Origin of the sequence: Chryseobacterium echinoideorum (assembly GCF_007474535.1) — a bacterium.
Classification (GTDB): domain Bacteria; phylum Bacteroidota; class Bacteroidia; order Flavobacteriales; family Weeksellaceae; genus Chryseobacterium; species Chryseobacterium echinoideorum.
Genome location: NZ_VKNW01000002.1, coordinates 57,672 through 115,342 on the forward strand (window position 1 = coordinate 57,672; position 57,671 = coordinate 115,342).

At 34.5% G+C, this 57,671-nt stretch carries 51 protein-coding genes and 2 pseudogenes (2 of these 53 cut by a window edge); 14 read left to right on the forward strand and 39 right to left on the reverse strand.

What is annotated here, in order from left to right; translation table 11 throughout:
* From FOL89_RS02690 to FOL89_RS02710, 5 genes and pseudogenes are all read left to right on the forward strand, one after another.
* Positions 1-438: pseudogene (locus FOL89_RS02690) on the forward strand (RNA 2'-phosphotransferase) (it extends 106 nt beyond the left edge of the window).
* Between the two features lie 87 nt (positions 439-525).
* Positions 526-1,446 (forward strand): helix-turn-helix transcriptional regulator, encoded by a 921-nt coding sequence (locus FOL89_RS02695; RefSeq protein WP_144281312.1) that lies wholly within the window; start codon positions 526-528, stop codon positions 1,444-1,446.
* A gap of 49 nt (positions 1,447-1,495) precedes the next feature.
* A complete protein-coding gene (locus tag FOL89_RS02700) occupies positions 1,496-2,140 on the forward strand; it encodes an energy transducer TonB (protein WP_228444847.1) in 645 nt (214 codons plus the stop codon).
* Positions 2,141-2,291: 151 nt separating this feature from the next.
* A complete protein-coding gene (locus FOL89_RS02705; protein ID WP_144281313.1) occupies positions 2,292-2,843 on the forward strand; it encodes a DUF3575 domain-containing protein in 552 nt (183 codons plus the stop codon).
* A 52-nt stretch (positions 2,844-2,895) separates the two neighbouring features.
* A complete protein-coding gene (locus FOL89_RS02710) occupies positions 2,896-3,327 on the forward strand; it encodes a nucleoside deaminase (protein WP_144281314.1) in 432 nt (143 codons plus the stop codon).
* Positions 3,328-3,344: 17 nt separating this feature from the next.
* Here FOL89_RS02710 and FOL89_RS02715 read toward each other — a convergent pair whose 3' ends face one another.
* The 5 genes from FOL89_RS02715 to FOL89_RS02735 all read right to left on the reverse strand — a co-directional run bounded on the left by FOL89_RS02715 (position 3,345) and on the right by FOL89_RS02735 (position 10,660).
* The gene (locus FOL89_RS02715) at positions 3,345-4,100 is read right to left on the reverse strand and encodes a type III pantothenate kinase (protein ID WP_144281315.1); all 756 of its coding nucleotides are present in this window, start codon (positions 4,098-4,100) and stop codon (positions 3,345-3,347) included.
* Between the two features lie 225 nt (positions 4,101-4,325).
* Positions 4,326-5,411, reverse strand: coding sequence for a peptide chain release factor 1 (gene prfA, locus FOL89_RS02720; protein WP_144281316.1), 1,086 nt, complete (start codon positions 5,409-5,411; stop codon positions 4,326-4,328).
* Between the two features lie 79 nt (positions 5,412-5,490).
* On the reverse strand, positions 5,491-8,331 hold the full coding sequence (locus FOL89_RS02725; RefSeq protein WP_144281317.1) for an alpha-amylase family glycosyl hydrolase: 2,841 nt from the start codon (positions 8,329-8,331) through the stop codon (positions 5,491-5,493).
* Positions 8,332-8,664: 333 nt separating this feature from the next.
* Positions 8,665-8,955: a hypothetical protein gene (locus FOL89_RS02730; protein WP_144281318.1), complete on the reverse strand. Its 291-nt coding sequence runs from the start codon at positions 8,953-8,955 to the stop codon at positions 8,665-8,667.
* A 97-nt stretch (positions 8,956-9,052) separates the two neighbouring features.
* The gene (locus tag FOL89_RS02735; protein WP_144281319.1) at positions 9,053-10,660 is read right to left on the reverse strand and encodes a fumarate hydratase; all 1,608 of its coding nucleotides are present in this window, start codon (positions 10,658-10,660) and stop codon (positions 9,053-9,055) included.
* A 198-nt stretch (positions 10,661-10,858) separates the two neighbouring features.
* Here FOL89_RS02735 and fumC point away from each other — a divergent pair, with 198 nt between their 5' ends.
* Positions 10,859-12,253, forward strand: a complete 1,395-nt coding sequence (fumC, locus tag FOL89_RS02740; RefSeq protein WP_144281320.1) for a class II fumarate hydratase — start codon at positions 10,859-10,861, stop codon at positions 12,251-12,253.
* 150 nt (positions 12,254-12,403) lie between these two features.
* Here fumC and FOL89_RS02745 read toward each other — a convergent pair whose 3' ends face one another.
* The 24 genes from FOL89_RS02745 to FOL89_RS02855 form a co-directional block, all read right to left on the reverse strand.
* Positions 12,404-13,441 carry an outer membrane beta-barrel protein gene (locus FOL89_RS02745; protein WP_144281321.1) on the reverse strand — a complete coding sequence of 346 codons (1,038 nt, stop codon included), beginning with the start codon at positions 13,439-13,441 and terminating at the stop codon, positions 12,404-12,406.
* Positions 13,442-13,470: 29 nt separating this feature from the next.
* Positions 13,471-14,079 (reverse strand): hypothetical protein, encoded by a 609-nt coding sequence (locus tag FOL89_RS02750; RefSeq protein WP_144281322.1) that lies wholly within the window; start codon positions 14,077-14,079, stop codon positions 13,471-13,473.
* Positions 14,066-14,626 carry an RNA polymerase sigma factor gene (locus FOL89_RS02755; protein WP_144281323.1) on the reverse strand — a complete coding sequence of 187 codons (561 nt, stop codon included), beginning with the start codon at positions 14,624-14,626 and terminating at the stop codon, positions 14,066-14,068. The genes FOL89_RS02750 and FOL89_RS02755 overlap by 14 nt, the downstream gene beginning before the upstream one ends.
* Positions 14,627-14,805: 179 nt before the next feature.
* Positions 14,806-15,180, reverse strand: a complete 375-nt coding sequence (locus FOL89_RS02760; protein WP_144281324.1) for a hypothetical protein — start codon at positions 15,178-15,180, stop codon at positions 14,806-14,808.
* Positions 15,181-15,211: 31 nt separating this feature from the next.
* On the reverse strand, positions 15,212-15,538 hold the full coding sequence (locus FOL89_RS02765; protein ID WP_144281325.1) for a hypothetical protein: 327 nt from the start codon (positions 15,536-15,538) through the stop codon (positions 15,212-15,214).
* Positions 15,539-15,574: 36 nt separating this feature from the next.
* Entirely contained in the window at positions 15,575-16,564 is a 990-nt protein-coding gene (locus FOL89_RS02770; protein WP_144281326.1) for an endonuclease/exonuclease/phosphatase family protein, read from the reverse strand.
* A 5-nt stretch (positions 16,565-16,569) separates the two neighbouring features.
* The gene (locus tag FOL89_RS02775) at positions 16,570-17,301 is read right to left on the reverse strand and encodes a rhomboid family intramembrane serine protease (RefSeq protein ID WP_144281327.1); all 732 of its coding nucleotides are present in this window, start codon (positions 17,299-17,301) and stop codon (positions 16,570-16,572) included.
* Between the two features lie 4 nt (positions 17,302-17,305).
* The gene (gene mutL / locus FOL89_RS02780; RefSeq protein WP_144281328.1) at positions 17,306-19,084 is read right to left on the reverse strand and encodes a DNA mismatch repair endonuclease MutL; all 1,779 of its coding nucleotides are present in this window, start codon (positions 19,082-19,084) and stop codon (positions 17,306-17,308) included.
* Between the two features lie 179 nt (positions 19,085-19,263).
* Positions 19,264-20,115, reverse strand: coding sequence for a YoaK family protein (locus FOL89_RS02785; protein WP_144281329.1), 852 nt, complete (start codon positions 20,113-20,115; stop codon positions 19,264-19,266).
* Between the two features lie 27 nt (positions 20,116-20,142).
* A complete protein-coding gene (locus FOL89_RS02790; protein WP_144281330.1) occupies positions 20,143-20,640 on the reverse strand; it encodes a hypothetical protein in 498 nt (165 codons plus the stop codon).
* Positions 20,641-20,806: 166 nt separating this feature from the next.
* The gene (locus FOL89_RS02795) at positions 20,807-22,216 is read right to left on the reverse strand and encodes a HAMP domain-containing sensor histidine kinase (RefSeq protein WP_144281331.1); all 1,410 of its coding nucleotides are present in this window, start codon (positions 22,214-22,216) and stop codon (positions 20,807-20,809) included.
* A 2-nt stretch (positions 22,217-22,218) separates the two neighbouring features.
* Complete coding sequence (locus FOL89_RS02800; RefSeq protein WP_144281332.1) at positions 22,219-22,926, reverse strand: response regulator transcription factor; 708 nt, start codon at positions 22,924-22,926, stop codon at positions 22,219-22,221.
* 111 nt (positions 22,927-23,037) lie between these two features.
* Positions 23,038-23,943 (reverse strand): hypothetical protein, encoded by a 906-nt coding sequence (locus FOL89_RS02805; RefSeq protein WP_144281333.1) that lies wholly within the window; start codon positions 23,941-23,943, stop codon positions 23,038-23,040.
* A 10-nt stretch (positions 23,944-23,953) separates the two neighbouring features.
* Positions 23,954-25,297, reverse strand: a complete 1,344-nt coding sequence (locus tag FOL89_RS02810) for a beta-carotene 15,15'-monooxygenase (RefSeq protein WP_185146892.1) — start codon at positions 25,295-25,297, stop codon at positions 23,954-23,956.
* A 4-nt stretch (positions 25,298-25,301) separates the two neighbouring features.
* Positions 25,302-25,709: a hypothetical protein gene (locus FOL89_RS02815; RefSeq protein ID WP_144281334.1), complete on the reverse strand. Its 408-nt coding sequence runs from the start codon at positions 25,707-25,709 to the stop codon at positions 25,302-25,304.
* Positions 25,710-25,714: 5 nt separating this feature from the next.
* Positions 25,715-26,077: a DUF6804 family protein gene (locus FOL89_RS02820; RefSeq protein ID WP_144281335.1), complete on the reverse strand. Its 363-nt coding sequence runs from the start codon at positions 26,075-26,077 to the stop codon at positions 25,715-25,717.
* Between the two features lie 39 nt (positions 26,078-26,116).
* Positions 26,117-26,404: a hypothetical protein gene (locus tag FOL89_RS02825; RefSeq protein ID WP_144281336.1), complete on the reverse strand. Its 288-nt coding sequence runs from the start codon at positions 26,402-26,404 to the stop codon at positions 26,117-26,119.
* 17 nt (positions 26,405-26,421) lie between these two features.
* Positions 26,422-27,693: a PH domain-containing protein gene (locus tag FOL89_RS02830; RefSeq protein ID WP_144281337.1), complete on the reverse strand. Its 1,272-nt coding sequence runs from the start codon at positions 27,691-27,693 to the stop codon at positions 26,422-26,424.
* Between the two features lie 11 nt (positions 27,694-27,704).
* On the reverse strand, positions 27,705-28,775 hold the full coding sequence (locus tag FOL89_RS02835) for a type I restriction endonuclease (protein WP_144281338.1): 1,071 nt from the start codon (positions 28,773-28,775) through the stop codon (positions 27,705-27,707).
* 10 nt (positions 28,776-28,785) lie between these two features.
* A complete protein-coding gene (locus FOL89_RS02840; RefSeq protein WP_144281339.1) occupies positions 28,786-29,118 on the reverse strand; it encodes a YegP family protein in 333 nt (110 codons plus the stop codon).
* Positions 29,119-29,121: 3 nt separating this feature from the next.
* Complete coding sequence (locus FOL89_RS17480) at positions 29,122-29,271, reverse strand: hypothetical protein (protein WP_185146893.1); 150 nt, start codon at positions 29,269-29,271, stop codon at positions 29,122-29,124.
* Positions 29,272-29,413: 142 nt separating this feature from the next.
* Positions 29,414-30,076: a response regulator gene (locus FOL89_RS02845; RefSeq protein WP_144281340.1), complete on the reverse strand. Its 663-nt coding sequence runs from the start codon at positions 30,074-30,076 to the stop codon at positions 29,414-29,416.
* Positions 30,069-31,724: a tetratricopeptide repeat-containing sensor histidine kinase gene (locus FOL89_RS02850; RefSeq protein WP_144281341.1), complete on the reverse strand. Its 1,656-nt coding sequence runs from the start codon at positions 31,722-31,724 to the stop codon at positions 30,069-30,071. Before FOL89_RS02850 ends, FOL89_RS02845 begins: the two co-directional genes overlap by 8 nt.
* Before the next feature lie 61 nt (positions 31,725-31,785).
* On the reverse strand, positions 31,786-31,989 hold the full coding sequence (locus FOL89_RS02855) for a hypothetical protein (protein ID WP_144281342.1): 204 nt from the start codon (positions 31,987-31,989) through the stop codon (positions 31,786-31,788).
* A gap of 373 nt (positions 31,990-32,362) precedes the next feature.
* Between FOL89_RS02855 and FOL89_RS02860 the strand changes: the two genes are divergently transcribed.
* Positions 32,363-33,160: a hypothetical protein gene (locus FOL89_RS02860; RefSeq protein WP_144281343.1), complete on the forward strand. Its 798-nt coding sequence runs from the start codon at positions 32,363-32,365 to the stop codon at positions 33,158-33,160.
* On the opposite strand, the gene FOL89_RS02865 is transcribed toward FOL89_RS02860, so the two are convergent.
* From FOL89_RS02865 to FOL89_RS02890, 6 genes are all read right to left on the reverse strand, one after another.
* Positions 33,151-34,455: an HlyD family secretion protein gene (locus tag FOL89_RS02865; RefSeq protein ID WP_144281563.1), complete on the reverse strand. Its 1,305-nt coding sequence runs from the start codon at positions 34,453-34,455 to the stop codon at positions 33,151-33,153. The two genes, FOL89_RS02860 and FOL89_RS02865, sit on opposite strands and share 10 nt — an antisense overlap.
* A complete protein-coding gene (locus FOL89_RS02870; RefSeq protein WP_144281344.1) occupies positions 34,445-36,643 on the reverse strand; it encodes a peptidase domain-containing ABC transporter in 2,199 nt (732 codons plus the stop codon). The genes FOL89_RS02865 and FOL89_RS02870 overlap by 11 nt, the downstream gene beginning before the upstream one ends.
* 6 nt (positions 36,644-36,649) lie before the next feature.
* A complete protein-coding gene (locus FOL89_RS02875) occupies positions 36,650-38,116 on the reverse strand; it encodes a TlpA family protein disulfide reductase (protein WP_144281345.1) in 1,467 nt (488 codons plus the stop codon).
* A gap of 69 nt (positions 38,117-38,185) precedes the next feature.
* Complete coding sequence (locus FOL89_RS02880) at positions 38,186-39,589, reverse strand: TlpA family protein disulfide reductase (protein ID WP_144281346.1); 1,404 nt, start codon at positions 39,587-39,589, stop codon at positions 38,186-38,188.
* A gap of 88 nt (positions 39,590-39,677) precedes the next feature.
* A complete protein-coding gene (locus FOL89_RS02885; protein WP_144281347.1) occupies positions 39,678-39,941 on the reverse strand; it encodes a hypothetical protein in 264 nt (87 codons plus the stop codon).
* A gap of 35 nt (positions 39,942-39,976) precedes the next feature.
* Positions 39,977-41,569, reverse strand: coding sequence for a vitamin K epoxide reductase family protein (locus tag FOL89_RS02890; RefSeq protein WP_144281348.1), 1,593 nt, complete (start codon positions 41,567-41,569; stop codon positions 39,977-39,979).
* A gap of 206 nt (positions 41,570-41,775) precedes the next feature.
* On the opposite strand from FOL89_RS02890, the gene FOL89_RS02895 reads away from it, so the two are divergent.
* Positions 41,776-42,063: a helix-turn-helix transcriptional regulator gene (locus FOL89_RS02895; RefSeq protein ID WP_144281349.1), complete on the forward strand. Its 288-nt coding sequence runs from the start codon at positions 41,776-41,778 to the stop codon at positions 42,061-42,063.
* Positions 42,064-42,072: 9 nt separating this feature from the next.
* Here the strand turns inward: FOL89_RS02895 and FOL89_RS02900 are convergent, their stop codons facing one another.
* Complete coding sequence (locus FOL89_RS02900) at positions 42,073-43,116, reverse strand: PA0069 family radical SAM protein (RefSeq protein ID WP_144281350.1); 1,044 nt, start codon at positions 43,114-43,116, stop codon at positions 42,073-42,075.
* A gap of 137 nt (positions 43,117-43,253) precedes the next feature.
* Positions 43,254-43,445, reverse strand: coding sequence for a hypothetical protein (locus FOL89_RS02905; RefSeq protein WP_144281351.1), 192 nt, complete (start codon positions 43,443-43,445; stop codon positions 43,254-43,256).
* A gap of 185 nt (positions 43,446-43,630) precedes the next feature.
* On the opposite strand from FOL89_RS02905, the gene FOL89_RS02910 reads away from it, so the two are divergent.
* Complete coding sequence (locus FOL89_RS02910) at positions 43,631-43,975, forward strand: hypothetical protein (protein WP_144281352.1); 345 nt, start codon at positions 43,631-43,633, stop codon at positions 43,973-43,975.
* 72 nt (positions 43,976-44,047) lie between these two features.
* Here the strand turns inward: FOL89_RS02910 and FOL89_RS02915 are convergent, their stop codons facing one another.
* Together FOL89_RS02915 and FOL89_RS02920 are read right to left on the reverse strand one after the other, a co-directional pair.
* On the reverse strand, positions 44,048-46,564 hold the full coding sequence (locus FOL89_RS02915; RefSeq protein WP_144281353.1) for a hypothetical protein: 2,517 nt from the start codon (positions 46,562-46,564) through the stop codon (positions 44,048-44,050).
* 27 nt (positions 46,565-46,591) lie between these two features.
* Entirely contained in the window at positions 46,592-47,383 is a 792-nt protein-coding gene (locus FOL89_RS02920; protein ID WP_144281354.1) for a DUF2797 domain-containing protein, read from the reverse strand.
* Between the two features lie 391 nt (positions 47,384-47,774).
* On the opposite strand from FOL89_RS02920, the gene FOL89_RS02925 reads away from it, so the two are divergent.
* The 5 genes and pseudogenes from FOL89_RS02925 to FOL89_RS02945 all read left to right on the forward strand — a co-directional run.
* Positions 47,775-50,918: a glycoside hydrolase family 2 TIM barrel-domain containing protein gene (locus tag FOL89_RS02925; protein ID WP_144281355.1), complete on the forward strand. Its 3,144-nt coding sequence runs from the start codon at positions 47,775-47,777 to the stop codon at positions 50,916-50,918.
* Between the two features lie 114 nt (positions 50,919-51,032).
* The gene (locus tag FOL89_RS02930) at positions 51,033-52,916 is read left to right on the forward strand and encodes an Ig-like domain-containing protein (protein ID WP_144281356.1); all 1,884 of its coding nucleotides are present in this window, start codon (positions 51,033-51,035) and stop codon (positions 52,914-52,916) included.
* Positions 52,917-52,933: 17 nt separating this feature from the next.
* Positions 52,934-53,776 carry a glycoside hydrolase family 16 protein gene (locus FOL89_RS02935; protein ID WP_144281357.1) on the forward strand — a complete coding sequence of 281 codons (843 nt, stop codon included), beginning with the start codon at positions 52,934-52,936 and terminating at the stop codon, positions 53,774-53,776.
* A 130-nt stretch (positions 53,777-53,906) separates the two neighbouring features.
* Positions 53,907-57,323 (forward strand): annotated as a pseudogene (locus tag FOL89_RS02940) (hypothetical protein).
* Between the two features lie 282 nt (positions 57,324-57,605).
* On the forward strand, positions 57,606-57,671 hold the 5' end (the start) of the coding sequence (locus tag FOL89_RS02945; protein WP_144281358.1) for a glycosyl hydrolase family 17 protein. It continues 1,146 nt past the right edge of the window; 66 of the gene's 1,212 nt are visible here — the first part of the coding sequence; the start codon lies at positions 57,606-57,608; its stop codon lies off the right edge, out of view.

Genomic DNA, 57,671 nt, shown 5'->3' on the forward strand with positions numbered 1-57,671 from the left:
TAGAAGAATTACAGGAAAAATGTGCAAAAGAAAATTGCGCTTTCACACTGAAAGAATTGGATGAGGTAGTGGAAACCAACGACAAAAAACGCTTTATTTTCAATGAAGATAAAACCAGAATCCGTGCAAATCAAGGGCATTCGATTGATGTGGATTTGGCTTTAAATCCACAACAGCCACCGGAATTTCTCTACCACGGAACAGCAGAAGCCAATCTTGCATCCATTTTTGAAAAAGGAATTGAAAAGAGAAGCAGACAGCACGTACATTTAAGTCAGGACAAAGACACCGCAACCAAAGTCGGAATGCGGCCACGGAAAACCTGTTATTTTAACCATTGAAACCGGAAAAATGCATAAAGACGGAATGGCGTTCTATCTTTCTGAAAACAAAGTCTGGCTGACTGATTTTGTCGATGCAGAATATATTTTAAGATGAAAAAGCTTTTATAAGTTATCCACAAGATTTAAACACGACACGTTTTGTCGCATTAAGAGTATATATTTGTGACAGAAACTTATCAGCATGAAAAAAGATTTTTACCTCACGAGATATGCATTGATCATTAAAAAATTAGAATCTGCACCTTCTACCTATTCCCAGATAGAAGAATATCTGCTCAATTCTTTTGAGTTTCAGGATGCAGAAATCAAAAGCTATTCTATGCGGACGCTGCAAAGAGATATCCGGGAAATTTCCAATCTCTTTAACCTCACCATTCACAACAAAAAAAGGAGAGACAACCGATATTATATTGACAGCCGCCCGATGATGGAAGTAGATGAATATAACCAAAAACTGCTTGAGTCTTTTCAGGTAAGCAATGCATTAAATCTTCATCCAGATTTTTCGGATTTCATTTTTTTTGAAAGCAGAAAACCTACAGGATTAGAACATTTTTATGATCTTTTTTTTGCGATCAGAAACAAAAGAATTGTTTTATTTGAGCATTACAATTACAAAAACAAAAAAATGACCTCAAGGAAAGTTCATCCTTTAGCGCTCAAAGAATCCAAAGACAGATGGTATCTGATTGCGGTTGACACAAAAGATAAAACCTTAAAATCATTCGGATTAGACCGGATAAATCATCTTTCGGTAGCTCCTCAGAAATTCAGAGAAAAATACAAATACAACTTTAGAGAGCATTTCAAAAATGCTTTTGGAGTAATGAACCTTACGGAGCAAAATCCTCAGAAGATAGTTCTGAAATGCAGCAGACATCAGGGCGAATATATCAGAAGCTTTCCGCTGCATCAGTCTCAAAAAGAGCTGAAAGAAACATCGGATGATATTTACTTCGAGTTTTTTCTTCATCCGACGTATGATTTCAGACAAGAAATTTTATCTTACGGAAAAGAGGTAAAAGTAATGGAACCCGAAAGTCTGATCAGGGAAATAAGAGAGAGTTTATCAGATTCTCTGCAGGCATATTCTCAAGAGTAACGCAAACTGCATTCTTTTTGATTATATTTACATCTACAACCTGCATCTTTTGAAAACGATCTACTTACTTTTTCTTTTAGCATCTTCGTTTTGCTTTTCGCAGCAGAACGAAGACTTCAAGATGATAAAGACCTATTACAATCAGCACCGTACGATGCTGAATACTGAGTTCCGGAAAAAATTTAATCAGCAGACCAATCCGCTTTTTAAAGAGGCGGTTAAAAATGATTTTCTTTTTTTTATGAAGAAAATGGATAGCATAGAGAATGTCGCACTTATTGGTGCCTTACTTAAAATTAAAAATCTGGAAGATCTCAGAAAGATTAAATATAAAACAGTAAATGTATCTGATCAGAATAATACAAATCATAATCGTGAAGATCATCTTGCGGTAAATGTAGAAAAAACAGCAGATTATCCGGGAGGAATGAATGCTTTGAGAAAAGAAGTTGCTGATTTGTTTTACACAGAAGGTGTTTATTCTGAAAATCCCAGCTTAAAAACAGTTGTTTTTTTTGTTGTTGAAAAGGATGGAACCATCAGCAATGTGAAAGCAGAAGGCGATAATTTTACTTTTAACAGGCAGGCAGAAATCGCTGTTTATTCAATCTCCGGCAAGTTTTCTCCGGCTAATATTAACGGGATGCCTGTAAGATACAGGTTTCGTTTTCCTTTGGCAATGAACTTTGAATAATTTTTCACGGTGTATTGTTTTATTATTTATATTTGAGCTAAATTTTAAAAGCAATAATATTATTGTGAAAAACTGAATATACTTAAATTATCAGTTTAAATTATAATGAAGATTTAAGTATAAAACTATTGAAAACGATAAATAACTGAACATGAAAAAAACCTTTCTGGCATTATTCCTTACAGCCGGACTTTGCTCTGCACAGACTGCAGATGTTACAGAAAAACAGAGAAAAAACGACATCGTAGCTGACCCCGTTTTGCTGATCGCCGTTCCGCTTGCTAATGTTTCGTATGAACGGCTGATTTCTGATAATAAAGGAATTGGTGTCAATGCAATGATACATCTTGATCGCAAAGAGGACAGGTTTACCCAGTTTTCAGCGTATTATAGAATGTATTTTGGGAAAAAATATGCTTCCGGATTTTTTCTTGAAGGTTTTATTCCCGTTACCACAAATTCCAATGATGATTATAACTATGTTTATGAAGAAACTACAGGCTTTTACTATACTTCTTCTGTGAATAGAAGAACTGCCACTACTATAGGAATAGGATTTGGGGTAGGAGGAAAATGGGTTCTGAAAAATAATCTGGTGATTGAAGCGAGTGGGGGAATTGCAAGGAGATTTGGCGACCGGGATAACTACTATTTTGAAGAAGTTACGGGAAAAATTATGGGAGGTATTGGATATCGTTTCTAAAAAATTAAAATTTATGATGAAAAGCTTAGTTTTGTACTAAGCTTATTTTTTTATGTTTACCGATGAATACTATATGAAACTGGCGCTGCAGGAAGCACAGGACGCTTTTGAAAAAGATGAGGTTCCTGTTGGCTGCGTCATCGTCTCGAACAACCGGGTGATTGCAAGATCTCATAATCTTACCGAAACGCTGAATGACGTGACGGCGCATGCAGAAATGCAGGCAATAACGTCTGCGGCTAATTTTCTCGGAGGTAAATATCTCACCAACTGTACTTTATATGTGACTTTAGAGCCTTGTGTGATGTGTTCCGGAGCTTTATCATGGTCACAAATCTCCAAAGTAGTAATCGGAGCGAGAGATGAGCGGCGAGGATTTATCAATAAAAATCTTCAGCTTCATCCCAAAACAGAAATCGTTACCGGAATTTTGGAAAACGAATGTTCTTCGATGGTAAAAGAATTTTTTAAAGCGAAAAGATAAAGCCGAATCTTACCTTTTTATTCTTTTCCCAGAAAATAAAGACCCTTCAGCGTGTGCAGCCGGTCTGTAATGTGAATTTTATTAGTTAAAGGTTTATAAACGTGAGAAACTCCTCCGGTAGCGATCACAAAGCATTCATCATGTACTTCATCGTTAATACGGTCTATAAAACCTTCTACCATGCCTAAAAACCCATAAACCATCCCGCTCTGCATACAGGTTATAGTGTCTAATCCCAAAACAGATTTTGGCTTTACTAATTCTATTTCCGGAAGCTGTGCGGTCTGGCTGATTAAAGAATTAAGAGAAGTAATAATTCCCGGTGCAATAATAACACCCAAAGTTTCACCATTTTCGGCGACACAGCTTGCAGTAAGCGCAGTACCAAAATCAAGAACAATTTTTTTTCTGTTAGGATATAAATTGTGAGCAGCAACCAGATTGGCATAAATATCAGTTCCCATCTGTTTAGATTTTGCCTGAACAGCAGAAGAAGTGGTGCGATCTACAATAACAGGTTCTTTGCCGTGAATTTTCCGGATGGCTGAGCTGATGACTTTCGTAAGCTGCGGAACAACAGAACCCATGATTATTTTATCAATGTTTTGAGGATCAATTTTATAGGTTTGGTAAAGCATGAGAATCTGTACATACAATTCGTCTGCGGTTCTGTAAGGCTTGGTATTGATTACCCAGGAAATATCACAGTTATCATCATCAAATAGACCAAATCTGATATTGCTGTTTCCAACATTGATTACAATTGAATTCATTGTCATATTTTTCAGCCAGAAACCTATCAGACTAATTAAAAAAGTATGATAAAATTCCTGCAATTTTTTACAGGGTAAAAATAATACTTTTCGTTACAATTATTATCGAAAATACATTCTTTATATCATTATCCCTAAAGATGAAATTTACAAAGATCTAAGAAAGATTGTAAAATAAAAAAGCTTCTGATTTCTCAAAAGCTTTAAAATTTATTTCAAATAATCTTAATAATTATCTTCTTCACCCTTCATTTTTTCGGCATTTTCTGCCATAATTACGGCATCAATCATTTCAGAAATATCACCGTTCATATAAGCATCAAGATTATACATAGATTTGTTGATTCTGTGATCAGTTACCCTTCCCTGAGGATAATTGTAGGTTTTAATCTTTGCAGAACGGTCTCCGGTAGAAACCATTGTTTTTCTTTGTGCTGCAATATCTCCCTGAACTTCCTGTAATTTAATATCATATAGCTTTGCACGAAGCATTTCCATTGCCAGTTCACGGTTTGCCAGCTGGGAACGAGCCTGTTGACACACCACCACCAATCCTGAAGGTTTATGGGTAAGCTGAACTTTTGTTTCAACTTTGTTGACGTTCTGTCCACCTGCTCCTCCGGAACGTGAAGTCTGCATTTCGATATCAGCAGGATTGATTTCTACATCTACTTCTTCGGCTTCCGGTAAAACAGCAACAGTAATAGCAGAAGTATGAACTCTTCCCTGAGATTCGGTTTCAGGAACACGCTGTACCCGGTGAACACCGGATTCAAATTTCATAATTCCGTAGACTCCTTCTCCTTCCACTTTCATGATGAGTTCTTTATACCCTTTTGCTGCCTCATTGGAATCGGTCACCTCGTGTCTCCATCCTTTTGCTTTAAAATACATAGAATACATTCTGTAAATATCTTCCACAAAAATAGCAGCTTCGTCACCACCGGTTCCTGCACGAAGTTCTACGATAATGTTCTTATCATCAGCAGGATCTTTCGGAATCAAGAGTACTTTAAGTTGTTCTTCAAGACCCGGAATTTTTTCCAGCGCTTCGTTTTTTTCAATTTTTGCCAGTTCTACGAAATCTTTATCAGATCCGTCCGCAATGATTTCATCAGATTCTTCAATGGCGTTTAATGCACCTTTATATTGATCATATACAAATACAATCTTGCCCAAATCACTGTATTCTTTATTAAGAGAAGAATATCTTTTTTGGTCTGAAATTACATCAGGCTGAATAATAAGGTCTGCAACCTCATTATATCTTTGTTTAATCGCTTCTAATTTCGGAATTAAAGATTTAGACATAGTGAAAATTTAGTGTGCAAAGATACGGAATTGATAGTGAAGAACAAAAGCCCATTTTCATGAGCTTTTTGTATAGTATTTATTTGATAATCATTTTTTGAATGGCAGTTCCTGTATCAGATCTTAAATGGACAAGATAAGTTCCTGCCGGATAATCCGCTTTCTGTTCATGCATTCCTGTCTCATTTTTCAGTCTGAAGGAATCCATCTTTTTTCCACTTATATCGTAAATGATGATTTCTCCGTTTTTAGCTTTGGTATATATAAGCTTTGCAATGCCGTTCTTCACGGGGTTATCTGCAATTTGCAGAGAAAGCCTGTTTTCGGAATTAATTTCAGACGTTCCTAATGTTCCGTTTGTACTTCCTAAAATTTTAAATTCACCGGGTTGCAGTGTAATGGGAGTAACTGTTGAAGTGATGTTCATCGTTGTATTATCCATCAGATTTTGCCATTGCCCGGTATAAGGGAAATAAGGAACAACATTTCTGGCGGTAATGCCATAATTGGCAAGAACGACAATGTTTTTCAAACTTCCTGCAGGTAAAGAATTATCATACACGTAGATGCGGGTAATAAGACCGTCAGGATCATTGGAAAGGTTGTTAGATTCTACCGTATACGTTTTAGATTTAAAAACCGGATGCAAATTCCTGATATTAATAATCTGTGCCCATGTATTATAAATTGCCTTTCTGTTGACATTTGTATCGTATCCTAATGTAAAAGCAATTGGTTTTTCATCAGTTCTGCAGGCATTATTGATAGATCCGTCCGGACATCTGTTGATGCTGAATTCATAGCCAAGTTCCCCGAATTGCCAGATCATTTTAGGACCAGGAATGGTAAAAAATGCAGCTCCGAAAGTTTTCATTCTCTCTAAGGCTGTATTTAGGTTTTGAACATTATAAGATCCGTTAGAAGCTCCATAAGCCAGATTTTTAAACATTAATCTTTCCTCATCGTGGCTTTCACCGAATCCTACTGCGTGCATATTGGTAAATCCGTGAAGCTCATGATCCATTCTGTCATAGTTACTGTTGTCCTTATATCCCATGGTATTTTGGTTGTAAGGATCTGTCTGTTTGTTCCAAAGCATTACACCTTTTCCTTCACTTACCCTGTAATTTGCCCATTGCTGTTCTTCTGCATCCGTACCCAGATGTTCAAATATGATGTAAGAACTAGGATCTGCTGCCCATTGTTTATCTGCATAATATTTCAGAATATCTACTCTGTCCTGTTGATAGGCATTTGTACAAGTTTCATCGTTTGCAGAACAGTTTTGTGTAAATCCTTTGGTAAGATCCCATCTGAATCCGTCAATCTTATATTCTGAAATCCAGTGTTGTAATGTTCTTTCCACATAATATTTTGTAGCATTGCTGGAATGATTGAAATCATTAAAAACATTATATGAATGTTTCGGAGCCTGATTAAAATAAGGATTATTTGCAGCTACATCTCCAAAACCGTCTCCATCCGGATCTATATTCCAAAGTCTTACCAATGGAGATCTTCCGGTTGCATGATTGAATGCGATGTCTAAAATCACGGCAATTCCGTTTTGGTGACACAGATCAACAAATTCTTTGAATTTTTCCGGTGTTCCGTAAGCTTTGTCTAAAGCGTAATGAAAAGATGTATTATAACCCCACGAAAGATTGCCTTCAAACTCCATGATTGGCATCAGCTCAATAGCATTAATGTTGAGATTTTTAAGATAATTAATTTTATTAATAAGCGACTGCCAGTTTTTTTCCTGTGTGAAATCTCGTAACAACAATTCGTAGACAATCAGATTTTCTTTATTAGGTTTCTGAAAAGAGGTAACCTGCCAGTTATAAGGTGTCTGTGCGGTTTTAAATGTAGAAACTTCAAAACCTTGTCCTGCAGGAAATGCAGGTAAATTAGGATAGGTTGTTGCAGAAATCCACTGATCATCATAAGAAGATAATATTTGTGGCGAAAAAGGATCTGCTACTTTTTTTAAGTCGTTGGTTCTGTACTGAAATGTGTATAATTGCTGTGGGGTGAGTCCGCTTAATTCGATCCAGTACAAGTCCGGATTTGTAGTATCTCTTTTCATCAGATAAGTGTCATCTACAATCCAGTTGTTGAAACTTCCAATGACGTGAACAAAATTTTTAAATGGAGCATATAAAGCCAGCCCTACTTTGGTATTGTCGGTAGGATGATAATTAATCCCTTGTCTAATCCATGACGGGATAGCTGCAGAAACTACATTTCTTGGAACCTGCAGCATAAATGTAGCATTTTTTATATTCGAACTGGCATCTGTGGCGATGAGTTCCATGTCTGCATCCTGAGTAACAGTATAATTGTAGGCATATGATGTAGAAGGAGTAGAAGTAGAATTTACTACAATTCCGTTAGCTTTTAGCTGGAAAGTTGCATTTATGCTAGTGGTTGCGGTTATGTTGATAGAATTTCCTGCAGCAACTGAGGTTAAGCTATTAGCTGCCGGATTCGTCATATTCAGGTTTAAAGTTCCGACATTAACCAAGTTGTCAGAAGTTTGCTGTGACCCCGTTTTATTCTTCAGCAAAAACCCGAAACGTCCAATTCCTGTTCTGTTAAAAAATGTTGTTGGTGTAAAAGTTAAAGAATAACTATCTGTAACCGAGTTGTAAACAAGTCTGTTCGCTTCGTTTGAATTGGTCCAGCTTCCATTGGTGGGGCAATCCTGACTGTTGGTAAAGTTTTGATCTAAAGACCATGACCAAATGTAAATGGCATTATTGACAACACCCCATGCGTTTTCATCAATTTGGTTACCCGGAACAGTTAAAGTAATCTGATTGGTTTCGTTAAAAGGATTGGGAGTGATAGTGTAGCTTATTTGTCCAAATAGTATGGTCACTACAAAAAGTAGTAAAGCAGAATAAATTTTTTTCATATAAATATATTTTTGTTTTTAAAATTACCTTCGACGTGTCAATTGCGTTATACTGTTATAGATTGCGACTATTTATTATGGATAGGCTTTACGTAAATTATTTTTATTTAAGTACTTAATTATTACGAATTTAATTTATTTTTTTTGAAATAATATACACTTTCCTGATGTTAAAAAAATAAAAAACTATGCAGCAAATATTATCTTTTGAAAACGAGAAATATTATGTTAAACAAATAAAAACCACTTAGAAAACTAAGTGGTTTTAAATATATGTTGTTTTGCTTTGATAGTCCTTTTTCAGAATTCAGGAGAAAAAGAACTGACAATCAATTAATGATGTCCGTGATTGTGACCATGGCTGTCATGAATGAAAGGACCATGACCTTTTGGAGAATTATAAATAACCTCAACTCCTTCCTGCTCCGTCAAAAGCTTGCTTCTGATCTGTTCAGGATCGAAAGGCTTTACTTTACCAAAATATTCTTTCAGTCCTTCAGTTAACCACAAGGGAATAACAAATCCGAAAAACATAAAGATACACCAGAAACCGACAAGGAACATTATAATGAAATAAACTGTCCAAAGGAACTGATAAAACGGCCAAAATGCTGATAAAATCATTTTTTATTCTTAAAGATTAGGGCAAAAATATGACATTTTTCTTTTTCAGACAAAAGATAAAAGGTGATTTTTGCTATTTATTTTAAATTTAAACTAATTAATGGGCAAGATCTGAAAAGAAGTCATTGCCTTTATCATCTGTAATAATGAATGCAGGAAAATCTTTTACTTCAATTTTTCTTACGGCTTCCATTCCTAATTCCGGGAAATCTACAACCTCAACAGACAGAATATTATCTTTTGCCAGAATTGCGGCAGGACCTCCGATGGAACCTAAATAGAATCCTCCATATTTTCCGCAGGCATTGGTCACATCTTTACTTCTGTTCCCTTTTGCAAGCATAATCATACTTCCGCCGTTGCTTTGAAACTCATCTACATACACGTCCATTCTTCCTGCTGTCGTTGGGCCGAAACTTCCTGAAGCCATTCCTTCCGGAGTTTTTGCAGGTCCTGCGTAATAAATAGGGTGATTTTTGAAATATTCAGGCATTGGTTTTCCGGCATCCAATAATTCTTTGATTTTTGCGTGAGCAATATCTCTTGCAACAATCAAAGTTCCGTTCAGTTTTAATCTTGTTTTAATCGGATATTTTGAAAGTTCTGCTAAAATTTCAGACATTGGTTTATTTAAGTCGATTTCAACAGCTTCTTCCAAATGCGGAGGGGTTGCAGGTAAAAATCTTTTCGGATCTTGTTCCAGTTGCTCTAAAAAAATACCTTCTTTTGTAATTTTTCCTTTAATATTTCGGTCTGCTGAACATGAAACTCCCATTCCAACAGGACAGGAAGCCGCATGACGAGGCAATCTGATTACTCTCACATCATGAGTTAAATATTTCCCTCCAAATTGCGCTCCGATAGCACTTTCCTGACAGATTTTCTGAACTTTTGCTTCCCATTCCAGATCTCTGAAAGCCTGTCCTGCTTCATTTCCTTCTGTAGGAAGATTATCGTAATATTTTGCAGATGCTTTTTTAACAGCAGCCAAATTGGCTTCTGCAGAAGTTCCTCCAATTACTAAAGCTAAATGATAAGGTGGACAAGCCGCTGTTCCAAGATCTGAAATTTTTTCTTTGATAAATTCTTCCAAAGATTTTTCGTTCAGCAAAGATTTAGTTTTTTGATAAAGAAAAGTTTTGTTGGCGGAGCCTCCTCCCTTCGTTAAAAACAAAAACTCGTAATAATCTCCTTTTTTAGCATAAATATCAATCTGTGCCGGAAGATTGGACCCGGAATTTTTCTCATCAAACATGGTTAGAGGAACAACCTGAGAATATCTCAAATTTCTTTTTTGATAAGTATTATAGATTCCCTTGCTTAGGTATTCGCCGTCATCAACTCCGGTGTACACATTTTCACCCTTTTTTCCCATTACAATTGCCGTTCCCGTATCCTGACAAGATGGTAAAGCTCCTTCTACCGCAACCGCAGCATTCTGTAATAGATTATATGCAACAAATCTGTCATTATCAGTCGCTTCAGGATCATCAATAATTCTTCTCAGGCTTTCTAAATGTGAAGAACGAAGCATGAAAGAAACATCTGCCATTGCTTCTTCAGCCAGAAGTTCCAAACCTTTCGGGTCAATAGTTAGAATTTCTCTGTCGCCTAGCTTTTCAACTTTTACGTAATCTGAAGTCAATTTTTTATAAACTGTATCGTCTTTTACAATTGGATACGGATCCTGATATTTAAATTCCATGTTACCTTTTATTTTCGGTGCAAAAATACAGCTTACTCAAAAAAGCATGATTAAAAATCATTCATTGAAATTGATATTTATAATGATTATAAATTGTGAGAGTTTTCATTTATAACTAAATTTATTGGATTAATTTTTTAAACCACAAAAGAGTCAAAAATTTTATTATAAAAAATTTAAACTAAATCTATCCATCAAATGAATTACAGAATAGAAAAAGACACCATGGGTGAAGTGCAGGTTCCTGCTGATAAGTTTTGGGGCGCTCAGACAGAACGTTCGAGAAACAATTTTAAGATCGGTCCGGAAGGATCAATGCCTCATGAAATAATCGAAGCATTTGCTTATCTAAAGAAAGCGGCAGCATTTACCAATTCAGATTTAGGGGTTTTAGCTCCGGAAAAAAGAGATATGATTGCTCAGGTTTGCGACGAAATATTAGAAGGCAAACTCAACGATCAGTTTCCTTTGGTAATCTGGCAAACCGGCTCGGGAACACAATCGAACATGAATGTAAATGAAGTGATTGCCAATCGTGCTCATTTTAATTCGGGAGGCAATTTAGGCGATAAAACTGAAGTCCATCCGAATGATGATGTGAATAAATCACAATCTTCCAACGATACTTATCCGACAGCGATGCACATTGCTGCTTATAAAAAAGTAGTAGAGACCACAATTCCGGCTGTCGAAAAATTAAGAGATACTCTAAAAGAAAAATCGGAAGCGTTTAAAAAGATTGTAAAAATAGGGAGAACCCATTTGATGGATGCAACTCCTTTAACTTTAGGGCAGGAATTTTCAGGATACGTTGCTCAGCTGACTTACGGAATCAAAGCATTAAAAAATACGTTACCTCATCTGTCAGAATTGGCTTTAGGAGGAACCGCCGTTGGAACAGGTTTAAACACACCAAAAGGCTATGATGCAAAAGTGGCAGAATATATCTCAAAATTTACGAATCTTCCTTTTGTAACTGCTGAAAATAAATTTGAAGCTTTAGCAGCTCACGATGCGATTGTAGAATCTCACGGAGCTCTAAAACAACTCGCAGTTTCTTTATATAAAATTGCTCAGGACATCAGATTATTGGCTTCCGGACCTCGTTCGGGAATCGGGGAAATTCATATCCCTGAAAATGAGCCTGGTTCATCTATTATGCCAGGAAAAGTAAATCCTACCCAAAACGAAGCAATGACGATGGTTTGCGCTCAGGTTTTAGGAAACGATACAACCATTTCTTTTGCAGGAACGCAGGGGAATTATGAACTGAATGTTTTCAAACCAGTGATGGCTTACAATTTCTTACAGTCGGCTCAGTTAATTGCCGATGCCTGTATTTCATTCAATGATCATTGCGCAGTTGGAATTGAACCAAATCAGGAGAGAATTAAAGAATTAGTTGATAAATCTTTGATGTTGGTAACCGCTTTGAACACCCATATTGGTTATGAAAATGCAGCAAAAATTGCGAAAACTGCCCACAAAAACGGAACAACTTTAAAAGAGGAAGCCGTGAATCTCGGACTTTTAACAGCCGAACAATTTGATGAGTGGGTAAAACCAGAAGATATGGTGGGAAGTTTGAAATAATCCTGAAACATCAACAAAACACTCCGCAGAATTTTCTACGGAGTGTTTTGTTTGTTAATATGAATGTTGGTTTTTATTATTCAATTCTTATACCGAAATTCAATTTCGGCTATTTTGTCATATTTTTATCAATTATTTAAGCATTTAAAACTACCATCCCAAAGCAATTCCGAAAACCAAAGCTTTGTCATTTGCAAAATATCCGTCTTTAAAGAAATTGCTGAAATCTTTTTTCACAAAAAGACTGATATTGTCATACGAAACGGTAAACTGGGCTCCATAAACAAACGGGTTTACCTGATAATTGGAGCGGTCTCTGATGCTTTGGCTATCACTTTTGATGATATTATTAGTAGACATTTTTATTCCTCCGTAAGCATTTGCACCAACTCTGAATCCTTCTGAATAAGGTCTGTACTGAATATCCATTCCTGCATTTTTCAGTTTAGAAAAATTATACTGAAATCCCAGAGGAACCATAATATAGCCGGTTCTTAATTTAGCTTTATCCAGATTTCCATCATATTTTGTTAAAAAAACATCAGAATCCTGCTTAGCAAAAACCATATTGTTATCTGGTCTTACGGTTCTCCATGAAAACCCGATTCCGGAGATTAATCCCCAAGGACTGGTTCTGCTAAACTGATAATTAAATTTCAAACCAAATTCCAGATTATTGGCATAACCCAAATTTCTGTCTAATTCATTATCTGGTCTGTCATTCGTTAAAGTCATGATTCCGTAAGAAAAATATCCGTCAAAACTTTTTGTAGGGCGAAATTTTTTCATCAGATTCTGTTTCATTTCTTCATTTGAAGTCACATCTGAATTGAGAAGAGAATATCTTACCTGCTTCTGGATTACCTGATCTAGGTCAAAGCCCAAAGCTTCAATTCTGGTGTCTATTTTTTGAGAATATTGGTCTGCAATCTGAGCTTTTTGTTGGTCAAATTCTGCTTTATCAAGATTTTTTTCCTGCAGAAACTTCAGTTCGGTTTCCATCTGTTTTTTTTCTTCCTGGATAATACCATTTATTTTTGCAGCATATTCTTCTACTTTTTCCTTTACAATCGGGCTTACTGTTGTGTCTTCTTTTGGCTGAAGATTTAGGCTCAATGCCTTTTTTTGTGCATTCATTGAGATGGCAACAAGGCACAGCATTCCTGAGATGATAAATTTCTTAATCATTTTATAAATTTTTTGAGGTTAAATTCGAATTATTTAGTGTTGAGATCTATTTTGGCAACATTGCTTCCGTCTTTGGTTTTCTCAATGGCATCTTTATGCTCTACCGAAAAAAGCAGGGTAGAAGGGTCTACATATCTTTTTTTCTTAGGTACTCTTACAGAATCGGCTTTAGCGATAATTTTTGACGGGTGATTCTGAATTATTTGTGATGCAATCTCAATCGGGTTTTCTTTGATCAGCGGCAAATCAGGAGTAACAGGAATTTCTTTTTCATTTTTTGATTCGGAAGAAGAATTTTTGGTTTGAGAAAATTTCTCCAGTTTTGGTGTTAGATTAGAATCTTGAGAAAAAGGTACTTCAGGTTGCGCAACAATGTTTTCTTTTTGAGAAGACGGTTTTTCTGTTTCTGCGATTTTTATTTTGGGTTCAGTTTCATTGTTAGAAAATAAAACGGCACCCAAACCAAAAAACAATACAAAACAAGCAGCGATTAAAATCAGGTTAAAATTTGATTTTTTTGAGCGAGTATTTTCTGTCTGAGCCTGAATTTCTGACCATAAATCTCTTGAAGGACTGATTTCTCTGCCGGAAATCTGCTTTTTTATCTGATGATCTAAATTATTTTTAAACGAGTTCATTTTTCAGTTTTTTTTGTTGTTGAAGATAAATCTTTCTGAGTTTTTCTTTAGCTCTGAAAAGCTGTGTTTTGCTTACCGCTGTGCTGATGTTCAATGTTTCAGCAATCTCCTGATGAGAATATTCTTCCAGTACATAAAGATTAAAAACCATTCTGTAGGAATCCGGAAGCTGATCAAGAAGTTCCTGTGCATTAAAATCTAACACAATTTCTTCTTCATAAATTTCCTCCAGAACAGAAGCGTGAACATCATCAAGATAAAAAACCGTTTTATGACTTTTGATAAAATTAAGACATTCGTTCACCACTATTTTTCTCGCCCAGCCATCAAAATTTCCTTCACCACGATAGCTTTCTATATGTTTGAAAATTTTGCAAAAAGCTTTGATGACGCAATCCTCTGCCTGATACAAATCGCTGATATAACCTCTCGCCACACTGAGATATTTTTTTACATTCTGATCGTAAAATATTTTCTGGGCAGCAGGATCATGTTTTTTCAGCCGGCTCAGCAAATCTTCTTTTTTATTTCTAAACAAAAGCTTCATGGTTTATATTCTGTTTCTATATAAAAGACAGAGAAAATTTAAAATGGTTACATAAAAACATTAAAATTTGTTGAAAAATAATTTAAATAATTGATTATCAATTAATAAAGTTTTGTTTTTGTTTGATTTCTCAGTTAATATAAAAGAAAAACCGCAGTCAAGCTGCGGTTTTGGTTTCATTATCTGCTTAGATCTTCTTTAAGTTTTTTGGCACCGTCTTCTACTTTTTGTGCTCCTTTTGCGGCGGCATCTTTTGCATCACGGCTCACCTCCTGTGCTCCTTTTTTAAGGTCTTGCCCTACAGCATTAATATCCTGTTTGGCTTTTTGTGCGCTGTTTTCAATCTTTTGTCCGGTATTATCGACTGTATTTTTAATATCGTTTTTAGCCTGATTGATTTTCGCTGAATCTACAAGTCCGGTTTTAGTTTCGGTTGTCGTGGTTGTGGTTACAGATCCGTCCGGATTTTCTACTGTTTCGGTTTTAGTAGTAGATTCTTTGCAAGAAATAATCATTGATGTTGCTGCAAAAGCTGCTAAAATGTGTTTTTTCATTGTGTGAATTTTTTTAAATGTATATAAATTATTACTTAGGGTCTTTCAACGGTTTTTCCTTCATTTTATTTTCTTCCTCGGTTTTCTTTTTATTTTCTTTATCCAGTTCTTCTTTAATTCGCTTTTCTTCCTGCTGAATCTTTAAAACTTCTTTCAAAGAATCCTGATATTTTTGTGAAGTCATTCTGATCTGCCTTGCAACATCCACAGAAATAGCACCTTCTGAAAAAGAATCTATTGCTGTAGTGTCATAATGAGGCTGTAATACTTCGGCACTGCTTTCTGCAACAGGTTTGTTTTTGGAACATGCAATGAATAACAATCCTAAAAAAAGCAAACCGAAAATTATTCTTTTCATGTAAAAATTTCTTGTTTATTATTTGATTTCAGAAAACTAATTTATAATAAATTCGGCAATTACAGGATAATGATCTGACAATTTTGCGGAATGATCTACATGATAATTCACGGGCTGTATAGATTCCGAAGTGAAAATATAATCAATTCTCAGAGGGTATTTAAAATCATGAAAGCTGGTGCCACTTCCTTTTCCAACCTCATAGAATGAATCTTTCAGCGTCTCAGATATATGATAATACTCATAAGAATTGGGAACTGCGTTGAAATCTCCGGCAACAATCACAGGATAAGGAGATTCCTCTATGCTGTTTCTGATAAGCTGTACCTGATCCTGATGGCTTTTAAACGTTGGAATGAGCCTTTTAACAAGATCTTTCATTTTTTTTTCATCCTCATTACTATTTCCGTCAAGTTTTACCATGTCTTTAACGACACCGAAAGATTGAAGATGCACGTTGAATAGACGATAAGTTTTACCATTAATCTCAAGATCTATTTGTTCGCATTGTGAGGTAATGTCGCCATCGGAGAAATGCTCAAAAATATTTTTTCTGCCGAGAATTTTATATTTTGAATAAAAGCAAATGACAGGTAATGTATATTCTCCTTTCAGATTCTCCAATTCATAATCAGGTCCGGATTCCTGAAGGAAAACAATATCTGCTTTTTGAGCATTAATGTAATCCTGAATTTTATCTTTACCCATTTTTCCGCCTTTGACGTTGAAGGTAACAATTTTCAGATTAGGAATTTCTTTTTTTTCGGCAGAATAATTAAACCATCTTTTTGCCGGGTTTAAAAATAACAAACCTAAAAGCATAAAAACAAAAGCTCTTTTTTTCCAGCTGAAAATCCAGAAAAAAGTAATGAGCATGTACAAAACTATCATGATCGGAAAGCCCAGAGATAAAAAATTAAACCCCCAGAAAACTTTTGGCGGAATATAGGCATTCAGCAAAACTCCGAATAAGAGAAAAAGCAATCCTAAATGTGCAATGAAAAGAATGGTTCGGAATAGTTTCACAACGATTAATTAAATCTATACAAATGTTTTTTCCAAATTTTGGCTAGAATATAACCAACAATAGCACCTCCTACGTGAGCTAAATGGGCAACACCGCCAACATTTCCTGTAACGCCTAAAATCACAGAACCTATAATAATGATAGGAAGCAGAATTTTTACCTTTATTGGAACCGGGATAAACATAATTCCAATTTTTGCGTCAGGATAGAGGGTAGCAAATGCCGCTATAATACCAAAGATTGCTCCGGACGCACCGACCATCGGCGTATAAATAATATTTTTTAAGTTTTCTAAAAGTTCCTGCTGCTCTAGTACTGATGATGAATTACCTTTAAACTGAACCGACTCTCCCGCCAAATAGGCATTAATATCAAATCCAAAACTACCAAGTGTAGATTTAATTTGTTCAACTTCAACGAGATTCCAAAGGTTAAACAAAAAAAATGCTCCTAAACCGCTCAGAAAATAAAGAATTACAAACTTTTTGTCTCCTAATCTCTGCTCTAGAATGGGACCAAAACTGAAAAGTGTAAACATATTAAATAATATATGCATAAAACTTCCATGCATAAACATGTGAGTAATTATCTGCCATGAATGGAAATAAGGAGAGGAAGGATAAAAGCCGGATAAATAACCATAAACTTCATTGCTGTTGAGCAAAGTTACAGCTATGAATACAACAATATTCAAAAGGATAATATTTTTGGTGATTGGCGGTATATTATTAAACATCTACTTAAAATTTATTTTTAAAATCATTAAACGGAACTTCAAAATAACATCTCTTTCCGCTGGGTAAAAATTCAGGGAATCCTAAAGCAGTAAAATCTTTAATGACCTGCTCTGCATCAATTTTATAAATAAAATCGAAACGGGATTTACTCTGCATTTTGTTCCACTGGTTTTGATAATACTGCAAAAACTCGTCCTCTGTTCTGTATTCTAGAATTTCAAACAAGTTTTCCAGAAATTTCATTACCTGAGATTCCTTCAACCCTTCCGGAACGGCATCTATCCTCAAAACACTTTCGTGAGCAATTGTCATTTCAAAACCCAGCTCCGGAAGATATTTTTTGATAGATCTGTATTTGTTTTTTTCAATTTCATTCATGTGATATTCAAGAGAAAACAGCAGTGACTGGCTGTTGTTAGTTCCTTTTTTTACTGTTTTATTATGATCTGAAACTACAAGTCTGTGCATTCTCCCAAGATCCAGCATCAAAGTGCGGTCTCCTTTATTGAAGAGCCAATATCCATTCGGAAGTCTCATTAAATCCTCATCAAAGTCTTCGTCTTCAAAAAGGTTAATTTTAGACGGTTCCGGAGTGATGTTTTGCTGGTACATCTCCGTGAGATTGTGAATTTCGGTTTTAGAAACTGTTTTTTCTTCCAAAAAGGGGTTATAATCCCGGTCGACAATAATTTCGGGCATTTTAAAACTTGCCGAATTGCTTTTGCTGGGAAAGCTTTTTTGCATCATCTCATCCAGCTGAGGATCTCTCTCAAAATCAAGACTTGGAGCAACATTGTAAATTCCCAGAGAACGCTTGATGGTAGATCGAAGCAAAGCAAAAATAAGATGCTCGTCTTCAAACTTTACTTCTGTTTTCTGGGGATGAATATTGACATCTATTTTTTCGGGATCCAACTCAAGAAAAAGGAAGAAAGTCGGAATATATCCCGGTAAAAGCAAGCCTTCAAAAGCTTCCTGAACCGCTTTGTTAAAATAAGGACTTTTAAAAAATCTTCCGTTAACGAAAAGAAATTGTTCTCCGCGTGTTTTTTTGGCTCCTTCAGGTTTGGCAACAAAACCGTGAAGCTGACACCACACAATATCTTCTTTAATAGGAATGAGCTGAGGTTGAAGTTTTCTTCCGAAAATATCAATAATTCTCTGCATCTGAGTTCCTTTTCTGAGCCTGAAAACCGGCTCGTCATCATGAAATAGAGAAAATTCTAAATTTTCGTGAGCCAGTGCCACTCTTTGGAACTCATCAATAACATGACGAAATTCAATATTGTTATTCTTGAGAAACTTTCTCCTTGCCGGAACATTGTAAAATAAATTTTTAACCAAAAAATTAGATCCTTCTGCAGTCTGGATCGGCTCCTGAAACTGAAAAACTCCGCCTTCAATGTAAATATTGGTTCCTAAAGCGGCTTCAGGCCGTTTGGTTTTGAGCTCTACCTGAGCAACAGCAGCAATGGAAGCCAGAGCTTCACCACGGAAACCTTTGGTCGCAATTTTAAAGATATCATCGGTTCCTCTTATTTTAGAAGTAGCATGGCGTTCAAATGCCATTCTTGCATCGGTTTCAGACATTCCTTTTCCGTCATCTACTACCTGAATAAGGTTTTTCCCGGCATCACGGACAATCAGCTCAATTTTTGTAGCTCCTGCATCAATAGAGTTTTCCAGAAGCTCTTTTACAATAGATGCAGGCCGCTGAACGACCTCACCTGCTGCAATCTGGTTGGCTACATGATCGGGTAAAAGCTGAATAATATCTGACATACATGAATAATGAACTTACAAAAATAGGTAAAGCAATTAAGATTTAAAATAATAATCCTGTGAATTACAAATTAAGTTATCCTCAGATTACTCACGAAGAAAATAAAAAGCTCCCATCATTTTTCAATAAATGGAAGCCAAACTAAGTAAACTATGATTGTCTTGTGTTTAGAAAATAATTACGTTATTTTTTCTTCTAAAACGAGTTTAGATTTTTGAGTTCTTTTTCTTTCAACTTTTTCACCTGCGCCATGTATTTTATTGTACAGAAAAGCCAGGGCATTGGGTTTTTTGTATATTTTGGAGTATCTGTATTGGGTATTGAAATGTCTTACATGAATTTTATAAAAATCATATCCTATTACCACAACGAGGCAGGTACTGATTACATAAAAAACACTGAACTCCAGATAATAATACGTAAGACCTGAAAAAACGGCTCCCAAAACATAAGAGATCATGATGCTGACCAGCAGTTTTGCCCTTGCTGTAAGCTCAGGATTTTTTCTGTATTTCTTTTGGGTAAACATAGACGCTAAAATTCCCAGATCAGTAGTTGTTCCGGTAAGGTGAGTTGTTTTTACCAGAAAATTGGAGATACTTGCCGTCAAACCATTCTGAAGACCTGTTGCAAACAACATAAGTGCTACCATAACCTGCGCTTCTTCAATAGTTTTCTGATAGTACAGCTGTCCGTAAATCCCTACTGTCAGAAGACAGATAATTTCTAAGACAATCGGGAATGCATGCGCAAAATATTTACTTTTCTTATTGAAATTAATAACTGAAAAGTTGGCGGTAAAACTTCCGAAGAAAAAAAGAAAGATCCATGCTCCTACTACGGCGACCTGCGTCCAGTTTCCTTTGCTTATTTCTGCTGAAAAAACAGCATAATGTCCTGTAACATTGGATGTAAAAGACAGAAAAATAAGCAATGAGGCAACATTTATAGTTCCTGCCGTAAAGGCGGTCAGCGTTCCCAGTCTTATATTGTCTCCCAACGTTCTGCTGTTACTATAATTCCTTAACATTTTTTTTAATTTAAAAGTGAGTCTGTATTAAACTTCTGCGAAAACTTCCGCAAGTCTGCCTTTTTCCGGCATTACTTTAGGAATTTCCAATACCAGCTCAAATGAAGGCAGATCTTTGCATTTCCTGATGTATGGAGTCAGATCAAACTTTCCTTGTGTATTCTTGCTTTTCAGTGATTGGGAATAGTAAGCTTCCGCGATGTTCTCTGCTTTCACATAATTGTTGAAAGCTCTTTGCATGCTTCCTGTGAAAATGTCGCACATGATTTTATCTACCAGATGAGAATATTTGTTGGCAATAATAGCATAAGCTTCACAAAACTCTTTAGCTCTTATTTTGTTGAAAACCGTAGATTTGGTGTTAAATAAAAGGTCTCTGATAGAATCTCCCATATCGTAACCAGATACCATAAGAATTCTATATTTTGTATCCTGTTCAATCGAATTTTTTTCTTTCAGTACCTTTTTTAAAATATTTAGAGATTCAAGAGAATAGTCCGTTGCTATTAAAATGGTGGTGGTCATATCTTTAGTATTTAGCTGTGTAACATTTTTGATATTACAAAACTATACCTGCCAAATTAAAAGCTCTTTGGAAAGAAATTAAAATGTAATTAAAGAGATTAAAATGAGATTAGAATTGATGTCAGTTCTTGAAATTGATTTATTCTAAGTATAAAATCGGACTGAATTAATAATTTTCTTCCTGTTTTAAAGTCCCGTAAATTGTAGGAAAGCGCATTTGCACGGTAGTTCCTTCGTTTTCCTGTGAACTTACCAGAAGTTCGCCATTATGCATCCTTACAATATTTCTGGCAAGCGGAAGACCAATTCCGTAGCCTTCATAGTTTCGGGTGTTCGAAGCTCTGAAAAAAGGATCATAAATTTTATTCATTTCCGATTCAGGGATTCCAATTCCTATATCTTTTACGATGATATAGAGGTCGGTATCTGTAGCGCCTAGAGAAACTTTTACCTTTTGAAAATCAGAGTACTTACAACCATTGCTGATGATGTTGGCTACTGCAAGATGAAGCAGCTGCTCATTCCCCTGAACTTTCAATTTTTTAGGATTATCAGGAAGCATGCTGATGTCAAGATAAATATTGTTCCGGGAATCTATTTTCCTTAATGTTTCAATAACATCCCAAAGAAGCTGATCCATCCTTACTCTGTCTATTTTCTGAATTTTTCCGTCAAAACCAGTTTGTGCAATGAGAAGAAGAGCTTTAATTTTTTTATCTAATTTTTCGGCTTCGTCTAAGATAATACCCAGTGTTTCTTTGTATTCTTCGGCGGTACGGTTGATGGAAAGCGCAACATCAGCTTCTCCCATGATGGAAGTAAGTGGTGTTCTCAGCTCATGTGAAACATTTCCAATGAGGTGGTTTTGTGTTTCAAAAGAGGTTTCTATTCTGGTAAGCATGGTGTTGAACGTTTCTACCAGTTCGTTGAGCTCTTTGTTTCCCGGTTGAGGCTCGAGTCTTAAGTGAAGGTTTTCGGAGCTGATTTCTTTTACTTTTCCTGTAATTTTTAAAATAGGTTTAAAAAGCGTTTTAGACAGATAAAAAGAAAAAATCATACTGAAGAATATCGACAGAATCATACATGTAATCAATGTACGTTTCAGAAAACCAAGATAATGTACCACATAATGGTTTTTTGCAGAAGCAATGGCAATATAATCTTTGTTTCGGTATTTGAAGGACTGACCGATGTAATAAAACTCAGAGTCATTATAATTGTCTTCGCCTTTTCTCAAAATATTTTTGAAAAATGAGCTTGGAATATGTATTTCTTTAGAAATATCTGTAAAATTGGAATCAGAAGGAACAGCAAAAACATAATCTCTTTCCATTGGAAGTTCTTCATCATTGTTGCTGTTGAGAATATAATTTTCGGGAAGATCAAGAAGTTCTTTGTTTTTTTCTATCTGAACAATCGTTGTCGTTCTGATTTTAAGTAATTCGTAAAACCTCTGATGCGAAAAATTAACAATAGAAAAGTAAACCGAACCTCCAAAGATGAGAATAACCGTTGTAAAAACAGCCATTAGAAGAATCATTGTTTTGGTCTGATTGGTAATTACTTTATTAAACATATTTAAGGCTTTTTCAGAACATATCCCATTCCTATAACCGTATGAATGAGCTTTTTATCTTCCTGATTATCAAATTTTTTTCGCAGATAATTTACGTATACATCTACTACGTTGGTTCCCAGCTCATAGTTTACTCCCCATACCGCATCTAAAATTTCTGCTCTGGAAATCACTTTCTCGGGGTTATTGAGAAAATACATAAGGAGTTTATATTCTGTGGAAGTAAGAGAAACTTCTTCTCCTGCACGAGTTACTTTTTTAGTATAATCGTTTACGATAAGGTCAGAAAAGTGATAAATATATTTACTGTCTGCACTTTCTTCCGGAATTTCTTCTATTTTCCGGGGATTGCTCCTTCTGAGAAGTGATTTGATCCTTGCAACAAGCTCAATAAACTTAAAAGGCTTTACCAGATAATCATCACCACCGTTTTCCAGTCCCAAAACAATATTTTCGGAAGTTCCTAATGCTGTAAGAAATAGAATAGGAACGCTTTTGTTGGTTTTCCTGATTTCTTTGCATACTTCCAGACCATTCATCTCCGGAAGCATGATATCTAAAATGACAAGATCAAAATCATTTTCCTGCACAAGATTTACTCCGGTAGGACCATCAAACGCAACGGAAATTTCGTAGCCTTTTTCCTGAAGTCCTTTTTTAATAAAAGAAACCACGCTGGTTTCGTCCTCAATCAGAACAATTTTTTTCATATCACTAACCAATTTCACAAAAATAGGCAAAAGAATATTAATGAAAACGAGCCTGTCAAAAAAGAAAAAAAGCGAAATATTCCGCTTTTTTCCAAATATATGTTGAGTGTTTTATTTTTTTGAAGATATTATAGAGTTCAAAATTACAGGTTCCAGATTAGAGGGGAGATCTGCTGACTTGATCTGATATTTTTTTATTTTCATTTCTTTAAACCAATTTTCCCAGTATTCTTTGATGACATCTGCTTCAAAAGGATTCCCTTTTACAGGATTGATTCCCAAAACGATCACTTCAAGATCTTCAAGGTTTTCATTGGCTTTTACAAAGCCCAGGTTTTTATCCTGTATTTTAGATTTAAAATCGGAAGAACCGAGATTTAAAGATTTTATCAGCTCAGGAGTAAGGTAGGATGTTTTTTGACCTTCCGAAAATTTGGAATCTTTATGATACATATATCCGTCTGTGAGAATAAAAAGGATATTTCTGTGACCTTCTTTTATACAATAATCATTGATTTTATTCTTGAAAAACTCCCAAATATCGGATCCCACATAGTTTTTGTCTTTTATCGCTGACTGATAAATGGCTAAAGGCAATTCTGAGTACTTTTTTTCAACCAGGCTGATGTTTTCCTTCGTGGTATTTTTATCGAAAGAAACTTTTAATTCTTTGGTAAGCTCATTCATTTTCGGATCCGATGGTTCCGGATTGAAGAAAACCTGCATCTGGTCATTCAGCTGAATTACTTTTTTGCTTTTAATGTGATCTAAAAATCCTTTTTCTATTGCTTTGATGTATTCTGTATCTCTCTGGAAATATTCCATGGTGGGATTCGGATTTTTCTCAGGATCAATCCGGTCAGAGAGGTCAATCAGGATACTGACATTGAGGTTTTTCAAAGACTTTTCTTTGTTTCCGGCATGGTCTTGTTCTTTATTTCCGCCATTGGATGTTCCGGATTTGCTACAGGCGATAAATGATAAAGCAAATAGTAGTAAATAAAATATTTTTTTCATAATAATTTTTTTATAGAACAGACATATAAACAGAATTTTGGCTGTCGGAATTGGCTCCTACTTTATTGAGATTATAAGTGTATTGCTTTTTACATTCTTCAATCATATCCTGTTTTACAGGATGAGAAACGGCCAGCTTTTCCCCGATAAATGTAATCCAGCCCTGCATATATTCCGCAGCATAAGATTTGTAATCTTTAGTAGGAATAATGACACCGTCAATGATATTCTGCAATTCTTCTACTCTTCCCTTAGCTTTTGCAATCAGTTCTTTAATGCTTCCGATGCTGTTTCTTACTTCTTCTTTTTGTTTTTCAAAATCAACAATTCTTTCCTGATGGACGAGGATGTTTTTTTGTCTTCTTATTTGTTCATTTTTAATTTTATCCTTCTCTTTATGCTCTTTCATTACAAAATCGAATACAAGTCCCCAAATGATATACACGATAAATCCTGCGAAAATAATCCCCCAAAACTGATTTTTAGTAAAGGCAATAGAAAGATCGAACGGAGCAGAGCTGAATGTTTTGTTTAGTTCGTAAAGTTTTGACTCAATCTCATACGCCAGAATAGCATCAAAAACGAATGTAATGATAAAAAGCAGAGCAACTTTTGAATAGTTACCCCAGTTTTTATTCTCTCCAAACATGTGAATTAAATATCCCAACCCCAAAAAAACAAAAGGAATTAATGTAACAAAGGCACCTTCCAGCGGACCTTCTTCCCATGCTTTATTGAAAGCCTGAGCATCCAGAACGCTTTGAATAATATTGCCATTGGCATCAAAGTTTTTGAAAAAAGCAGAGTAAGATGTTGAAATATAAAATGTAAAAAGGTATAAACTGATAGGTAAAAGCAGAAAAAGACCGATCCAGAATTTTGTAGAAGCCCCTTTCGTGGCTTTCACATTGTATGCTTCCGGATTTCTGGGCAGATCATTAATCTCAAATTTAATAGTTTCAATTATATTCTGCACATTTTTAATATCTCCATCAATATGATTGAGTTTTTCTTCTTTATTGTCTAATGAAACAGTTAACCCTTTAATTTCTGTCTCTTTGTTTTTTTGTTCGTTAAGATAAGGTTCTTTAAGTTTGTTTTGTTTATCGACAAGGTCTTTTTCTTCGTTTTGAAATTTAGAATAAATGGCATCAAGACATATAGAGAGTGCTGTATGGTTGCCGCTGTTTCTGGAGCTGTCTCTGTAGCCGGATTCGTGGTAGGTACGCTTTCTGCTTTCTTCGCTTGCTTCTTCTGACAATCTTTCCGGCAGCTCTGCCGATGTTGAATTTTCTTGAGATGGGACGGGCTTTAGCCGAAAAAGATTCTTAATATTGGAGGTCATGGTGTTCATGGGTTTAATTATTTAAGTCATTAATAATTTCAGTTTTTGTTTTTCCGGTTTTTACTGCTTCAATGAAATAATCTACAATGTCATTTATATTTTCTTCCAAAAAACCAAACATAGCAACATATTTCTGTAGGGCAGAATACTCGTTTGGGCTTACGATTCCATCTGCCCAGATCATCGCAGTAAGATCATATAGATATTCTACTTTTTCATCAAGACTTTCAGGAATTAAATTTTTGGAATTGATAGGATTAAGGAGAATTTCGTCAAGGTTTTTTTGTGAAATACCTCTTTCTTCTGCAGATTTATAGAGCATTTTCAATTCGAGGGGACTAAAATCTTCGTCACAAATTGCCATTTGGTATAACCTTAAAAAATGTGCTTTAAGATTTTCTGATATATAAGTTGTTTCCATAGTTTTTATTTTAATATTCTGTCTCTGGTTCGTAGTTTTTTTTGAGGCTCAATTTCAATGGCTTCAGGCTCTTTTGTCTTTTTTTTCGGTATTAAAGTATAGAAATAATAGAGTAATAAAAGTCCGACAACGGAATCTATGATAATCCAAAAAGGTTTTAAATAAAAATAGATTGGAAAAATCGGGTTGAAAAGAATAAAGATCAAAACAAAAGTGATCAGCCAGAAGCTTCTGGTTTTGAATTCATTCACAATAATAACAAATGACATAAATGAAATGATGATCCGAAGAAAAGTATAATAACCAATCGGTAAATCGACAATGCCGATAAAACAGCATAATGCAGCGATAATGATGAGGTATTTCATGGGGGTAGTTTTAAATTTTGCAGGACTTTTATTTTTGAATTATTTGCACCCCGAACAATACGACCGGTCTACATATTCTTTGCTGTTTCCGGAGTAATAATAGCATCCGCCTCTTGGTCCTACATTTAGAGGATGACCATTATAAGTACAACCTTTAGCTCTGGCTGTTGAAGATCTTTTTTTTCTGCTTTTTTTGCTTTTCTTTTTCTTTCTTTTTGAAAAAAAAGACGATTCGGTGGTAGAAGTTGTGTTGTCTGTTGATGCAAAAATATTTGCAGGTAATAATAAGCCTATACCTAAAAGGCTTGTAAGTAGTAGTTTTTTCATGTTAGTAAAATTGATAATTATATAAAGATTTCATTCATAGATTTTTCTCTCATCGCTTGTACCATTATGTGATCGTTTGCATTTCTATATTGTCTGAGAGAACTGGATAAGCCGATAGAAAAAATTTCTGCTTCGTTACGGTTTAAACGTAATAAATAGTTTTTGTTTTGAACTACAAATTCGAAGCTTCCTCCTTGTAAATCATGAGAAATTAATTTATAAAAAGGAATTTGAAAACTTTTTGCTCCGGCATTGAAAACGATTCTTGAATTTGTTAGAAATAAAGTCCCAGAATATATATGTGTTACATTTTCTTTTACAGGTTTATAACTTCCTCCCCCGACTCTTGCATTTACTCCTTTCATAACTCTGAAAGAAACACTGGAACTTCTACGGGAATAACCTTTATGAACTAATTTATTTTCAATTAAATTGGCATTAATGCTCAGAAAACACTGCTCATCTTTGCTTAAAGCTATCGGAGGATTATAAAGAACAGGAAAAATACCATGATCTAAATTCCATAATAATTTAGCATGCTGTAAGCTTTTAATCTTTCGCTCAGAAATAAAATTCTTAATATTCTGATGATCAATTTTCAAATTTCTTACTGCCTGTTTTAATTCCGTTTCTTTTATAGGTGAAAGTCTTTTGTCAGATATTTTTTCTTCCAAAATTTTATTAAATAATGAAAAAGCAATCTTATTTTTTATTACCTCAATTTTATCAGGTGGAAATTGAAGAAAAGTAGAAATTTTGATAATTTGCTGGTTTTCAGAATCTGTCAATACATTATCATTATAACATTTTTGGATTAAATTTTTAATAGTTTTTTCTGAAATCTTATTTTTTTCAAGAAAAATTTGCTGATCAGATAAATTGAAAAAAGATTTAATTTCATTTAATTTAGAAATTTCATCCTGAGTGATATTAAAATCTAAAACTGCTGCACATAGAGTGTTATAGTAAATTTTTCTGCCGAGTTTTGTTTTTTGCTTATCACTTAATTGTTTTTTGTATTCTGTTAAATTTTGCTTGTAAACAGACAAAATGGTATCAGGATTAGAGTAGTTTATATTTTGCAGAATTTTATTGGTTCCATCAATATTAATTTTGAGCATTTTAGTTCCAACAAAATTGCCAGTTAATGGGACTAATAAAAGTGCCATTATTAACACTATAACTGAAGATACAAAGCTTTGCTCTATAAGTAATCCAAAGAAAACAAAGAGAAGTAAAGTGCCAAAAATCCATCTTAAAATTTCTAGAATAAGCAAAAGGGTTTTCATGGTTATTAATTTTAATTGTAATTTTCCAATGTCTGGTGAAGCTGATTTCTGTAATTGTAAATCTCATCAAGATCAGTCAGCAAAATTTTTTCTCCGGCATCTTTTCCGTTGTGGAATAGCTCCAGATATTTGTTTGAAGTATTGTAATGTAAGCGGCAAATCGGTTTTCTGTTATTGTCGTCAAGCAAAATCCCAAAATAGGATAGGGTATCTCTGTAAGCAATTCTGGAGGAAGATATTTTCTCTCTCAAAATGGCTTTTACGATCTGAAAACCTTCCAGTTCTTCAGCGGTCGTAACAATTTTAGAATCATTATTGTCATCAATAGGTTGCGACGTTTTTGGCTGGTCTTCCCGTTTTTCGATTTGCTCGTTGATGCTTAATGCAGATTTTAACCTGAAGCTTATGGACTCATTAATAGAAATCGTCAAAGCCTTTTTTGCATATTCTTTAAAAGAAATCATGCGGTTGGCTGTTAAAGGTTTTTCAAAAAAACGGTTAACTAAAAGTTTCACCAATTCGTCAGAAGGATTTTCTATTTCTTTTTCAAACTCTTTTCTGATGGCTTTAATGTATTTTAAGGCTTCTGCAGAGTCCAGAATATTTTCAAGATTATAGCCTTTTTTGGTAAAATTTTCAAGAATTTTGATGGAACTGTCTTTTATATCTTCAATATTAATGGTGAAAAAGGGTTTTTCATCCATAATATTCGGTTTCTCAAGATCAGTATAAAAGTTGTAAATAATTCCGTTGGTAAGGACACCAAATCTTGTCTTGGAAACATGATAATATCTGTGGAGCTGCGAATTGTGCGCATCGGCGCTTTCCTTCCAATGTTTGCATTCAATGATAAAAATAGGCTCGTCATTATTTCTGATAACATAATCTACCTTTTCGCCTTTTTTTGTTCCGATATCACAAACGTGTTCTGGAACTACTTCTGTGGGATTAAAAATATCGTACCCCAAAATCTGTATAAAGGGCATCACAAAAGCATTTTTTGTGGCTTCTTCTGTTCCGATCTGGTCTTTCAAACCTACAACTCTCTGATGTAATTGCTCTAATTTAATTTTAAGATCCATAGTTTTGGTTTTATATGGTTTCGTCAACAGTTTCCGCTGTCGGAGCATTGTTTTTTACTGATGCAATTCCGGTTTCCATAGCAGATATTGAACTGTAATACTGGCTCTTACCGATGATTTCTCCGTTTCTTGCTTTCAGTACAAAATAATCTTTGTTGTTAACCGCCATTCGTCTGTCGTATCTGGAGTCGTCCTGCGAATTGTTTTTTACAGATTCTATCCCTTTAAGACAAGATGATTTCTGAGCGTAGCCTTCACTCATCAAAATGATTTCGCCATTTCCGGCTTTCAAATTAAATTGATACTCGTTGTTTACTCTTTGAGTGATAACAAATTTTCCCATAATCTAGTTTTTGCAGCCGTTTTTATCGCACGTTACTTTTGCACTTGTATTTGTCCAATGATCAGGATGAATATTGGTGTCGGTTCCGCAACCAGTTGTGCCTCCTTTTTGTCCTTTATGAACAATTTCCGTTGGTGTGTGTTTTACATTCATAATGTTTTATTTTTAATTGTTTAATACTCCAAAAGTATAACCCTTTGAAAAGCAATGATTACGGAAAACCGTAAATAGATGATGTTTAATAAAAAAACCTTTCAGAATTCTGAAAGGTTTTTAGTTATATATGAGAAATAAATTATATAATGCCAATATCTTTGCACAAGACAACTAATTCAATGTTGTTTTTGGCACCAAGCTCAAAGCGAAGATCATTCAGTCTTTTTTCTATAGCGCTTTTACTGTCGCGAGTTATTTCATTTTCTTTAAAAAATTTTTCAATTTCACTTTGTTTCCACCCTTTTGCAAGAAGCTCAATAAGCGTAACATCATATTCTGTAAAATCAAAAGATGTATTTCTTATAGCATTTAAAATTTCCTGCGGAATGACGATTTCTCCTGAGAAAACTCTTTTTATGGTATTTTTAAGATCTTTACCATCATTTCTTCCTTTGCTTACAAAACCATTAATCTGGTGTATTTTGAAAAGATCATCAATTATTTTTGGTTTTTTTTCTATAGAAAAAGCAATAATTTTTAAATTCGGCTGAATTTTTCTGACCTCTTCAACTAAATTTTGACCAGAATTTATTTTTTGTTCCAGATGATCTTTATCAAAAGATAAATCTGTAATCAAAAGGTCATAAGAATCTTTGCTGGCGATTGCTGTTTTTATTTTCTGCAATGCTTCATCACAATAACTCACAAAATCAAAATGCTGAATCTGTAATTCTGTAAGAGTATTGACAACGCCTAGATTTCTTACTTCGTGATCTTCGGCTATTAGGACTTTTTTAAACATATTTTTGTATTGGAATGGTTATTCTGATAATTAATCCGCCTGTTGGATTTTTTTCAAAAGTAATATCTCCTCCAATAGATGCAATACGGTTTTCCGTATTATGTATTCCGGTGCCCTTTTGTTGGTCTAAGTCATGAATGCCGATTCCGTTATCAGTATATTTTATTTTTAAATTATCATCGTGTTTTTCAAATTTTACCGAAGCTAATTTTGCCTGGCTATGCTTTTTCATATTAACAAGAATCTCTCTCAAGATGTAGTAAATTTCAAGCTGTGTGTTGTAAGAAATATTGTCCCAGATATTTTCTTTATATCCCACTGATAAAACCTTTTGTTCATCGGAAGAGTAGGAAGTGATCATATGAATAAATCGCATTGAAAAATCATTTTCTGCGGTATTTTCATGAGAAATATCTCTAGATTCTTCATACATTTTCTCTATATCATTTAGAATTTTCACTTTATTGATTTCGGGATTGTTATCAATATCAATCATCAGATGATAAAGTCCGTTAGCTACAACGTCATGCACTTTTTTGGAGTATTTCAGCTCTGTGTTTTTTACTTCGAGTTCTTTTTCTTGTTTTAGCCTTATTTGTCTTTTTCTCAAAAAGACAATAACCAGAACGGATAGTGCTAAAGTTCCAAAAAGAATTAATATTTTGTTTTCATCTTCAAGTTTCTGAAGTTTTAAATTCTTGTTTTCAGCATCCTTTTGTTCTACATCATATCTTACGATAGCAAATTGACTCTTATGTTTGTTTCTTGATGTTTGAACATTTTCACTTATGGAATCAAGTTTTTCAAAATTTTGTAAATAATTTTCGGGCTCTAATGAAATTATTCTTTTTAATGCAGTTATTTGGTCATCAGGACTATTGTTATGTATTGCTTCTTTCAACATTTTTTTTGCATACTGTAATGATACTTTTTTATCTTTATTAAAATAGTAAGTAGAAAGTGTTTCATAACTTGAGTTTAGACCCGCTCCGTCTTTAATTTTTTGTCTAATAGCTAATGCCTTGTTAAAATCAGGCAGAGGATTATAATTTTTTTCATCAAGATACATCGCTTTCGCAAAATTATTTAGCGCTCTTGAATAGTTAATAGCACTATCTGCAAGAATTGCTTTCTTTAAATATATTTTAGCTAATTTAATCTTTCCTTGATTTATTAATGCATCTCCAATATTATTATAGCATATATATTTAGCTTCATTATTGTCTGCACTTTGTATAGCTTTTTTATAATAGACTATCGCACGATCATAATTTCTAAGACTATTAGACGCATTAGCAATATTGTTATAGTTAGAAGTCAATATTTTTTTTGCAATAATACCTTGTTCAGATTTAAGGAATTTATTAGTCTCTAATGATGATTCAATTCCTCCAAAAAAATCACCATTATTTGTTTGAATTAATGCCATATTTACTAATGCTCTTGCAGCGCCAAGTGAATCGTTTTTATCCAAAAAATCATTTTTAGATAAGTTGAAATAATAAAAAGCTGAATTGGTGCTGCCGTTTTTAGAAAACATCCGAGCTTTTTCAAAATCTCTATTTGTCGGGGGGTCGGATTTAGCAATGTTCTCTTTTTTACAAGAAAACATCAAACACAATGTAATTATTATTAATAGATTTTTCATGGATTTAGTTTATACAAAGTAAAAAAAAAGGACAGATTTATGCAATCTGTCCAATATTAAATTATGGAGTTGTATATGGAGGAGGTATTTGTCCTGTATTTCCTCCAACAGGTCCTCCGTCATCTCCTCCCGTTCCTGTTCCCGGATCAAAGCCCGTTCCCGGGTCATTTTGAGTGGTTACTGTATTTCCATTGTCACAATTTGTTGTATTTGCGTTATTGTTTCCGAATGCTAAACCCAATAGCATCAATAATAATTGAATCATTTCCTTAAAATTTTGAAGTTGAAATTGTTTTTCTTCCTCTCGCAGATTCATTGATCTCGAGCTGTACACATAAAATTTCGAAGCGCTTCTTAAATTTTTTGGGAAGTGAGCCATCAAAAACGGAAGAGAAACATCTGCTTCCCAACCCGGAGTTTTCTTCCGTTTTATCAGGTGATTTTGAAATCAGTTTTGTAAATTTGTTTTTGTAATTGTTTGTTTGTCACTGATTTCTGAAGCAAAGATGCAACAGAAAGGATAGTAAGGGTTAGAAAGTTTTTGGAAAGTTTTTGGAAAGTTTTTCGGTGACATCTACGGAAAACCGTAATGCTGAAGAATTAAAACTTGATAATTTTCGCACTAATAACCATCGAATATGTCAAAATTTTTATCTGAAAAGAAAAAACTATTGGAAGATGTCTATGAACAGGCTTCAAAGGACGCTACAGAGCAATCGTTTAGTGGAATTCTTTCACATCTTGAACGGGTTTTGGAAGATAAATATGAACGATTAAGCTATAAATCTTTTGAAAATTATTACAAGACAATAGTTGAAAAAGGCGAAGATTATAATATCAAGCGATCTATATTAGATAATCTAAGCAGATACGTTGGATATGATGATTTTAATAAATATTGCTCTGAATGGAAAACAATAGAATATACGATTCAGCAAGCAATATCAAAAATTGTCATTACAATTATCAATAAACCGATTTTTACAATCCCGGAAATTTTTAAAAAAAATGGACTAGGTATTATGGAAATGGTTTTTGTTATATTATTAGTTACCGGAGGTGTAGTGTTTTCTAATAAAAAAACATCCGAACCTTTGGGTTGGATGTCTGGCTGGAGTTCTCCCGCTGTTGATAAACCTTATATGTATTGGGAAAATGACAGATATATGGCAACAGACAGCAGTTATTTGGGACCACAAGTCAATGTGATCCCAATGAATTCTCATATGTTTATCTATCTAAAAAAAATTACAAGACCAGACACCCTTACTATTGATAATTTTAAAGGAAAAGTCTGGTATGATAAAAGTAATAATGAAGTGGAATTTTTTACAAGTTTTGGACGGCACCCTGAAAATGGTAAAACGTTAAAGGAAGCAACATACCATATTATTGAAAATTATGCAGGATTGGATAACGAAGAAAATCAGGACTGATAGCCCAAGAGTTTTCTGATCTGATAAAAAAATCGTTCAATCAATCTTAAATCCTGAGTAACGATTTCAGCATTTCCTCTTAATTCTTTATCAAACTTCAGTGTCTTATTATATGAAGTTTTCAGACCTTTCGGAAGGATGACATCCACATAATAATTTCCTTTATCATCCGGAATAAGAGAGATATTCTGCACTTTTCCTTCGATGATTCCGTATTCCTGAAAACGGTAATTATCCAGTTTGATCAGAACTTTTTCTCCCGCAATTATTTTTCCTGAATTGACGGCAGGAACAGACATTCTTCCGACCAGCTGCTCTGTATCATCGGGTAAGATAGAGATGACCGGATCTCCGGCTTTCACAAACTGATTTTCACCAAAAAACTGCTGAAAGCTCGCCATTCCGTTGGTAGAAGAAATAATAAGATACGTTTGCTCCCATTGTTTTAGGGATTTTCTAAGATTTTCAAAAAGCTGTAAGGTTTGCGAAGAATAGGTAATCTTATCCTTTTCTATGTTGATTGCGGTTCCGCTTTTGGTTTTATTTAAATTTGAAATGCTTTCCTGAAGCTGTGATAAAGAAATATTGATGTTTTCGAGGTTTTGCTGAGCCTGCAGAAACTTTATTTTTTCGTTTTCCAGTTCCATCGCTGCAATAACTCCCTGATTGAATAACTCCTGAGAACGCTGATAGTTTTTCTTAGTCAGCTCATATTTGGTGATTTCCAGATTTTTTTGCTGTTTTAGATTAGCAATTCTTATTCTCGCTTCTGTCATGCTTTGATTGGCGGCAAGATTCTCCGGAGCATACGGCTGAAGACGGGTAAAAAGATTTTCATCCTGAAAAGCTTTTGCAAAACTGTTGTAATCACCCTGCAGTTCGCCCAGTTTGAAATTGGAAACTTTACTCAAAGGAAATGACAGCAGATCGTCAGATTTTATAGAATCAACAATTGTCTTAAGCTCCAAAACATCCTGATAGTTTGCGGTAGATTGTAAAACCATCATCACGTCACCCTTTTTTACTTTCTGATGATCTTTGATGAAGATTTTTTCGATTTTTGAATTACTTCTCGCTTCAATTTTTTCCGGCGGATTCTGGGAGGTCACAATAATAGGAGCCGGAACAAATTCAGGATATTTAATGATGTAACTCATCACCATAATCATGATCAAAATAACAAAAATAACGGTGTTTCCCCATCGGATCATCCAGTGAGGAGGCTGTGTAAGAATATCCTGAACGCTTTCTGAACGGAGTTCTATGTTGTATAAAATATCTTTCTTAGTTTCCAAGTTCCAGTTGGTTTTTAACAAGTCTGTAATATTCACCTTTCAAAGCAACCAATTCTGCGTGACTACCTTCTTCTACCACTTTACCTTTATCTAAGACGATAATTTTATCGGCATGTTTCACGGTTGATAATCTGTGTGCAATCACGATTGCCGTTTTGCCTTTAAAGAACTGTTCGAGGTTTTCCATAATTACTTTTTCGTTGTTGGCATCAAGAGCAGAAGTGGCTTCGTCGAAAAAGATGTATTCCGGAGATTTGTAAACCGCTCTTGCAATGAAAAGCCTTTGTTTTTGTCCGCCGCTTATCCCAACTCCTTCATTTCCAATTTTGGTATTGTAGCTGAGAGGCAATTCTTCAATGAAATCCTTAATATTGGCAATTTCTACTGCTTTTCTCAGCTTATTTTTGTCTACGTAATCTTCTCCTACTGCAATATTATTAGCAATGGTGTCATTAAAAACATAACCTTCCTGCATCACAACACCGCACTGATCTCTCCAGAATCTTGGAGAAATATTTTTCATCTGAGTGTTCCCGATTTTTATTTCGCCTTCATTGGGTTCATAAAACTTCATTAAAAGTTTTAGCAAAGTCGTTTTTCCGCTTCCGCTGGCTCCGACAATAGCGGTTGTTTTTTGGAATGGAATATTTAAGCTCAGATTTTCAAAAACAAACTGGTCGGAACCAATATATCTGAAAGACATATTGCTGATTTCTATATCTTTCTGAGGAATCTCATTGGCATATTGTTCGTTTTTATTTTCTTCATCCTCTTTATCATGAATTTCACCTAATCTTTCCAAAGAAATCTTGGCATCCTGAGTTTGTTTGATGAAGTCTATCAATTGTAAAAGCGGACTGTTTAACTGACCAATAATATATTGAACCGACAACATCATCCCTAAAGTAAGATTTCCCTCCAAAACCAATTTAGCGGAAAGAAAACTCACCAGTATATCTTTCATCTGATTGATAAAATTTCCGCCTACAGATTGCCATTGTTCTAATGATAGCGATTTTATTCTCAATTTAAACAATTTGACTTGCAAAAACTCCCAATCCCAGCGTTTTTGCTTTTCCGCATTGTGCATTTTGATTTCCTGCATTCCGTTGATCAGTTCAATGACCTTGCTTTGCTCCTGAGAAACCTGTGAAAATCTTTTATAATCGAGTTCTTTTCTTTTGTTAAGAAAAAAAGTGATCCATCCGACATACAAAACCGCTCCAACCAAATAGACAACAAACAGTCTGTAATCATAAAACAGCAAAACGATACTGAAAATGATCAGATTGACTAATGAAAATAAGGTGTTGAGCGATGAATTGGTGAGAAGCTGCTCAATCCTGTGATGGTCATTAATTCTCTGCATGATATCTCCGGTCATTCTCGTATCAAAGAAACTGATCGGAAGTTTCATCAGTTTGATGAAGAAATCGGAAATAATAGAAATATTAATTCTAGTAGAAAGATGCAGTAAGATCCAGCTTCGGATGACTTCAATTCCCATTCTGCCGAGAAAAAGCATCACCTGTGCAAGAAGCACAAGATAGATAAAATTGATGTCCTGATTCTGAATACCGACATCCACAATGCTTTGGGTAAGAAAAGGAAGAATCAGCGAAAGTAAACTTCCCGCAAGTAAGCCTACTGCCAACTGAAAAATAAGCGATTTGTATTTCAGCAGATATTTTGAAAGAAAAGAAAAACTTGCCTTACTTTCTTCATCATCAAATTCGGTTTGGAAAAAAGCGGGCGTGGTTTCAAGAATCAAAGCAATACCTTCTTCCGTATTTTCGTTAGCGTTTTCACCGATCCAGAATTTGATAAACTCTTCTCTTGTGTAACTAATTAGTCCGTAACTCGGATCAGAAATATAAACAATATTATTTTTATCAATCTTGTAAACTACTACAAAATGTTGCTTATTCCAGTGTACAATACACGGAAAAGGAACTTCTTCAGAAAGCGTGTTAAAATCAATCTGAACACCCAAAGAACGGAAACCTAAATCTTCTGCGGCATCGCTTAAACCCAATAAACTGCTTCCTTCACGAGTAGTTTCGGAGAGATTGCGGATCTGCTGCAAAGAAATACTTTTGCCGTAATGTTTACTGATGATTCTGAGACAGGTGGGACCGCAGTCTTTGGCATCGGGTTGAAGGTAAAAGGGAAAGGTTTTGGATAGCAATTTTCGTTATTTAGTTAGTAATTTATTCAGTATTTCTTTTGTTTCTGAATCTTCAGGACTCGGAGCATTTTTATAGATAAGTCTTCCATTTCTATCAAAAATTAAGTATCTAGGAATGCTTTCTAATCCTAATTTTTTAAACTCCATAGAAGTATCCTGATTGGCAACAATGTAAGAATTTTTAAAAAATTCTAAATACTCTTTTGCATTTGCTGATTTCCATTTATCAAAATCTTTGTCAATCGACAGAAAAATAAATGTGACATCTTTATTTTCAAACGCAGCCCTTAATTTTTTTGAGGATGGCATGGCTTCTCTACAAGGCAAACACCAGCTCGCCCAAAAATCAAGATAAATAATTTTCCCTTTATTTTCTTTAATTAATATATCTAATGATTTTGTTTGCCGATTAATACTTTTTAAAATTATACCATTTGTGCTTTTATCGAATGAGTACTTCTGATTAATAATTTTCACATAATTTATTATATCTTTATTTTTAAGTGTAGTAAATCTTTCTTTATACAAATCAGCAGTTTTCACAGGATAATATTTTAGTATATCTTCTAGATAATAAAAAAGAAGGTAGTTTTTTGTTTGTTCTCCAAAGTCTTTAGAAGAAAAAACAGCATTAAACCCTTTATCGCTTTCCCTTATTTGACTATTTATTTTTCCTTTAAAGCCAATTGAGTATAAATTATCTACAAAAGACTTTATAAAATATCTGTAATTAGGGTATTTTAGTAAGGAATCTACTTTTATTAGATTCTTAATTTTTTTATGATCGACATCTGATAAATTATGTGTTTCTTGCAAAACATCATTATAAAAATCAATCTCTTTTATTTTTTTTACGTTATTGTAATATGTTGTAGTTATTTTCTTTTGAGAATAAAGCGAATCTAAGATATAATTGTACTGAAAGTAATATTTTTCGTAATCTTCCCGTGAACTAAGATACTCCCCTTGTTTGGGAGTTCTACTTTTAACTAATAAAAACTCTGTAAATGACAATGGTTTTTTAATTTTTGAATCAATATATTTTGTTACATTGTACTCATAATCATTTTTGTTAATTACTTCAAGAGTAGGAGTGTTGCCATTGTAAACAATGCGTAAAGTATCTCCTTTCTCAGGATAATAATATTCAGTTTTAAACAAACCATAATTAATATAAATACCTGTTTCTTTAGGAACTAGTTTAATATTAAAATTTTCCGAGAACAATATTTTTCCTTCTATGGAATCGTTATAAACAACTAATAACTTTGGATTGTTATTAATAAATTTTTTGCCACCAATGAATGTAGCAGGGATATAAGCTGAGTCTATATTGGCAATTTTGACAAAAATACTGTCAGAGTTATTTTCCTGATAATCAATGTTATTAAAATCACTCTCTTGCTTCGGGCTGCAAAAGAAGAATATTGAAGTTAAAAGAATCAAGAAAAATTGTTTATGTATAGATTTCATTTGGTTGTTTTTTATTAAGCATCATTCCTTCAAAAAAAGAAATAGCGCTTAAGTCAAATGTTTTATGAATTAATCCAAACCACAAATATTTTTAACCTCTTCTATTGTAATTTCTCCTACTTTCATTTTAATTATTTTTCCTTCTTTATTATAGATGATATTTGTTGGATAAGACTGTATTCTATTTTTTTGTATGTAAGGTCCTTTATCACTTAATAATAAATAACTTGAAGATAACTTGTCTAATTCCAAATTCTTTGCTGCATTAATCCATGCATTTTTTTCGGTATCTATAGATATGTACACCAAAACTATTTCATCACTATTTAGCTTTCTGCTTTCAGGAACTAAAACCCTTAACTCTTTAATACATGGAGAGCACCAGCTCGCCCAAAAATTGAAAAGAATATACTTCCCGCGATTCTCATTAATAATATCTTCAATACTAGTATTTTGACCATTAATTGTTTGTACTAAAGTTTTCGGACTTTTTTTAACAAGCAGTAAATTCTCATATTTTTCCTTCAATAATTTTTTGAAATAATCGTTTGATGAGAAAGAATTAAACTTGTCCAAATATGTTTTGAATGCTGAAGCATTATTAATTGATAATATTAATCTATAAAGTAACAAATCCCTAATATCTGGATTTAAATGCAAATTTAATTTTTCTATTACATTATCTGGAACTGTTTTACTATGATCTATATCAAACAGTTTATTTGTAGAAATTGATAATAGGTTTAATGTAATTACATTAGTGTTTTTATTGGTGAAATGGGCAATATCTCTCCATGCTTTATATTTTTCATCTTCATTTTTAGGAAATGTTTTTACAATATTTTCGAAATTCCAAAATAAATTATAGGCATAATAAAATGAAAGAAATTGTTCTTTGACATCACTACTTATTTTAACATCACGTTCATACTGATCTAAAAACTGTATTTTCAAATCGTTAAAAAAAACTCTATTAAATTTTTTAATACTATCTACATTTTTGTTTGGAACATTGAAAGCTTTTTCTCTCATCATCTTTACATCAGAGTTGTAATTCTCCTGATACCAATCATCATAACTACTGAAAATATTTAAATTCTGCTGTTTCTCCTTACTATTATTTAAATCATTCAAATTAACCGAATTATTTTCATTAAGAACAATCTGGATTCGATCTCCGGGTTCAATAGGAAAACTCTTAACAGGACTGAAAATTTTAATAATATTTGTACTATTTGTATTTAATATCAGTGAATCTCCGTTTTTTAATTTAACGGTCACAGGATTTAAATACTTGTCTTGAGTTATAATTGCAATTTCTTTTTTATTACTAGCCAATTTGGCAAATATTATCGCTTCTTCTTTATTCCGATTCAAATTAATTTCAGAAGTCTCAATTTTGTTTTGTGAGTGACAAAAATTTGGAAACTGACTATAAATTATTAACAGTAAAAGATAATTTAATCTAAACATTTATACAGTATTCTTTAATTAAAAGTTAAATAAAAAATCTTCGGAAGAGAGATTATTAATCTCCTTCCGAAGAAAATAAAAATTGCTGTTAATTACATGGAACATAATTAGAGCAACTGTCACAACACCAAGTAGCGTATTCATTACCAGTTGTCGTTTCTGCATTATTAAATGCATTCATAGCTTCTTTAGCCTCTGCCATAGTCATTTGACTATCCATCAAGCAAGTGAATTTTGAGCCACCAGAAGTTTCATGATAAACGACTCCGCAAGTTCCTCCACCAGCAACGCTTAACATTTGTTCTTCTCCAAGAACTTTTACATTTAACGAGTTTTTTAATAAATCTAACATAGTTTTAAAGATTTAAGGTTAATAAAAAAGTTAATTTATAATCGTTGCAACTGACTATCTTGTTGTTTTGTATATTCTTCATACTTCAGAAAATATTCTATAAAATATTGTACATCCTTTGGATCATAAATTCTAGGAAAAACCTTATTATTGATCACTAAAGCAGGGGTATAATCTAACTCATTATAGATACACCAATGATTATGGAGCATTAAAGTTTTATTATGTATAAAGTCTTTATTAATATCCCATTGATCAATCCATGTTTTAATATTAGGATTTTCGTACCAATCTGATAAGCATGCCTCTATATCGTTTGGTTGAGATTGATTAATATTAAGCATTTGTTCTGTAATAAAAGTTCTAGGATCTTTTCTATCATTAAAAGGCACTAAGAACCTTAACTTTAATTGTATTTGTGGATACTTGTTCACAAGTTCTTCATACACTTTATGAGTCTCGATACAGCTTTCGCATAATGGATTTGTAATTGCAGTTAGCGTGATTAAAGGATTTTGTCTGTTGCCCAAAATAATCTCATTAGCAAACTCTTGCTTCTCTATTTGTCTTGCGTTATTCACATAAAAAGGCATAAACAGATGATAATTTCTTTTAAAAGAAAGAAGCTCTTTTTTAATATCATTGAAAACTCCAATTATTTTTAAATTAGGCTTTAGAGAAAAAAATACAACTGTTGCTAAAGCAAAAACAACAAATGAAATAAATATGGTTATACCATCTGCTTTTAGTTTTTGTGTTAGAATAATTATAGTTCCCATGGTAGCCCAACAACCTAAACACAACACTATCATTAAACACAAAGGGCACCATGTTTTTACAATCTGCCACTGATAATAAATTGAAAATATAATCATGGGAACAGTGACTAAAGAAATGATAGGAAGGATAAAACTATGAGGCAAAATTAATTGTATCACCAGAATACTCACGAAATAGATGAACGAAATATCGGATAATGAAACACCAAAAAACTTGGCTCCTTTCGATTTCATTACATTTTCGCAATTACTATTTGGCAAAGCGGTACAAAACTTATCTGTAAACCCCGTATTAATATTGTAATCTTTCCTAAGAATAAGAATCGAAACAAATACTCCAATAATTGAGCCTAAAAAACCTAAAGTATATGGAACAGAATGTGTTGCCATGAATATGTAAAATACCAAACCAAAAACCAATGATCCAATCAATAATTGACTTTGATATTTTTCAAACCGTTGGCTTATTCCTTTTTTTGCATCCTTGTTTTCATCAGCAATGATTACAATTCTTTTCCAATTGCCAAAGAATTCATCAATTGGCTGGGTTTCAACTTTATTTTGATCAGAGGTAATTGTTACTTTATCCTTCTTGTTATTTAGTTCTGCAATTACAATCTGCTGATTACCGTTTACATCAACAAGAGCTAAACAGGGTTTAGGAAAAGTTAAAAATGTTTCAAAATCAACCTCTGCAACCATTGAGTCAATATTAAATCTTGCTAGAGTATCTTTTATTGAATTAAGTTTCGGATAGTCCGGATGAGAAGATAACCACAGACCAATATTCCTGTGGTCATAATTTAATGATTTAAGCCATAATATGACAATTGTGGTTAACGTTTTCAAATTTAAATTTTTTTTGCTTTGTGCTATATAATCCCTGATATAGGTTTGTGCTGATCAGCGTTTTGTATTTTACACCTATAAAATTTTTTCAAATTTAAACACCATAATTCACCCATCCAACCAAAAATTACCGCTTTTTATAGCCTATAAATTTTGAAATACGAAAATTATTAGTATTTTCGTTATTAGAAACATGAATTTACAGGATGAAAAAAGAGAAATTAATACAAATACGTAAAGCAAAAAAAATTTCCCAAACAAATATTGCCACTTATCTCAAAATAAGTCAGACTCAATACCAAAAAAGAGAATCCGGAAAAATCAAAATTTCAGATGAAGAATGGAAAAGAATTGCACAACTTTTAGAAGTAGAGGTTGATGAGATATTTGAAAAAAATATTAAGCAAGTCAATGAGAAAAGTTTATTAAAAGAAGAACTCAATTTTCTTAAAGAAAAAATAAAAAATCTGGAAGAAAGGTTATTGTTAGATTAATTCTAAATTCTAAAACAACCTCAGCTGCTGCTCCTTCGTCCCTGTAAAGCCATCGGTTGAAAGCTTAGGAAACTCTTTCCCATCAAAGAATTTCTTTCTGCCTATTTTAAAAGTATTGTGAATCATTTCGGCAATATTTCCTTCACCTTTCTGTCGGTCAAAGTATCTTTTTTCTCCCAGTTTTCCGCCATGCATAGACTTTATTAAATTTAAAACCTTTTGTGCGCGATCAGGAAATGCATTTTCAATCCATTGTACAAAAACAGGTTCTACGGTATCGTTCAGTCTCACCAAAGTATATCCAAAACTCTGTGCGCCTGCTTCTGAAATAGCTTTTAAAATGGTTAAAGGCTCATCACTGTTCAGTCCCGGAATGATTGGAGCCACCATAACATGGGTGGGAATCCCGTTTTCTGACAGAATTTCAATGGCTTTCAGCTTATTTTTTGCAGAACTTGTTCGTGGTTCCATCTTTCTGCGCAGATCTTCATTAATGGTCGGAATACTAAGAGATACAGAAACTAAATTCTGTTCTGCCATCGGTTTTAAGATGTCTAAATCCCTCAGTACCAAAGCATTTTTCGTTAAAACATTCACAGGATGACGGTAATCAAGACAAACCTGTAAAAGTTGTCTGGTAATTTCAAACTGTCTTTCGGCAGGTTGATAGCAGTCTGTATTTCCGGAAAGTAGAATCGGAAAAGGCTGATATCCTCTTTTTTTGAAAAATTTCTCCAGCAATTCCGGAGCATTTTTCTTTACCATTATCTTTCTTTCAAAATCAATTCCTGCACTGTAACCCCAATATTCGTGGGTGGGTCTTGCAAAACAGTAGGAACAGCCGTGTTCGCAGCCCTGATAAGGATTCATCGAATATTCCATCGGTAAATCTTCGCTTTTTACTTGGTTGACAATTGTCTTAGGAAAAATTTCCGTGAAAGTTGTTTTTATGGATCCTAAATCTTCATCATCAGGCTCATACCTAAACCTGTCAAAACGATTGATAACATTTCGCTGAGCTCCCTGACCTTTTTTAAAATTTTCGTCTCGCATATTTTATTAACGTAAAAGTAAGCTTAGAATTATTGAAAATAATAAGATTTAACACGATAGTTTTCCACAAAAAATCCGAAATCAAAAAATGATTCCGGATTTAAAAAAATTATATTCTTACTATTTCTTACGGGTCGCTATTTAACGGCATAAAATTCTATTCCGTGATCATCATCATGATTTTTGCTGTCAAAATGTCTGTGATAATCAGAATAATACTCATTATATTTTCTGCTCTTCTTAGATAATATTTTTTTTACGCCAAAAAAACTTAAAACTGCCAAAAGTCCTACGCCTCCTGCCAGTAAAACTCCTACTTCTTTTTTCATATGTAGATATTATTTTAATGTTCCAAGATCAATAAGTTTCAAAAGAAATATTATTGATCTGTCTCAAACTATATCAAATAATATACCTTTTTGTTTTTTAATGAATGATAAATTTTGTTAATCATTAAAAAATGCTTTTAGTGCTTTATGGTTTAAAAATTGTACTAAACATAAAAAATATTATTATGGAAAATTCAGAAAATATAGACAGAATGACAACGCTTACCAGTGTCATGGAAACTTTAAGACAAAGAGGAATTCACAGAGAATTCAGAATGAATGAAGAATGCGAAATGAAATATGAAGGATCAGATAAAAATTACAAACCCGAAGAACTTAAAATTGTAAAAACATACAGATTTGAAGGGTCGAGCAATCCTGATGATAGTGCTGTTTTATATGTAGTTCAGGATAACGAAAAAAATCTAGGAATTATTCTTGATTCTTACGGAGCAGAAAGCAATTATCCTGGTCAGGAATTCGACGCTTTTTTAAGAGATATTCCTATCGAAGAAAGCGATGAATATTAATATAATTTATTTACTATATTAAACATCCCGAAACTGAATGTTTCGGGATGTTTAATTTTAAAACTTTTTCAACTATTTTTTCTTTTTGGGAAGCACAGTTTTTTTCGTATTGTTTTTTGATTTTTCAGAATTGATTCCTATTAACGTTTTTTTCAATCCGCTTTCTATACCTTTCCAAAACATATTAAAAAAAGATTTGGTAGGATCTCTTTCTACCCCTTCCACGACCACAGATTCAGGAAACTGACCAGAATCTGTTTTAATGAAAATGTTGGCAACGGCACTTAGAAGATTCTTTTTTTCTTTACTTTTTTTATTCAGAACAGAAATTTTTAAATCTTTGTGCTTTATTTTGAAAGTTCCGCCAATTCCTTTCGGATCACCATTAAAATCAAACAGCATTTGCTGAATAGATCCCGTTGCCGAAACACTCATATAAGGTACAATAAAAGAATTCAACGCAACAGCAGGGATATTGTCTAAGTTTCCTGAAATAGCAAAGCGATCCGTCTGATCAGCGGTGTTAAAACTCCAGTTTACCGCCAATGGTGAGGTCTTCATAAACTGACAGTCTATTTTTATGGCAACCTGAGTTGGCTTTCCTTTCATTTTTGCTGAATTAAGATTGTTAATATTCATATTAAAATTACTGAAAGTAAGCTTTCCCGGACCATTGCTTTTCGGAGTGTCTTCTTCATATTCGAGGATCGAATTTTTAAGTTGAAGATTTGTGATAAACATCGGAATTTTAATGGTTCGCAATAACTTTGAATACAAAGGCTTTATCTTCGGGTCATCTTCCGGAATTTTACTTCTGAAAATATTGGCATTTGCAGACTGAATAATCACTTGGGAAGCATTGATTGATTGATTTTCCGAGAATAAATCCCAGTTTCCCTGTGCAGAGATATGATCTGCTTTAATGTCATACAGATCCTGTTCCACCGGAATCATTCTTATAAACTGGGCTCTTGATACAAGCGGGATCATTGCAAAACGGCTGATCTGAACTTTATTCTGATTCAGACTCAAGGTAGCCATTTTCATTTGATAAAACTTGGTTTTATAACCAAAATCGGTTGCAGTAGCCTGATAATTTTTTACCTTCACAGCCATTCCGTTGTTGGCGGCATTTTCTGTAAGTTCGAGATTTTCAATGGAAGCATTCAGATTATTAAGACTTAGAGGCTGTTGGTTGCTCTCGTAAATAATATTAGAGTTTTTAAGGTCAATTTTTCTGATCTTGATAGGGAAATGAATTCCTTTTACCGAGTTTTTCTTTTTTTGTGAAGTTTTTGCAGAGGCAATTTTACCATTTACGCCATTAATAAGAATATCTTTTATGTCCAGATTGAGTTTTTTGTTTTTAAAATCTAATGTATTGATGTTGAACTTAACAAGGCTGGTTTTAAAATCCATAACCAGATCAGAGTTTACAGGCTTTGCAGTAATATTTTTAATCTGACCACTTTTAGGTGTTAAACTAAAACTTTCTGCAAACAGATTTTGTTGATCGTTGTAGTAGATTCCACTTCCTGAAATCTTGAAATCTTTGTACAGGACAGGAATTATTTCTTCTGAACTTTCTTTAGTCATTTGTAATTCGGAAATCTCCATATTGAGATCCTGTGCAAAAAATAAATCTTTTGCATCCGTTTTTACCATTTGTATTTTTGCATGGGTCACTTTGATATTTTTCAGATCCAGCTCAAAACTTTTTTTCTTTACAGCTTTTTTAACCGAAACACCGCTGTCATAAGTTCTTATAAAAGGGTTTACAAAAATAGCATTAGCAAGAGAAATTTTATTTTTTTGGAGAGAAATATCCTTAAAGGTCATTTTCGGAACCATACACTGAAACATTTTAGATTTTTCAGGATAGTTTTTTTTAAACTGCTCGAATGAAATCAACGGCTGAAGCTGAAAATTCTCAACAGAAACTTGCCCATTGGTGGTGGCAATTTTAGCAATTTTAAGCTCATAAATGTTATCGGGCTGAAAAAAGAAATTTTTTCCTGTAATACTGTAATGATCAAAAATTACCGGAAGTCGTTCCTCAACAGATTCTTCCATCATCTGAAGGTTTTCCACATAAAGATTGAGTTCTTCAACGCTAACCAATTTTTGTCTTGTATGACGGAAAACAGCAATACTTCCGTCATTGATTCTGATGTTTTCAAACCTAACAGGGTTAGGCTTTTTGTCCGTTTTTTTGTCAATAGGTTTTGGAAGAATAATATTAAGATTGGGGTTAGACAACAAAAGATCATCAGAGCTGATTATTTTGTTAAACATAGCATCGTAAATTCCGAAACGGCTGATTTTCAGGGTGTCAATCGTTCCCTGAAGTCCTATGACAGACATGTTTTCCGGGTTTTTATTGTTAACAGTAATTCCTGTTGCAAGAATATTTCCTGTTCCCAAGTCTATATTTAAAGATTTATAGGTTATACGGTAATCTGTGTTTTTTTTGATGTAGCCGGGAAGTTGGGTTTTAAGCCAGATATTTAAGCCAAAATTTGCCAGTAAAATAATTCCCAGCAATATACCAAAGCCAATAAGAAGCTTCTTAACCCAAGGTTTTTTCATAATTATAATTTGTTTTTCATTAAGTTATCAGATTTTCAATTCTATGACATATCCTTCGTGTCCTCTCACATTCATAAAATTTCCACCCGCAAAACTTAAATATTGTCCTTTTATTCCGATAAGTTTTCCGGTAAATTCGGGGTTTTTATCCAGCGTAAAAGATGTTACTTTTTCAGGCTTCTCATAAGGATAATCAAACTTCCACAGATTTTCTCCTTCCGAATAAAATTTTTGGAAATCTTCAGGAAAATATTCTCTGATCTTCTGCTGGAAATCTGCTAAATCTATTTCGCCTTCAAAATCATCCTGAAGCATTTTTTTCCAGCTTGTTTTGTCTGCAATATGTTGCTTTAGCGCAACTTCTATCATTCCTGCTTCATAGCGGTTTTCTGTTCTGGCAATAGGAAGAGCAAAAGTGGCTCCCTGATCAATCCACCGTGTCGGAATCTGCGTATTTCTTGTAACCCCGACTTTTACATCGCCTGTATAAGCCAGATATACAGTATGTGGTTGTAGTTGAATCTCTTTCTCAATATCCAAATCCCGTTCCGCAATTCCCAGATGTGCAGTAGAAAGTTCTGGACGAATAATGGTGTCGCTTGCATAAGGACTTTCAAAAAAGCAGTTTTTACAGAATCCCATTCTGTAAATTGTCTTGTCTAGCCCACAGTTGACGCATTGATAGCCAATGTGTCTTATGGTTAATTCTTTCCCGAATAGCTCATTCATGTGAATCAAATCGTTGGAAAGATTAAGATAATACTGGATAGGCTCATCGTTGAAGCTTGTCATTTTTAAAATTTGTCCCTGAAACTGCATGCTTTAAAATTTTAAATAAATATAGAAATTAAAATCTACTTTGCTTTGTTGTATTTCACATAAAATAATTTGATAATACAGAAGTAAATTTTTTAAAAATTGAGAATAAATCTTTTTCAGAGAAGCTTTTATGTTAAAAATGTCAGTCATAGAAGCTATAATTTTATTCTGATCTTATGGATGAAAAGTTCTTTTAAGAATTAATTTCGTTGCAAATTATTTTCAATTGTTTGATTTTCAGTGGTTTAATTTATGTATATCAAATGTATATATGTAAGATCTATGAACTAATTGTTAACATTTTTAAATTAGGCATGTTAAGATTCTTAAAATAAATAGGGTAACGCTTACGGCATACAACATAATAAAATTTGAAAAAATTATATAAATCATGAAAAGAATATTACTTTTTTTAGTTTGTTTCAGCACCCATATTTATTACTCTCAATCTCAAAAAGTGGAAGTAGTAAATAGCTTAAACGGACAAAAATTGGAAGTCAATGGAAAACCTTTCATTGTAAATGGGATGAATTGGGACTATTATCCTGTCGGAACCAATTTCAGTTATTCACTCTGGACTCAGCCGGATGATTTCATCAAAAAAGCATTGGATGATGAGATGTCTTTGCTAAAAAATATGAATGTAAATGCTATTCGTGTTTACTCCGGAATTCCAAAAAAATGGATTACCTATATCTATGAAAATTATGGAATTTACACCATGCTCAACCATTCTTTCGGAAGATATGGATTAACGATTAACGGAGTTTGGACACCAATTACCCATTATGATGACAAGAGAACTCAGGACCTTTTGATGTCCGAAGTAAAACAATTGACTTCTCAATACAAAAATACTCCAGGATTACTTTTGTATCTTTTAGGAAACGAAAACAATTACGGGCTTTTTTGGCAAGGCGCAGAGACAGAAGATTTTCCGGATGATGAAGAGCAGAAAAGATTTGTCGGAGAAAAGCGGGGTCGCCCAATGTACCGCTTGATGAATGAGGCTGCCAAAGAAATGAAATCTTTAGACGGTTCTGTTCCGGTTGCTATTTGTAACGGAGATTTACTTTTCCTGAATATCATTAATGACGAATGTAAAGATGTAGATATTCTCGGAATTAACTCCTATCGTGGCGTTTCTTTCACCGATTTATTTGATCGTGTGAAAAAAGAATATGGAAAACCAGTACTTTTCACAGAGTTTGGTGCAGACGCATTCAATGAACTTTCACAGCAGGAAAATCAGGACGATCAGGCTTATTATCTTAAAGGAAACTGGCAGGAAATCTACGAAAATACTGCAGGAATGGGAAAAGCAGGAAACTCAATCGGAGGTTTCACTTTTCAGTTTAGTGATGGCTGGTGGAAGTATAAACAGACCGAAAGTTTAGACATTCATGATACTAATGCTTCCTGGAGTAACGGCGGTTACATCAGGGATTTTAAACAGGGACAAAACAATATGAATGAAGAATGGTTCGGAATCTGTGCTAAAGGAAAAACGGATGCTTCGGGTCACTATCAATTATATCCAAGAAGTGCATATTATACCTTAAAAGAAATTCATCAGTTTAATCCTTATGATAACAATGCTGTTGCAAAATCTGGAAATGCAGTACAATCATATTTCGGGAATATAAATTTATCAGATGCACAACTTCGTGCAAGAGGAGATAAAGCAGCATTGAAAGGAGAAAGTAGTGATTTAATCAGAATCAGTCAGCTGAGAGCAGATTTTACTACCTTCAACACGGGTGGAAGTCTTACGGAAACCCCCAAAGATAAATCAGACGCTTACACCAAATATCCTAACAAACAAGGTTTTGATCATATGCAGTCATATTATGTAGGGTTTGAAGGAAATCCTGCACCCAATATGAGAGCCAATGTCAATTTTAATATTTTAGGAAATGTAGCAGAAAACCCTATTGACCAGATTTTCTACGAAAACAGAGGCAGACCAATTAAAGTTTTGAATGCTGATGGAACCATTACCGAAATGAGAGACTTGAATAGATTCCAAGTTTACAGCGCAAGTTATAACTGGAATCACAAATACTTTGATCTTCACGGCTTTTACAGAACAGGTCATTATCATTGGGGTTACGAAGGTGATTTTTTCGGATTGTATCCTGAAGCCAATTATGGTCCTAATATGGATATCTACAACGGTGAAGCACCTTTCGGATTTGAATTTACAGGTAAAAAAGAAATTAGCGGCTTAAAAATCGCATTCGGACCAGAACTTTGGTGGGGAGCCAACCCTGCATTTTTAGTAAAATATTCTAAAAGTTTAGGAAAATTCAACTTCACAGGGATTTTCCACGAAGATGTAGACCAAAGAGGAGATTCTCAAAGTTCATTTGCTGTTCCGCAGCCAAAAACAAGAAGGGCAACTTTAGCAGTACAAAGAAAATTAGGCAAATTCGTGATTGACTTGGGCGGAATTTGGGCTGGTCAACCGCTTAACGGAAGAGATTTTCAACTTTACAGAGACGGAAACATCTACCAAGATCAAATTAATGGCGATGACAATTGGGGTGGTAAAGCGAAATTTACATATATCGGAGGAAAATTCAATTGGTACGCTCTAGGTTCTGCAATGGGATTGGTTGCCAACGGAGGTTGGGATCAGACTCAGACCTTCACAGGGTGGAAGTTAAAAGACACAGGAAGTGGAAATCAATACAACTTTCTTACAGGTTTTACCTACAAAATAGGAAACTTTGAGATTGCACCCAATTTTCTTTGGCAAAAACCTATTGAAGGACCTGTTCCTTTCGGTGTTCCGGCTCCGGGAAGACCAAGAAATATTCTGGAAGACCCTTTTGTAGTAAGAGCAAACAGAGAGCAAACCGCAGGAGAAATTTTATTCACTTATGATCCGACTCCGGCAACTTGGATGTACGCTTGGGACAGTGACAGAACAGAAGATGCACCATTTGCATTCAGTGCAGGATTTGTTTACAGACATTTACCAACTACACAGGATGCTGCCATCGGTATTTTGGGGGACGGAAGATCGTTATTTGCATTTCCGGGAGCAGCTCCTGCTGCAGATCTTTGGGAAGCCAACGCAAGAATTATTTCAAAAATTTCAACCAATTTCGGTGTTATAGCCAATATTTATGGTGGAACGGGACAGGCAAACGGAAGCGACCCTCGTAAAATAGAAAGATTCGGTTTAGATGTGAGAGCCATTTACAAAAAAATGAAATTCATTACAGCATTTAAGCTTAACGATTGGGGACCTTACGATTACCACAGAGATTTTAACCAAACATTCCCGATGCAGTTAATGGGAGATCTTTCTCTCGAAATCGGAAAACCAGATTGGTGGATTCTTCCGGGAACCAGAATCGGAATTAGAGGAACCTACAGAACATTAGACCAGTACTCGCCAAGATACAATCCTACCCAAACAATTGACGGTGCAGGAAACTGGGTTCCAAATCCAACTGCGATTGGTTTTCCGGATGGAAACGAGTGGGAAATCAGAACATATATTCAAATTAATATAGGGAAATAAAATTTTGGGCAGCTTTATCCGCCTTCCGCTCCCGCTTTTTTGTAATTTTTAAAAAATTACAAAAAGAGCTCCGCTCAAGTCGGGCTGCAATACATAACAGGAAAAATGAAAAAAATGAGAAATATATTTAACAATAAAATCATAAAATCGGCTCTAGCATTATCCTTATTATTGGTTTTGGGATGTCAGCGCGATCTGAATGAATTAGAAGAAGCCGGCTATCCGAAAAATCCTGAGGTTTTTATCGATGGTTTTAGCTCAGGGCTTAATTATGCAGCATTTGGAGGTTCTGCTCCTAAAGCATTTCAGGTTGATAACGAGGTAAAATATGCAGGTACAGCATCAATGCGTTTTGAAGTTCCGGATTACGGAAGCCCGGAAGGAGCTTATGCAGGCGGAAGTTTTTTTACATCAGTAGGAAGAGATTTGTCAGATTATAACGCCCTTTCATTCTGGATAAAAGCAACACAGCCTGCAAAAATAGATGTTATCGGGTTTGGAAATGATTTAGGTGAAAACAGATATCAGGTTTCCATCAATGCTCTTCCTGTAAATACCAACTGGAAAAAGGTATATATTCCGATTCCTGATGCAGAGAAGTTGGTAGCAGAAAAAGGAATGTTTTTCTATTCAGAAGGTCCGGAAAACAATAACGGATACACTTTTTGGATTGATGAGGTGAAATTTGAAAAGGTTCCCGGAATTGCACAGGGAAGTGCCGGAATTCTTAATGGAGAAAACAAAACGGTAACCTCTTTTGTAGGAGTAAACCAAAATGTTGATGGATTGATTTCCACCTTCAGTCTTCCTAACGGATTGAATCAGGTGGTGAATCTTACGCCGCATTATTTTAATTTTATATCTTCCAACCCTTCGGTTGCGACGGTGAATAACTTAGGAAATGTTTCTACTGTTTCGGGAGGATCTGCAGTAATTACGGCTACTTTAGCAGGAAAAACAGCTTCGGGAAGCTTAACGATCAACTCTCAGGGAAATTTTATTGCGGCTCCAACGCCAACACATCCTGCTGATAAAGTGATTTCGGTTTTCAGTGACACTTATACCAATGTTCCGGTAGATTATTACAATGGTTATTGGGCACCTTACCAAACCACGCAATCGGCAGATTTTACAGTTAACGGAAACAATGTATTGAACTATTATAACTTCAATTTTGTTGGAATTGAGTTTGCCTCCAATCCGATTAACGCTTCTGCAACGTCACATTTCCATGCAGATATTTATCTTCCCAATGCTTTAGCAGCAGGAGCTAATTTTAAAGTAAATGTTGTGAATTTTGGTGCAGACGGAGTTTATGGAGGAGGTGACGACAGCAACCATGTCACTACGATTACAGCACCAGTTTTACAGGGACAAAATTGGGTAAGTTTAGACATTCCATTCAGTGCAATGACGGGTCTAACATCCAGAAACAAAATCGGACAGATTATTTTTGAAGGAACCAATATTCCGGCATTTTATGCAGATAACATTTATTTCTATAATGATGGAAGTATTATTCCTGCAACACCAACTGCGGCTGCTCCAAATCCTTCTCACGCTGCAAATTCTGTTCTCTCAGTATTTAGTGATGCATATACCAATGTTGCAGGAACAGACTTTAATCCGAACTGGGGTCAGAGCACAATTGTTTCCCAACTTCCGATTGCGGGAAATAACACAATAAAATATGCCGGATTAAATTATCAGGGAACACAATTCGCAAGTCCGCTCAATGTTTCATCTTATGGTTTTATTCATATTGATTACTATACTGCAAATTCAACTAGCTTAAAATTCTATCTTATTAGCCCCGGTCCGGTAGAAAGATCATATACTTTGTCTGTTCCATCAGGAATAGGAACGAGTACAAATGGCTGGAAAAGCATTGATATTCCTTTATCAGCATTTTCTGGGGTAAACTTAAGCAGCATTATTCAGTTTAAAGCAGATGGAAATGGCGATATTTTCTTTGATAATATGTATTTCCACAATTAAAATCAAAAATAAGAATTATGAAATTTTTTAATCACCATAAATTTTTAAAATTAACCTCAGTTATTGCTTTTGCGTTTATCACAATCTCCTGTGAAGAAGAAGCAGAACAGACATTGCCGGAAAGAAACTGGGAACTTACGTGGAGCGATGAGTTTGATGGTGTAGCAGGAACTTCTCCTGATGCCTCAAAATGGTCTTATGATATTGGAACCGGAAATGGAGGTTGGGGAAATCAGGAATTACAATATTACACCAACCGTCCTGAAAATGTTTCGCAGGACGGAAACGGAAACCTTGTGATCACTGCCAAAAAAGAAAGCTATAACGGTTCAGCTTTTACATCAGCAAGAATCAAAACCAAAGGACTTTTTGATCAGCAATACGGGCGATTTGAAGCCAGGTTAAAAACACCTTACGGACCTGGGATATGGCCAGCTTTCTGGATGTTGGGTGCTAATGTAGATACCGTTCCGTGGCCCCAATGTGGTGAGATTGATATTATGGAATTGCGTGGACAGGAACCGCACATCATCAACGGAACTTTACACGGACCGGGATATTCCGCAGGAAATTCTATTACAAAAGCATACGCTCTGAAAAATGGAAGATTCGATACCGATTTCCACATTTTCGCTGTAGAATGGGATGCAGACAAGATTGATTTCTTTATAGATGACTATCTATATCAACGTCTGACTCGTGATGAAGTGGAAAAAAAAGGTCAATGGGTTTACAATTCTCCCTTTTTTATGATTCTGAATGTTGCGGTTGGGGGAAATTATGTAGGTTTTCCGGTTGACGGAACACCTTTCCCACAAAAAATGACCATAGATTATGTAAGAGTTTACAAAGCAAAATAAAATTTTAAACCACTCAAACCTGTAAGGTTTCCCGAAAACATGACTCACAAAACATTTCAACGAAGGAAATTTTTCCTTCGGAAGGGCTTTACAAACTTATTTTTAAAAATAATTTATCAAAATTTCATTAATGCAATCCACGATTTCCCATATCGAATCCTCTTTAGAAACTGTAAAAATCAACCACGAAGTTTTTTTTAAAATCTCCGATACAGAAACGTTGCGTCCGTTTTTTATGACCATCGTCAGCGACTCCAATCATTGGATGTTCGTTTCCAGCAATGGTGGGCTTTCCGCAGGGAGAAAAAACTCAGAATTTGCCCTTTTTCCGTATTACACCGATGATAAAATCACAGAATCGGCAGAAATTACCGGAAGCAAAACAATGGTTCAGGTTCGTAAAAATGGAGAAATCATCCTTTGGGAACCTTTTTCTGTTCGCAATGAAGCACAATTTCACACCACTAGAAATGTATACAAAAACGAATTTGGGAACAAGATTATTTTTGAAGAAATCAACCACGATTTGGCGCTCGCTTTTTCCTACGAATGGAACAACAGCAGCGAATTTGGGTTCATCAAAAAATCTAAAATCAAAAATTTATCGAATGAAAATCAAAACATTACTATTTTAGACGGACTTCAAAATATTTTACCGTACGGAATCGGAAGCGATTTGCAAAACCGTGTCAGCAACTTGGGCGATGCCTACAAACGTACCGAACTCGACCAAAAATCTGGACTCGGAATTTTCGCTTTGAGTGCCATTATCGTGGATAAAGCCGAACCAAGCGAAGCCTTGAAAGCAAACACCGTTTTCTCCATCGGAACAGAAAATCCAACGTATTTGCTGTCTTCACTTCAGTTGAAAAATTTCAGAAAAGGCGAAAAAATTACACAAGAAAACGATATTAAAGACGAAAAAGGGGCGTATTTCATCCAACAAGAAATAGCATTAAATTCTGAAAAAGAATGGTGTTTTATCGCCAATGTGAATCAGTCTCAATCCAATGTAATCGGTTGGATTGAACGCATTAAAAACGAAAAAAATCTTGTTTCAACTATCCAAAAAGATATTGATTTAGGCACCGAAAATCTTAAAAAATTAGTCGCTTCTGCCGATGGATTGCAGTTTACGAATGACGATTTGCGAGACAGTCGACATTTTTCCAACACGTTATTTAACATTATGCGTGGCGGAATTTTCGATGACAATTACACCATCGAAAAGTGGGATTTTTCCAAATATGTAGAAAAAGCCAATCACGAAGTCTTCAAAAATTCAACTTCCATCATCAATCAACTTCCGGAGAAATTTTCTTTATTTGAATTGAATGATACACTGAAAAACGCCCAAAACGCCGATTTCATAAGACTGGCAAAAGAATATTTACCGCTCAAATTTTCCCGCCGTCACGGAGATCCTTCTCGTCCTTGGAATAAATTTTCCATCAACACAACTAGCGAAGTGGATGGTTCTAAAATCTTGGATTACGAAGGAAACTGGAGAGATATTTTCCAAAATTGGGAGGCTTTGGCGCATTCGTATCCGTATTTTATCGAAGGGATGATTTTCAAATTCCTCAATGCCACCACTTTTGACGGGTACAATCCGTATCGGGTAACCAAAGACGGTTTCGATTGGGAAACCATTGAAGCCGACGACCCGTGGAGTTACATTGGATATTGGGGCGATCATCAGATTATTTATTTACAGAAATTTTTAGAATTTGCCGAAAATTATTTCCCAAATTCATTAGAAAAATTGTTGGATCAAGAGATTTTTGTGTATGCCAATGTTCCGTACAAAATAAAATCCTACGAAGAAATTCTGAAAAATCCGAAAGACACCATTGATTTTGATTTTGAATTGGACGCAACAATTCACCAAAGAAGAGCCGAAATGGGAGCAGACGGTGCTTTGCTTACCGATGAAAACGGAGAAGTATTGAAGGTGAATTTCACCGAAAAAATATTGGCAACGGTTCTTGCCAAATTGTCTAATTTCATTTTGGAAGGCGGAATCTGGATGAACACGCAACGTCCGGAATGGAACGATGCCAACAACGCTTTGGTAGGAAACGGTGTTTCGATGGTGACGCTGTATTATCTGCGAAGAATGATGAAATTTTTCCAGGCTGTTTTTAAAAATTCGGCTTTGGAAAACGTGAAAGTTTCTACCGAATTGGTGGATTTTTACAAAAAAATACGAGAAGGTTTTCAGGAAAATCTTCATTTATTGGAAGGAACTATCAGCAACGAAGACCGCAAAAAAATCCTCGATGTATTCGGTGAAGCGGCTTCGGAATACCGAAATCACGTGTACACCAAAGGATTTTGGGGTAAAAAACAAACTATCTCTTTGGAAGGGTTAAGACGATTTATTCATCTTTCGCTCCAGTTTTTGGAACATTCCATCAAAGCCAACGAACGTAAAGACGGTTTGTATCACGCGTATAATTTGATGACTTCTAACGAAAAATCGGTGGCTGTTTCGTATCTCAGCGAAATGTTGGAAGGACAAGTTGCGGTGTTGAGTTCCCAATTTTTAAGTTCAAATGAAGCCTTAAAAGTTTTGGACGCACTGAAAAATTCGGCTTTGTTCCGTCCAGATTAGTACAGCTATTTGTTGTATCCGAACAAGCAACTGAAAGGATTTTTAGAAAGAAACAGCATTCCGGAAAATTTGGTTCAGCAATCAGCATTACTTCAACAATTGGTTTCCGAAAAAAACACCCAAATCATCGAAAAAGATGTGTTAGGAAATTATCATTTTAATGGAAATTTCAAAAATGCAGGCGATTTAGAATTGGCTTTGGATGCTTTAAAAGTTGAAAATCATGAAAAGACCTTGATTTTAGGAATTTTTGAAGAAGTTTTTAATCATAAAGAATTTACAGGAAGAAGCGGAACTTTCTATGGGTACGAAGGTTTAGGCTCCATTTATTGGCATATGGTTTCCAAATTATTGTTAGCCGTAATGGAAGTTTGCCAAAAAGCCATCAACGAAAACGCTTCGCCAGAAACGGTGGGAAGATTATTGGAATACTTCTACGAAATCAACGCAGGAATCGGCGTTCACAAATCTCCGGAATTGTACGGCGCTTTCCCAACCGATGCGTATTCGCACACGCCATTCGGAAAAGGCGCACAACAACCGGGAATGACGGGACAAGTAAAAGAAGATTTACTGAGCCGTTTTGGAGAATTGGGCATTGTGGTAAAAGACGGACAATTACAGTTTAAACCCGATTTATTAAGAAAAGAAGAATTTTTGTCCGAAGAAAAAACGATTGAATATTTTGATGTAAAATCCAATGCTTCAACGTTGAAATTACCCAAAAATGCCTTTTTTTTTACCAAATGCGAAGTTCCGGTGATTTATGAAATTTCGGAAACCGAAAGCGTGGAAATTTTTAATGAACAATGCGAAGCAAAAATAGAGAACAGTTTAACCATCAATCAAGAAGACTCCGAAAACATTTTCAAAAGGAACGGGAAAATCTCTTTGATTAAAGTGAAAATTAGAAAAGAACAGTTGAAATAATGAAAAAAAATTAATTATTGTCCGATAAAAATGAAAAAACAATTAACAGGTCGCTCCTACGGAGCTTTTTACTGAAGAATACAAATTTCCTATTAACAGTAAGTCCCGATGGGACTTAATACAGCTCCTTTAGGAGCGACCTGTTAATCTATCTCATAAACATTTAAATGGTTGAGGTGAAACTTCTTTTTATCGGGCAACAATAAAAAAATTTCAATGATTAATGAGATTATTCAGTTTAATATCAATTTTTATTTTGACATTTTAATTTCTTGTAACAGTATGCAAAACACAATCAAACATAAAAGTGCATCCGAAATTTTAGGAAATCTTAACGATTTAGCGATG

Bases quoted from the DNA above. Each gene is read 5' to 3' on its own strand.
- FOL89_RS02750 (WP_144281322.1), bottom strand. From the start codon at position 14,079: ATGAACTCGTTTAAAAATAATTTAGATCATCAGATAAAAAAGCAGATT.
- FOL89_RS02835 (WP_144281338.1), bottom strand. From the start codon at position 28,775: ATGGATCTTAAAATTAAATTAGAGCAATTACATCAGAGAGTTGTAGGT.
- FOL89_RS02860 (WP_144281343.1), top strand. From the start codon at position 32,363: ATGTCAAAATTTTTATCTGAAAAGAAAAAACTATTGGAAGATGTCTAT.
- FOL89_RS02825 (WP_144281336.1), bottom strand. From the start codon at position 26,404: ATGAAAAAACTACTACTTACAAGCCTTTTAGGTATAGGCTTATTATTA.
- FOL89_RS02730 (WP_144281318.1), bottom strand. From the start codon at position 8,955: ATGATTTTATCAGCATTTTGGCCGTTTTATCAGTTCCTTTGGACAGTT.
- FOL89_RS02880 (WP_144281346.1), bottom strand. From the start codon at position 39,589: ATGTTTAGATTAAATTATCTTTTACTGTTAATAATTTATAGTCAGTTT.
- mutL (WP_144281328.1), bottom strand. From the start codon at position 19,084: ATGTCAGATATTATTCAGCTTTTACCCGATCATGTAGCCAACCAGATT.
- FOL89_RS02885 (WP_144281347.1), bottom strand. From the start codon at position 39,941: ATGTTAGATTTATTAAAAAACTCGTTAAATGTAAAAGTTCTTGGAGAA.
- FOL89_RS02815 (WP_144281334.1), bottom strand. From the start codon at position 25,709: ATGGAAACAACTTATATATCAGAAAATCTTAAAGCACATTTTTTAAGG.
- FOL89_RS02830 (WP_144281337.1), bottom strand. From the start codon at position 27,693: ATGAAAACCCTTTTGCTTATTCTAGAAATTTTAAGATGGATTTTTGGC.
- prfA (WP_144281316.1), bottom strand. From the start codon at position 5,411: ATGTCTAAATCTTTAATTCCGAAATTAGAAGCGATTAAACAAAGATAT.
- FOL89_RS17480 (WP_185146893.1), bottom strand. From the start codon at position 29,271: ATGAATGTAAAACACACACCAACGGAAATTGTTCATAAAGGACAAAAA.
- FOL89_RS02735 (WP_144281319.1), bottom strand. From the start codon at position 10,660: ATGGAATTTAAATATCAGGATCCGTATCCAATTGTAAAAGACGATACA.
- FOL89_RS02695 (WP_144281312.1), top strand. From the start codon at position 526: ATGAAAAAAGATTTTTACCTCACGAGATATGCATTGATCATTAAAAAA.
- FOL89_RS02820 (WP_144281335.1), bottom strand. From the start codon at position 26,077: ATGAAATACCTCATCATTATCGCTGCATTATGCTGTTTTATCGGCATT.
- FOL89_RS02930 (WP_144281356.1), top strand. From the start codon at position 51,033: ATGAGAAATATATTTAACAATAAAATCATAAAATCGGCTCTAGCATTA.
- FOL89_RS02845 (WP_144281340.1), bottom strand. From the start codon at position 30,076: ATGTTTAAAAAAGTCCTAATAGCCGAAGATCACGAAGTAAGAAATCTA.
- FOL89_RS02745 (WP_144281321.1), bottom strand. From the start codon at position 13,441: ATGATTAAGAAATTTATCATCTCAGGAATGCTGTGCCTTGTTGCCATC.
- FOL89_RS02810 (WP_185146892.1), bottom strand. From the start codon at position 25,297: ATGAACACCATGACCTCCAATATTAAGAATCTTTTTCGGCTAAAGCCC.
- FOL89_RS02790 (WP_144281330.1), bottom strand. From the start codon at position 20,640: ATGACCACCACCATTTTAATAGCAACGGACTATTCTCTTGAATCTCTA.
- FOL89_RS02850 (WP_144281341.1), bottom strand. From the start codon at position 31,724: ATGAAAAATCTATTAATAATAATTACATTGTGTTTGATGTTTTCTTGT.
- FOL89_RS02785 (WP_144281329.1), bottom strand. From the start codon at position 20,115: ATGTTAAGGAATTATAGTAACAGCAGAACGTTGGGAGACAATATAAGA.
- FOL89_RS02855 (WP_144281342.1), bottom strand. From the start codon at position 31,989: ATGATTCAATTATTATTGATGCTATTGGGTTTAGCATTCGGAAACAAT.
- FOL89_RS02760 (WP_144281324.1), bottom strand. From the start codon at position 15,180: ATGAAAAAACACATTTTAGCAGCTTTTGCAGCAACATCAATGATTATT.
- FOL89_RS02840 (WP_144281339.1), bottom strand. From the start codon at position 29,118: ATGGGAAAATTTGTTATCACTCAAAGAGTAAACAACGAGTATCAATTT.
- FOL89_RS02935 (WP_144281357.1), top strand. From the start codon at position 52,934: ATGAAATTTTTTAATCACCATAAATTTTTAAAATTAACCTCAGTTATT.
- FOL89_RS02705 (WP_144281313.1), top strand. From the start codon at position 2,292: ATGAAAAAAACCTTTCTGGCATTATTCCTTACAGCCGGACTTTGCTCT.
- FOL89_RS02795 (WP_144281331.1), bottom strand. From the start codon at position 22,216: ATGTTTAATAAAGTAATTACCAATCAGACCAAAACAATGATTCTTCTA.
- FOL89_RS02800 (WP_144281332.1), bottom strand. From the start codon at position 22,926: ATGAAAAAAATTGTTCTGATTGAGGACGAAACCAGCGTGGTTTCTTTT.
- FOL89_RS02755 (WP_144281323.1), bottom strand. From the start codon at position 14,626: ATGAAGCTTTTGTTTAGAAATAAAAAAGAAGATTTGCTGAGCCGGCTG.
- FOL89_RS02715 (WP_144281315.1), bottom strand. From the start codon at position 4,100: ATGAATTCAATTGTAATCAATGTTGGAAACAGCAATATCAGATTTGGT.
- fumC (WP_144281320.1), top strand. From the start codon at position 10,859: ATGAATTACAGAATAGAAAAAGACACCATGGGTGAAGTGCAGGTTCCT.
- FOL89_RS02910 (WP_144281352.1), top strand. From the start codon at position 43,631: ATGGAAAATTCAGAAAATATAGACAGAATGACAACGCTTACCAGTGTC.
- FOL89_RS02875 (WP_144281345.1), bottom strand. From the start codon at position 38,116: ATGAAATCTATACATAAACAATTTTTCTTGATTCTTTTAACTTCAATA.
- FOL89_RS02920 (WP_144281354.1), bottom strand. From the start codon at position 47,383: ATGCAGTTTCAGGGACAAATTTTAAAAATGACAAGCTTCAACGATGAG.
- FOL89_RS02710 (WP_144281314.1), top strand. From the start codon at position 2,896: ATGTTTACCGATGAATACTATATGAAACTGGCGCTGCAGGAAGCACAG.
- FOL89_RS02765 (WP_144281325.1), bottom strand. From the start codon at position 15,538: ATGAAAAGAATAATTTTCGGTTTGCTTTTTTTAGGATTGTTATTCATT.
- FOL89_RS02775 (WP_144281327.1), bottom strand. From the start codon at position 17,301: ATGTTTAATAATATACCGCCAATCACCAAAAATATTATCCTTTTGAAT.
- FOL89_RS02900 (WP_144281350.1), bottom strand. From the start codon at position 43,116: ATGCGAGACGAAAATTTTAAAAAAGGTCAGGGAGCTCAGCGAAATGTT.
- FOL89_RS02805 (WP_144281333.1), bottom strand. From the start codon at position 23,943: ATGAAAAAAATATTTTATTTACTACTATTTGCTTTATCATTTATCGCC.
- FOL89_RS02905 (WP_144281351.1), bottom strand. From the start codon at position 43,445: ATGAAAAAAGAAGTAGGAGTTTTACTGGCAGGAGGCGTAGGACTTTTG.
- FOL89_RS02925 (WP_144281355.1), top strand. From the start codon at position 47,775: ATGAAAAGAATATTACTTTTTTTAGTTTGTTTCAGCACCCATATTTAT.
- FOL89_RS02725 (WP_144281317.1), bottom strand. From the start codon at position 8,331: ATGAAAAAAATTTATTCTGCTTTACTACTTTTTGTAGTGACCATACTA.
- FOL89_RS02895 (WP_144281349.1), top strand. From the start codon at position 41,776: ATGAAAAAAGAGAAATTAATACAAATACGTAAAGCAAAAAAAATTTCC.
- FOL89_RS02915 (WP_144281353.1), bottom strand. From the start codon at position 46,564: ATGAAAAAACCTTGGGTTAAGAAGCTTCTTATTGGCTTTGGTATATTG.